Genomic DNA, 57,671 nt, shown 5'->3' on the forward strand with positions numbered 1-57,671 from the left:
TTTTAGTAAAATTAAAACTGTCTTTAATTTGTGGATGTCTAATGGAGAACCATGAAATCACTCTTCAAGACGAACATCATAAACAATTTAAGATTGTCAAAGTTCAAGATGTTCGTTTTGATAGTAATACACTGACTCATAGTTACCAATGGTTATGGGTATTTGATCATAGTTCAGAGTTTTTCCCATTTGAACTATGGGATCAACTTGACAATGCGACCGTTCATCAAAAAATAAGAATGAATAATCAGGTCTTTAAGATTATCAAGATTTTGACAAAGAAAACCAAACTACGGTATTCCTGAGTAAACATTTTTCTATTATGTTTTAGATAAAATTACTAATTTATTCATTTGCGGTACGTAGCCATGGCGTAACTGTTAACCCAGTGAGTACTCCTTCAGGACTTAAAAAGCGAGTAACTGACTGCCCCCATGGTTCTAAACGATTATTTACCAGTAGTTGATATCCTTTAGAAATCATATGAGCTGAAGCTTGATTAATATCCTCAACTTCAAACTCAATCCAACTTTGAGGAACAGTAAACTCGTCGGGCCATTCTTTTCGACCAAAGCAGGACTCTGCTGCTTGATGTAATGGCCACAGTGCAAAGTGTTTTACACCGCCAAGCTCCCCATCTTCCGTACTCATATAAGATTCATTGCCTTCCATCGCTTTTATTGGAAGGTTTAATGTGTCTTGATAGAGTGTTTTACTCTCTTCATTAACTCTTGTAATTGGTCCAAATCCAGCAACAAAAAGTACTTTGATAGGAGACATTTTTAATAACTCATTTTTATAAAGTAATAGGTTCTTTTATACTTGAAATAATTCATTTTTTAAACATTAATTATTTTCTTGCTAATGTATACCTAAATATTTTAAGGATCCTCTTATCACTATCATCACGTCAATCATGCATAATTTATTTTCTGAGTTTTTAAAAATGATCATTACTATTTATTTTAGAAGAAATTTTAGAAAAAATTGCCGAGAGAATGTTTAAATATGCCGACAAAAAAACCTCGCCAATGCGAGGCTTAAATGTTCTAAAATTTATTTACTCAGAAGCTTCTCAACATTCTTTTCAATTAATTTTTTACTTTGATTATTCATTAAATAAAAGTAAAAAATTAATCCAAAAAATACTGCAGCATAAAGAATAATAGCCCATATGTACTTCAATATATTTTCAAATAACATATGATTCATCATGTCTACATCAATATTAATTCCAAAATTATGTATATATCGACTTAAGAACAAGGTAATACAATAAATTAAGATAGGAACTGCAAGAACTCCTGTCCAGATGTTAATTTTGTTTTTCTTAACTTCGAGTTTCTCAAAGTTATCCTCACCAAAATATTTTTCAATCTCAATAACTTGTTTGTTTAAATCATCTTTTAAAGAGATAGGTAATCTCCTATCTTTAATATGATATTGAACGTCTTTTAATATTTCCGCATTTTCCAGAGATTCACCTAAAATTCTTAAATTTCCCATAAACAACCATAATACAATCAGTAAAAAACAGGGATTTTAGTAGAAATTCTGTATAAGGAACTGCTTTTTAACATAAAAGTAATAAATTAATTCGAATAAAAAATCCAGAAGATACTTTAACTTTTCTAAACATTTTCCTGTTTCCAATAGTTTTAATAAGATCAATTTTTATGAAGAACTTGGATTAAATTAGAGTAGTAAAAGAGAGTCATTTTGCTACTTGTTTTTGGATTAACTCTAATGTAACCGATAAAGAAAATTTTATTTATACAAGCTTTCGCTGAAAATATTCTGTAGATAACGGACTGGAGTAGTACCTGTATGTTGACGGAAAAAAACGATAAATGCACTATCACTGATAAACTCCAGTTGTTGTGCCACCTCACTTATTTGTATACCTTCAGATAGCATTTCTATTGCTCTTAATAATCTCCATTGTTGTCTCCAGTTCTGATAATTCATTCCTGTATCACGAATAAATATTCGGCTAATAGTACGTTCGCAAGCACCTACTATCTGAGCCAGCTGACCTAAACGTGGAGGTAGTTCTCCCATACGGACGTGCTTTAACCAAGATTCTAGACGGGCATCTGATGGATACATTAATTGCCAATTTTCACTTCGTGCAGCACATATCTCTTCATAAAAAACAGTAATTAAACTTACCTGTTGTTCAGCCTGCATTCCCCATGGCCAAAATGCCATTCTTTCAATTACTTCAAAAAATAATGGATTGACTTCAACAATCTGTACTGGCAACTGAGATAAATTTGATGTTGGTAAAAAATATAGTGAGCGGTAAGCCATTACACCACGCATGATCGCTCGATGAGTTGTGCCTGCAGGAATCCATGCAGCACGTCGTGGTGGAAGTAAAAAAGTCATTTTACCTATTTCTATTGTGATACTACCAGCAGCCGAAAACAGTAACTGATGACGAAGATGACAATGCTTACCAGAATCATGTTTTCCTATATCTGATGCAATACCAATCACTGGATCAGCGAAAATATCTGGATCAAAAATACTATCTGATGCAATTTTCAAAATCTGTCCAATAATTAATATATTCAGTCCTTATTATGATAATCAGACTTTTATCTTTCAAGAATAATAACCTTTAATATTCATTTATTAATGACATTTTATGAATGCCATACATCGTCCACCCTTGTGGCTTTTAACACTTCTGATAATGTTCCCTCAACTAGTTGAAACTATATACAGCCCTGCACTACCTTACATTTCCCACTCATTTGCAGTTAATAGTAAACAAGCAGCTCAGACGCTTTCAGTTTATTTCATCGCTTTTGCTATAGGTGTAGGGTTATGGGGATGGTTAAGTGATCAAATTGGTCGCCGCTCTGCCATGATGTTAGGACTTATCTGTTATGGGGCTGGGACACTATTAGCTATTACAACAGTAAATTTCAAATTTTTGTTATTCGCACGTATGATTTCAGCTTTTGGCGCTGCCGCTGGGTCTGTTGTAGTACAAACCATGCTTCGGGACAGTTATGAATCGACAAAACTAGCAAGTGTATTTTCCCTTATGGGAGCCGCACTAGCTATAAGCCCGTTTTTTGGTCTAATAAGTGGAGGCTGGTTAGTAAGTCATTGGGGTTATATAGGTGTATTTATTGCCTTGTTTTTACTTGCCATACTATTGTTAATACTAAGTGCTGCTTTTCTTCCTGAAACTCAGTCTCACCCAATAACTCACACTCGCATACGAACATTAGCTGCCCGTATGTTCCTTGATAATTCGCTTTGGCAAAATGCCATGCTAATTGCCTTGTTTAATACAATGATTTTCAGTTATTACAGCCTTGCCCCATTTCTTTTTAAACAACTTGGCTGGAGTTCAGAAAAATTTGGCTGGACAGGATTATTATTAGCAATCTCTTCTCTTATGGGTAGTTTACTAAATCGAAAGCTACTTGCCTCAAATATAGAACCAGAAATATTGGTAAGACATGCTTGTTACATCACAATGTTATCAAGCATGATTGCTTGGATATTACAAACAACCGTATGGATCTTGATTCCGATGGCTGGCGTCGTTCTTGCTTATGGTATTGTCATCCCAAACATACTTAGTCTGGCACTGCGTCATTATCGAGAACAAGCAGGAAAAGCTGGTGCGTTATTCGGCTTAACGTATTATTTACTGTTGGGTTGTATGCTTGGACTTGCTGGGCTAGTACAACAGTTAGGCCTTGTTCTTACAGTCTGTGCATCGGTAGCCTTAATTCTTAAAACAAGACTAAAGTATGACCAATATAACTAGCTAACTATAAGTTTTAACTGTTGTAAGATAAATCATATTTTCAATTTACTTCAGAGGTTTATTATTTCTACCATTGGTAAGTTTAGCTAAATGAAAAATATGGATCTAAAATTTCTTATATTAAGGGTAATGCTTCTAAGAACGGCTTCAATTGCATAAAGAATAATTTTAAAGCAATTAATAATTCTTAGTTCAATTAAGAAAAAACCCACTTAACAATGAGTGGGTTTAATCAAAACTTAATGAACATTAATTTTAATCAACTCATTGATGTAGAAATTTTTAATCTCTTACTTCATTCGAGTTAGTCTTAAGTTAAAGTCAGATGGAAGTAAGATTCGATATTCGATCTCCGCTCCAGGTTTGACTTCCGTTTCTTGAGAAGTTGCAATATTCGGGCACATTCCTGCACCTGTTTCTAATCTAAAAATATAATATTTAGGCTCAAGATAAATTGTAGCGATTTCATTTGAGCGAATTGAAAATACCTTTTCATTATTAACATAAATATCATGAGTACAACCAGAGCCTAAAAAACCTTTATCTCTTAAAAAAGTAACTTTTGCTTGTTCAGGGGTCTGTTTCTTTAAATACTTTTGATTGTAAATTCTTTCATTAGGTACTGATTTTGCAATATTTGAAACAACTGGAGCTGTTGAACACCCAGTTAAGCTTAAAACTAATCCTAAAAAAAATATCTTTTTCATGATATTACCCAATATTGTTAGAGGTGGAATTTAACATCTCATGCATTAAAAAACCACCCGAAGGTGGTTTAATCAATTTACAAACTATTATGAATCTCTACACTTCAGTTTTTAAAGCAGGCCTTGGTGGTAAAAACTCAGTTTTTATCAATTGGTCTGTATCATGTAGCTCTAAACTCACGGGACCTAAGACATATGGAGCTAACTCGTAAATCTGAAAATCAAATGTAATCCCACCTGATTGGTTAATATAGAAATTTTCACTTACTTTAAAGTCTTCTTTACTAATATAGGGTTCCATATCTTTTTCTTGACACCAATATTCGTATTGTTTCCATAATTCGTCTTTAAGTGCATTCATTTTTCCAGTGACTACAATATCTTTTAATCTAATCCGTTCTTTACTTTTTAAATCAAAAACATAATCTTCAAAAGTGGATATGCCATGTGCTCCACCAGAATATTCCGAGCTAACTTTTGAAATTTGCACATATTGACCAAACTGTCCATTAAAGCGATAAACTACACTATCTGACCAATTATTAAGACCTTCAGCTTGGGTTTGATTTAATTGCTTTTGCTTTTCTGATGGAGGGGTAAAAGCATCTGCATAATCCTTTCGGATTTCTTTATCAATTATTTCATCAATCCAATTAATATTACTTTTAAGTGCAATAGCTTCTTTAGAAGTACATACAATCCCCTCTACATCTGGATTAGACCCACAAATTTTGGGCTGTTTAAACTTCACAACAAAATTGCGCGCTATCATGGCAGGAATAGCATTCTCTTCTTTTGGAGGCAGTTCTTTCACCTTTGTGATTGCTGTATTTTCTACTTTATCTGTAGTTTTTTCTTCTGCTTTTTTGACGCAACCACTCAATATAAATGGTATCAATACTAAGCCAAGAACATTTTTATTCATCAATTTTACCTTTGCACAATTTCATTTATCTTTTAAATTAAGTTCTAAAGAATTTAAACTTCACAAATATTTTAATTGAAATAAGGGCGACTTTGCATGTAGATATACTTTTTGCACAATAGTATTTATTTTATTTTTATAATTCAATAGAATACCCAGATAAATATTTATAAGAAAATGAAAAACTATGTGGCTTAAATTTGTCTTGTATCCTCTTGGTATGTTTGTACTGTGGCAAACTATTTTCCTAATCGAACAGGTTTCCTTAGAAAGCTTAAATGCACCAAAATTACTTTTGACTATAATTACACTCATTATAAATTGGGGAATGCAAATTTTGATTGGATATAAAATTGCTCAATTAGCACCAAAACATAAATTGATAGTAAGTATGACCTATATTATCTTTTTCACGTTTATGATCACTATCTATTCTATAACTATATTATTAGAGGGTTTGAAAGTTGCCCCTCAAAAAATTTGGATGGGTTATTTATTTTTTCATCTAATTGGCATGTTCATATATTTTGCAAATAATAAGGATGAATTTTGCTGGGACAACTTACTAAAGTAGCTAGTATTTTTAATAGCTATTGCTTGTTGTATATTAAGTAAGAATTTGATCATTCTTTTTCTTAATTTTTTTCAAAAAACATCATATTAGGCAAATTTTCGTATAAATTACTCTTCAAGGTAAGTTGAGTAATCTAAAGGTAAGAAATGACGCTGAAACAATTAAAAGCTTTTTTAGCTCTTGCACGTACTCTCAACTATGCCAATGCTTCTTTAGAGCTACATCTAAGCCAATCTGCCTTAAGTCTTACCATCAAAAGTTTAGAAGAAGAGTTAGGCGGTAAACTCTTTAACCGTAATACACGCCGTGTTGAGCTTACACAGGAAGGTAAATCTCTTATTCCCTATGCCAAAAAGTTACTCGCCAATTGGGATGAGATGGAAAATGATGTTAAACAACGCTTTAAACTTAATCGGGGAACTTTAAGTATTGCATCTATGCCCTTTGTGACTCATGCCATTTTACCTGAAGTAATTCACCAGTTTTTAGCTGTTCATCCCAATCTTAATTTTTCAATTCACGATATTCCAAATGAGACCATTATAGAAAAAGTACAAGATGGTATTTTTGAGCTTGGTATTTGTTTTGAACCAGATCTCACCGAAGGCTTAGAATTTAAACCTCTATTTGAAGAGGATTTCTTGGCTCTATTGCCAAAGACTCATCCACTTGCTCAATCATCTTCTATTACATGGCATGAGCTTTGTTCAAATCCATTCGTGACCTTACAGAAACCTTCAATTGTTCGTTATTTAGTTGAGCAAAATTGTTTGCGAAATAACATAACGCTCGATTTAAAAGTGGAATGTCATCAAATTTCATCACTCTCAAGTTTTGTGGCTTACGGTATAGGGGTAAGTGCAATTCCAAGACATTTTGCCAAACACATTGATAAAGAACATAACGTGTTGATTGAGTTAAAGGATGAAGCTATTCATAAGACTGTGGGAATTGTTTATAAGAAGAACTTCGAGATTTCAAATATTTCTACTCAATTTATCGAGGCTTTGATTCAATATAAATTTTAAAAAATTAAATACTGTGTTTTAGGGTTAGTTTCGCTCACAGTTATTAAAAATTAATTAATGATGATATTTTTCAATAAATTAAGATTATTTTTTAAAGTTTTTTACCTAGTGCAAAACTGATCTTTTGTTATAAATTTGATACTATTCATTGATTATACTTATTAATCCTTTAAAAAAATTAACTTCTATAACGCAAAATGTGATGCTAAAACTAAATTACTAAGGGATATAGGAAAACAACAGAATGAATAAAGTTTATGCCAATGCTGAGGCAGCACTGAAAGATGTAATTGCAGACAATCAAACACTCGCTGTAGGCGGTTTTGGTTTATGCGGAATTCCTGAAAAACTAATTGTTGCAGTTAAGCAAAGTGGTGTAACTGGTCTAACTTGTATTTCAAATAATGCAGGTGTAGATGATTTTGGTTTAGGTATTTTGCTTAAAACCAAACAAATCAAAAAAATGATTTCTTCTTATGTTGGTGAAAACAAAGAGTTTGAACGCCAATATTTAAATGGTGAACTTGATGTGGAGCTTACACCACAAGGCACTTTAGCTGAAAAGTTACGTGCTGGCGGTGCTGGGATTCCTGCATTTTATACTCAAACTGGCGTAGGTACTCTTATTGCTGAAGGTAAAGAAGAACGTACTTTTCATGGCAAGAACTACATTCTAGAAGAATCTTTAACAGCTGATGTTGCTCTTGTGAAAGCATATAAGGCAGATAAAGCAGGTAATTTAGTATTCCGTAAAACTGCTCAAAATTTTAACCCTGAATGTGCGATGGCTGGAAAAATTACAATCGCAGAAGTGGAACAAGTGGTTGAAATTGGTGAATTAGATCCGGATGAAATCCATTTGCCGGGTATCTATGTAAACCGCATTGTACTGAATGCATCACCTGAAAAACGTATTGAGCATAAAACTTTAAGCACGGAGGCAGTATAAAATGGCTTGGTCACGTAACGAAATGGCACAACGTGCTGCAAAAGAACTTAAAGACGGTTTTTATGTCAATTTAGGTATTGGCTTACCTACCCTTGTTGCTAACTATATTCCAGAAAATATTAATGTTTGGCTTCAGTCTGAAAATGGTCTATTAGGTATTGGTGAGTTCCCAACAGAAGAAACTGTCGATGCTGATTTAATTAACGCTGGTAAACAAACGGTTACTGCTCGCGCTGGTGCTGCATTTTTCTCAAGCTCTGAATCTTTTGCCATGATCCGTGGTGGTCATGTCAACATTGCAATTTTAGGTGCAATGGAGGTTTCTGAAAATGGTGACTTAGCCAACTGGATGATTCCAGGTAAGAAAGTCAAAGGTATGGGCGGCGCAATGGACTTGGTTGTTGGCGTCCAAAAAGTTGTAGTGCTTATGGAACATTGTGCAAAAGATGGTACACCAAAAATCGTAAAAAACTGTAGTTTACCTTTAACAGGTAAAGGCGTAGTTCATCGAGTCATTACTGACTTGGGTGTAATGGATATTACCCCACAAGGCGTAGAGCTGATTGAACTTGCTAAAGATGTCACGCTTGAACAAATTCAAGCCGCTACAGGTGTCGAGTTTTATAAAACATTAGTCGCGTAAATTCTAAGATTTAGTTAGCTGTACAGGACTCAAGTTAGAAAGTGAGCTTGAGTCTTATCCCTTTTAAGCACCGGATGTGCTGTTTATAAATAAGAACGAGAAGGATTTTTCAGCTATGGAAAAACAGCAAGGAATTTTTGAAAGATTTGCGCTTCGGATTAGTGACTGGTCTGAAAAATGGTTTCCTGATTCATATATTTTTGCTCTGCTTGGCGTCATTATTGTCTCTGTCGCTGCTTTAGCTATTGGCGCCCCAATCCACGATGTGGCCACTTCATTTGGTAATGGCTTCTGGAGTCTTATTCCTTTTACCCTGCAAATGACTATGCTTATTATTGTAGGTTATGTCGTTTCTGTATCTAAGCCCGTTAAATACCTCATCCAAAAAATGGCACGTATTCCAAGTTCTGGTCGCGGTGCCATTGTTTTGGTAGCAACCGTCAGCTTATTAATTTCGCTGGTCAATTGGGCTGTTAGTACAATTCTTACGGCGCTTTTAGTGATTGCATTAGCTAAACGTAAAGAGCTGAATATGGATTACCGCGCAGCGGCTGCGGCAGCAATCATTGGTATGGGTGCAACTTGGGCACTAGGAATCAGCTCTTCAGCAGCACAGCTTCAGGCAAATAAAAGTAGCTTACCTGAGTCAATTTACAACCTAACTGGTGTTATTCCATTTACTGAAACGATTTTCCTTTGGCAATCAATTGCGATGACCATTATTTTGGTGATTGTTTCAATCGCCATTGCGTATTGGTCAGCCCCAAAAGGTAATAATGTTAAAACGATTGATAGTTTTGATGTGCAGTTTGAAGAAGACAAGCCACATGAGGAGAAATCTAATCGTCCGGGCGATTGGTTAGAAAACTCGCCTATCTTAACAATTATTGTGGTCGCATTAGGCTTAATCTGGATGTTTTTTGAGTTTTCAAAAAGTAATCCAATTATTGCGATTTCAAGCTTAAATACTTACAACTTTGTTTTTTTAATGCTTGGTCTAGCGTTGCATGGCACGCCTCGAAACTTCTTAAATGCTGTTGCAAAGGCAGTTCCAGCCGTATCAGGAATCTTAATTCAGTTCCCTCTGTATGGAAGTATTGCATTTATTATGACGCAAGCTTTAAACAGTCAGGATTTATCGCTGTCTCATTATGTTGCCGAGTTTTTTGTTTCAATCGCATCAAAAGAAACCTTTGCGATTGTGATGGGAGTTTACTCTGCTGTACTTGGATTCTTTGTACCGTCAGGTGGTGGAAAATGGATTATTGAAGCCCCATATGTTATGCAAGCAGCAAATGATTTAAAGGTTCATTTGGGCTGGTCTGTACAAATTTATAATGCAGCTGAAGCTTTACCAAACTTAATCAATCCATTTTTTATGCTTCCAATGTTAGGCATTTTAAAACTAAAAGCAAAAGATGTGATTGGGTTTACAGTCACTCAGCTCGTTGTGCATTTTCCATTAGTTTTATTCTTGCTGTGGTTCTTTGGTAGAACGCTCAGTTACACCCCTCCAACTTTTTAATTTAGTGGCGCCTTTGGTTTAGGCTAAAGGCAAATTTAGCAAAAACACCAATAAGAGATATTAAGATGAGTTCAATAGTTATAGTTTCAGGTAGCCGTACGGCAATGGGTGGTTTTCAGGGTAGTTTATCTTCTCTAACCGCTCCAGATCTTGGCGCTGCTGTCATCCGTGAATCGATCCAACGTGCAGGTGTTAAACCTGAACAAGTAGATGAAGTTATTTTCGGTTGCGTACTCAGTGCAGGTATTGGTCAAGGCCCTGCTCGCCAAGCTATGCGTAAAGCTGGTGTACCTGATCATGTCGGAGCTGTGACCATAAACAAGCTTTGCGGCTCTGCGATGAAAGCTGTATTAATGGCATCGGATACCTTAAAAGCAGGCAGTGCCAATATTATTGTGGCGGGTGGTATGGAATCTATGACCAATGCACCTTATATTTTACCGAAAGCTCGCGGTGGTTACCGTATGGGTCACGGCGAAATTAAGGACCATATGTTTTTAGATGGCCTTGAAGATGCTGAAACAGGCCGTTTAATGGGTTCTTTTGCTCAAGATATGGCAAACACCAAAGGCTTTACCCGTGAGCAAATGGATAACTTTGCGATTTCTTCACTTAAAAAAGCGCAAACTGCCATTACCGAAGGTTACTTCAAAGAAGAGATTGTTCCTGTTGAAGTAAAAACACGTAAAGGTGTGGAAATTGTTGATCAAGATGAGCAACCATTAAAAGCAAATCTTGAGAAAATTCCAACTCTACGTCCCGCTTTTAGTAAGGACGGTACAATTACAGCTGCAAACTCAAGCTCAATTTCTGATGGTGCTGCTGCATTAGTACTTGCTACTGAAGAATATGCACAGTCTCATGGTTTAAATACTTTAGCAAAAATTGTTGCAACTTCTACTCACTCACAACATCCAAGCGAATTTACAATTGCTCCAATTAGTGCAATTCAAAAAGTGCTTGAGCGTGCTGGTTGGTCAGTTGATGAAGTAGATGCTTGGGAAATTAATGAAGCTTTTGCAATGGTAGCAATGGCACCAATTCATGAGCTAGGAATAGATGAAGCAAAAGTTAACGTACATGGTGGCGCTTGCGCGTTAGGTCATCCAATTGGCGCTACAGGTTCAAGAATTATTCTTTCTCTCATTTATGCATTAAAACGCTTAGGTAAAAAGAAAGGTGTTGCAGCCCTATGTATTGGTGGCGGTGAAGCAACTGCTGTTGCAATTGAAATCTAATTAAAAAATTAAAAGAAGATGTAAGGACTTTCCTTGCATCTTCTTTTTTATAAATAAAATTCTTAAGCTGTTTTAAATAGCTCATAGCAAGTTTGACGGAACCATTTATGACTACTCTTATGGTGGCAAGACATATGCCAATGTTGCTTAACGTCATAAGTTGGAAAATCAAGCGGTGCAGGTAAAATTTGTAAGTTCTCTCTAACCAATAAAACTTGGCTTAAATAATATGGAACAGTGGCAATCGCATCTGTTTCCTGAACAACTAAACCTACACCTAAGTAACTTGGTAAGCGAATTAAAATATTTCGATCCAACCCTTTATTTTGTAGCTCATTTTTAATGTGATAATGCCCAATACCTGCATCAATATCGATATGATATTCGCGCATATAATCTTCTAAAGTAAAGTTATTCGGGTCTAAACGCGGGTGGCTTTTTGAGCTAATCACAACATAGTGTTGACGGAAAAACTTCTGCTGATAAAAACCTTCTTCTAATTGTGGCAAGAAACCTATCGCTAAATCAATTTCACCATTTGCCATTTGATAACTGGTTTCTGGCGTAATTGGTCTAATATTTAAACGAATGAGAGGTGCTTTTTCTTTTAAATAGTTAGTTAACTGAGGCAATAAAACCAAATGTGATACATCAGTCATCGCAATGGTAAACAGCTGATCTGACGTTAACGGATCAAAGTTCACATTAAAGTTATTAATACTTTCAACTTTATCAATAACTTCACTAATTAAAGGGAAAATCTGCTTTGCAAGTTCGGTCGGAATCATTTCATTTCCAACTCGAATAAACAAAGGATCATTAAAATGTTGGCGAATTTTGTTTAGACCGTTACTTACACTCGGCTGTGTTAAACCAATAGCATCTGCAGCCATTGAAACACTTTTGAACCGATAAATATGATAAAAAATATTTAATAATCTACTGTCTAGATCAAACAAAATTGTCTCCGCTTGGACTCAATAATCCAGTGAAATAAGTTCAAAAACAGGTATAAATCATAGAAAGATTCCTATACCCTACTTTTGACTTATTGAAATTTACTCTAAATTAGCAAAGAACTTAGATGAGGGGCAATGCTTTATCATGCCTTTCATCATGAAGACCTAAGCATAATCTACTTATTTGATTAATTTATATATAAATATCGTGTACTTCATCTTGCGAATGAGTATGCGTTATTGTTCTTGCTGGGCTTTAAAACCATTCCATATTTGTTGTACCGATTTATTATCGCTCAAATTATTTTTAAAGATATAAATATCTTGCGCAAGGCAATATTCTTGCTGATCTAAAATAACTAATTTTCCAGCTGCAAGGTCTTCTTCAACGTTAATTTTCGGAATCCATGCAACCCCTAAACCTTGTAAAACCAGTTCTTTTAAGTTAGTTGCATTGTCCGTTTCATATAACGTTTTATAAACAAGTTTACCTTCTATCAGTTGGTCTACCAGTTTTCTTAAGTAAGCATGTTTGCTATAGGCAAGCAGAGCAAAATTACTTTGTATTGTATGTTTAGGGCTATGGTCAGGTTCTGTAGCAGAAACAGGAACAATAACTGTTTCGGCAATTTTAATACCACTTAAAATATCATCTCCAACTTTTCTAATATTGCTTTTATCTGCATAGCAAATCATGAAATCACAGGCGCCTTCTTTTAACAAAGACAGCCCCTCTCCACTATTGGTTGCGACAATTTCAATTTTTAAATCACGAATAAGAGTAGGAAATTTCTTTAAAAATGTTGTTAAAAAACCTGAAGCTAATGAGTGAACAACACAAAAACGAATAGTAGATTCAGTTTCATTTTTAATATTTTTAATGAGTTTTGCGGTCTCCTCGACTTGCTTTTCAATGTTTTTAGACATTACCAACAAAATTCGTCCAATGTCTGTAAATTCGATATTGTTCTTATTGTTTCTAATAATGACTTCAGCACCAATCATTTCTTCAATTTGCTGAATTCTTCGAGTAAAGGCAGATTGGCTAATGAACCTTTTCTCTGCTGCTTTTGAAATTGAGCGTTCACGCTCTAGAGTGAGGAGATCCTCTACCCAGCGAACTTCTAAATTCATCTTATCTATTCCCTTTTATATTTATAATTTTATTAATTGATATTTTTGGGAAGTCGTATGAATAAATGTAGAGATGAATAAAAATGGTAAAACATAGGGAGTACCTGCAAAAATGCGAGAAAAGATTGGACAATGCCAAACTATGAAAATGAAGTATTTAATAATTCTGACATAGAAAACAAGATAAGAGAATAATAGGTTTTGTTTTAACACGTTAAGAGATGAACATAAGTACGATCTAATAAAAAAAATTTTTGAAATCAATGAATAAAAGAACATCAGAAAAATAAATAATTCAGTTCAACTAAATAAGTTTTAGAAATAACTATAGGCTTTTATTTAATCATTTTTTATAAAAAATATAGCTTCAGGAATGAAGTAAAATTTGGATAAAAAAAGTCCGCATCTTGGGGAAGAATGCGGACTATGAACTGTTTCAATAACCCATTGTTAAGTTATTGACTAAATTTTGATGCTATTAAATTAGTACACTATTCAACTTTAAGAGCAATCATAAAATCTGATTAAACAACTTTTCCCATTTTTATTTCACCAAGAAATAAGAATCTTTTATTTACTCTTACAATAGCTTATAAAGTAAAAATAAATTTAATGAATAATTACTACAACTTATTTTCAAGTTCTATGTAGTGATAATAATTAATTGTATTTCATACAATATTTATAAAGAGTATAAGGTGAAAATTCAATTCCGACTATTATACTAAAGTATCGATTTGCTTATTTTGAACTTATAAAGTCATCATTCACAATAATGACTTTATGGACAAAGGAGATATTCAAAGCAAACTAATACTCTCCAATCAAGTAGTATAATTTTCTTGAAATTTCAACCATCATATTTGCAGTATATTGACTAATTTCAAATATTTGTTTTTTTTGTGGATTAAATACCATGTTGTCTTTTTCATCGCTAAAAAAAACATAAGTTGTATATTTATCCATGTGATGAACATGCTCTTTTAAGCTTAATTTTTCACCAGAATTAGGGTCATATGCAATAAACTTCATTCTCATGCATTTGTCTCTTACAGCGCTTACATCTCAATAATTTTGAATCAAGAGATTATTTAATAGACAACAATCTCAAGCTATAACTCATCGATACGATGCAGTTGGAATATTTTGCTTTGCTTTTTGAATGGATAGCTCAGCATTTTTTATTGATTGCTCAGCCTCTTTAAGCATGTGTGAACTTTTGGTTTCAGCTTTTTCTTCAGTGCCCCAAAGAAGATAGCAAGCAAAACTTCCCAATATTAATAATCCAGCAGTTACTTTTAACATAAACTTAATAAATCAAAATTTTCTGTATTATATGTATTTTTATGTGAAATGCATCACAATTTTATTAAAATTTATTAAACAAAGCTCATTATTTGTTCTTTAAAATTAATATTCACATGAAATTTCAATTAAATTTACTGTTTTTAAAAAATAAAATTATGGCCTAACCATATTTAAAACACTCAATTGACGTAATCATTTTTACAATTCTGCACATCAACTATGAATATAATTATTTGAAATAATTAAATATTAATAGAAATTAAGTCTATTGATCTATTCAATTTTTAACTATTCATTTTAGCTTAACTCATTTTTTGATATGCAAAAAATGCATAATTGGTTTAATAAATGCATTAGAAGTGAAGCATTTCGAATTCTAAGATGAATCATCTTTAATGAATCGAAGTTTAATGATGAACGCTGATATTACTACCCGTATTGAGAAGGATCTTATTGGTCATCGAGAAATCAACAATGACCATTATTACGGAGTTCAAACATTACGTGCTTTAGAAAATTTCAACTTAACAAATAGCAAAGTTGGAAATTTTCCTAATTTAATTAAAGCATTAGCTATGGTTAAACTAGCTTGTGCTGAAGCAAACTATAATCTTAAAAACCTAGATCAAACTAAATTCGAAGCAATTGAATACAGCTGTAATCAGCTTATTCGTGGTAATTTCCATGACCAGTTCCCAATCGACATGATGCAAGGCGGTGCTGGTACTTCAACTAATATGAATGCAAATGAAGTATTAGCAAATGTTGCTTTGGAATATATGGGCCATTCTAAAGGGCAATATCAATACTTGCATCCAAATAACGACATTAATATGTCGCAGTCAACAAATGACGTATACCCTACTGCAATCCGTTTAGGTCTGTTATTAAGCTTAGATGAGTTAAATCTTCCTTTTAACAATTTAATTTTAAGTTTTCTTAACAAATCTCAAGAGTTTGCGCACATTTTAAAAATGGGCCGTACTCAATTACAAGACGCTGTACCTATGACTTTAGGTCAAGAGTTTGGTGCATTTGCAGTTACCTTGCAGAAAGATCTTGAGCAAATTAATACGCTTATTCCAAATGTTTTAGCTTATATGAACCTTGGTGGTACAGCAATTGGTACGGGAATTACGACTGAATATAATTACCGCGAACTGGCTATTCAGGCACTTGCAAAAATCTCTGATAAGAAAATTAAGTCAGCTCCAGATTTAATTGAAGCAACTTCAGATATGGGTGACTTTGTTCTTTTATCTGGTCTATTAAAACGTACTGCTACGAAACTTTCAAAAATTGCTAATGACTTGCGTTTACTTTCTAGTGGCCCACGTACTGGCATTAATGAAATTAACTTAGAAGCGCGTCAACCTGGTAGTTCAATTATGCCGGGTAAAGTAAACCCTGTTATTCCTGAAGCGATGAACCTAGCTTGCTTCCAAATTATTGCAAACGATTTGTCAGTAACTTTAGCTGCTGAAGCTGGCCAATTACAGTTAAATGCAATGGAACCGCTTATTGCATTTAAACTATTTGAGTCTATGGATTTACTTGGTAGAGCAATGGCAATGTTCCAAAGCAAGTGTATTGATACAATTACGGCGAATCCTGAACACTGTAAAGCTTTAGTTGAAAACTCAATTGGTATTGTGACTGCACTCAACCCATATTTGGGTTATGAAACTACAACTCGTATTGCTAAAACTGCAAACGAAACTGGACAAAGCGTATTGGCTTTAGTTCAAAAAGAAGGTTTATTATCAACTCAAGTGCTTGATGATATCTTGTCGATTAATAATATGGTTAAACCAAAAATGTCGGCTTAATTCCTGAAAAATAAAAAGGAGCTTTTAAAGCTCCTTTTTATTTGTTTCATAATTTTTTAAAAACTAAACGTTGTAGAGAACTGGGCTGTACGTGGATTACCTAAGAATAAATAGTCATCACCCATAAATGCCCCTACATCACGCCAATATTTCTTATTAAATAAGTTATCAATATTGAGTCTAAAAGTTGTGTCATGCCCAGCAAAATTTGTTTTATAGGCAGCACCAATATTAAAGACACTGTACCCACCTACTTTTGCCGTTGCCTCTTTATTTGCATATTTACTGCTGCTGTATTGCATACCACTCAGTAATCGTAATCCTTCAACAGAAGGAACTTTATAAGATAGCTGCGCAGTTGCGCGGATTTTCGGTACATTTTGAGTCTGATGACCTTTGTAGTTGTCAGTATCAATATCAACAAGACGAGATTTGGTATAGGTAACACCTGAACTTACATCGAGTGTATCGGTTAAGGCACCCGTTAAACCTAACTCAATACCTTGATTGTGTTGCTCACCTTGTTCAACAAAATCGAAAGTTCCATCTGCATTTACTTTGCTATATTGATTATCTTGTTTTAAATCAAAAATAGCTGCTGTTACCAAGAAGTTGCGTATCTGTTGTTTAACTCCAAGTTCATATTGTTCAGAGTTTTTAGGTGATAGAACTTCTAAAGCATTATTAGCAAACCATGGTGCTTCACCACCATCTGATAAACCTTTAGCATATGAAGCATAAAGATTAGTTGTAGTAGTTGGGCTATACATGAGCGCTAATTGTGGCAAGAATTTGTTTAAATCCGTATCACGGCTTTGCTGCCCATCTGAATTATAAGCTTGCTCATCAAGGTGAATAAGTTTCCCACCCAATAAAGTTGACCACTGATCATTAAATTGAACTCGGTCAGATACAGTAAATGCAGTCTGATCACTCTCTAGAGCTTTGTAACGATCGCCTGGACTTTCTGATGATGGACTGTAGTCGATCGTATCTTCATAGATATTGCCTGTTCCTACCGCTACATTCAAAGGTGTATGGTGCTTTAAGGTTTTATAAGTACGTTGTAATTCAAAAGCGATTTGATGCTGAATGTTACCAGTGTTGAATTCACCATTTAACCCAGCTGCAAACTGGTTAGTAATGCGTGTGTCATCTGGACTACGAAAATCGTAAATATCATAATTACCGTGTTTATCAAAAGTATTGCCCAAGCCAGTAACTTCACAAATGCTGCTATAACATCCCCATGGGAAAGCACTATTATCATCAATCACAACACGGCTTTGTGATGCACTTAAGCTACCATTCCATTGATCATTAAAAGCGTATTGATACTTTAAACTCGCATTTAAACTGTTATTTACAACAGGTTTACTCCAAGACTGGTAACCCAATAAACGGTCTTGGTCTACATTTGTTGGTACTTCTTGTCCATCAAGCAGTTGATAGCCTGGTACTGAGCGTTGGCTTTGACGCTGAGCTTCAATATCAAACAGTAATTTAGAGCGATCATTAATTTTCCAGTCTAAAGCAACTGAACCAAACTCACGTTTACCATTTGCGTGATCAACGTTTGGGTGGATACTTTCATGCGCTAAATTAACGCGATAACCAAAATTGTCATTAACAAAGCCGCCTACATCCGTTGCCAGTGTATAGCCGCCTTCTGAATTTGCATCAACGGTAATAGTTTTAACATCAGCAGGTCTTTTGGTCACGTAGTTAACCACACCACCGGGTGTCGACATTCCACTTTGAATCGCAGAAATACCTTTTAAGATTTCAACTTGCTCTTTATTTTCTAAAGCAACATTTTGCTCACCACGTATACTATGACCATTAATGAGATAACTTGAACCTAAATCGAGTGCGAAACCACGAGCGACAAAGTTTGGATAATAGCCAATAGCAGCGTAGCCATCGCCTAGCGATGAATCATTTTTAATAACATCGGTGAGTGTTTTTGCGTGCTGATCTGCTAGACGCTCAGAAGTAATGGTTGTAATGGAGGCAGGAACTTTCTTTACATCGCCAGTTTGAAAACCAGATAGATTAACTTTCTTTGAGGTGTATAGCGCATCACTATTTTGTGTGGCATTCACAGTAATGGTTGGGAGCTGCGAAACCTCCGCTTCATTTGCATAAACTACAGAGCTTATAAGTGCAATAGATGAAGCCAATGCTGTTTTAGAGCATGTCATGAAGTAAAGATTTAACGCGCGTCTTTCCATTGAATAGTTACCTGCCATAGCGAGCATAATTTATAAAGCTAAAAAACGGTTATGTGCCCTATTTTTCAGCCACGCAAGAATACAGGCACCCATATTGAGAAACAACACATTCTGTATTTTTTCGATTAAGTGAATTTGATGCAACTTTTATGCACTTACTTATCAATATATAAATTTCTTTTATTTTCTTTGAAATTGAGGTTATAACTTTTTAAGTATTACAAAATAGCAAAAATGAAACTAAGCTCAAAACTAGAGGAGTCAGGAGAAATTTAACAATAGATATATTTTTAAAATTAGCTCAATGATTTTAAATGCAATTCATTATCAAATTGAATGAAAGGAAATGTTCGATCATTGGTTAATTTATCTTTAAATCGAACAAAAGGACGTAATTTTACTAGAATCGAATTTTAAAATTAGAAAAAATGAATGGTTAGGAATTTTAAGGAAGTGCTCAAGGTCGAGTGATTTTTAATGTTTCATTCTATTTTCTGTATAGCATCCCTAAAAAATTCCTAGTTTTTGTCTACAAAACGATGGAATAAATATGACATATACTCAGGAAGAAAAACGTAGCCGGATACGTGGGATTGTAGGCGCAGCCTCTGGTAATTTAGTTGAATGGTTCGACTTTTATATCTATGCAGTATTTGCTGCCTACTTTACTCAAGCCCTAACCGCACCAGATATGGATAGTACGACTAAGTCTATTTATGTTTGGGGTGTGTTTGCTGCAAGTTTCTTTATGCGTCCGATTGGTAGTTGGGTATTTGGACGCATCGCAGACCGACATGGTCGAAAAAAGTCGATGATTATCTCAATCTGTCTGATGGCCCTAAGCTCATTTTTGTTTGCAGCTTTGCCAACTTATGACCAAGTTGGTTTATTTGCACCCTTTCTTTTACTTGTAGTGCGATTACTTCAAGGCTTATCTGTGGGTGGCGAGTATGGTGCAGTTGCAACTTATATGAGTGAACTAGGCTTAAAAGGTCAGCGTGGTTTTTACTCGTCTTTCCAGTATGTCACCCTCTCTGGTGGTCAGTTACTCGCAAGCTTACTTGGCGTTATTTTGTTGGCATTTTTAAGTGAGCAACAATTACATGACGGCGGTTGGCGTATTCCGTTCGTAATTGGTGGTATCGCGGCAATTTTATCTTTACTTGCCCGTAGTCGTTTAGAAGAAACGCTTTCACATCAAGACAGCGAACGTAAAGAGTCTGGTAGCTTAAGAGAACTCTTTAAAAAGCATTGGAAAACCTTTTTATTGGTGGTCGGATACACTTCTGCTGGTTCATTAACGTTTTATGTAGAAACTGTTTATTCAAAAACCTATTTGACCAATTTAGGGATGGATGGAAAAACCGTTGGTTATATCATGACCTTCGCGCTATTTGTCTATATGTGTGCTCAACCTGTATTTGGTGCAATATCCGATCGTATTGGGCGCCGCTCTTCAATGTTGGCATTTAGCTTATTGTCCGCCATTTTTATCTATCCAGTCATGGTGGTCGGGATGCGTGCCAATATTGACTCTCCGATTATTATTGCCCTGCTACTCATCTTTATGATGATGTTACTCAGTTTCTATACCTCTATTAGTGGTTTGGTAAAAGCTGAAATGTTCCCACCTCATGTACGAGCTTTAGGCGTAGGTTTTTCGTATGCAGTAGGTAATGCGCTGTTTGGTGGTTCTGCACCTTCAGTTGCCTTACAGTTCAAAGCTGCTGGAATTGAAAATACTTTCTTTATTTACGTCATTGTCATGCTGATTATCTGTTTCTTATGTAGCCTTGCGCTTCCGAAAAATCCAGATTATTTAGAACATGATCACTAAAAACTAAAAGTTAGATATTCTTCTAGAGCTTTTTTTAGAAGAATATCTTTTTAAAATAATAAGAAATTCATTTTTGTTCTGTATCTTATAACTACATAGTACAACGCACCTGCTTAATTCATTAGCAATTTTGAGTTTGATGCTGCTGATCTATATAAATCAATTTTTTGATGGGATAAAAAATGGAAAACGAAAAATCCCCTTTACCTGAAAGTATTATTCAAGTCACCTTCTGGCAAGCCTTTTTATTTTGGCTCAAGTTAGGCTTTATTAGCTTTGGCGGGCCAGCTGGACAAATCGCTGTGATGCATCAGGAACTCGTTGAACAAAAGCGCTGGATATCTGAAAAAAGATTTCTCCATGCACTTAACTACTGCATGCTGTTACCCGGCCCTGAAGCGCAGCAATTAGCGACCTACATTGGTTGGCTTATGCATAGAACTGCGGGAGGATTAGTCGCAGGCATTCTATTTGTACTACCGTCTTTATTTATTTTAATTGGGCTGTCTTGGGTTTATATAAAATTTGGAGATGTTCCGGTTATTGCAGGTATTTTTTACGGGATAAAGCCTGCCGTCACCGCAATTGTCTTTCATGCAACTTACCGTATAGGTAGTCGTTCACTTAAAAACAAGTTTTTATGGTTCGTGGCATTTGCAGCGTTTCTTGCCATTTTTGTCTTAAAGCTTCCTTTCCCACTTATTGTTTTATCTGCTGGCATAGCAGGTTATTTAGTAAGTAAAAAGTACCCTGAGCTACTTTCCTCAGCAGCTGGACATAAAACTAGTCAGAAAGATTATGGCCCGGCATTTATTGATGATGATACCCCGACACCAGAGCATGCTAAATTCCATTGGTCACGATTAGCTAAACTTATTTTTGTGGCAATCGCTTTATGGTTATTGCCAATTTTAGCTTTAGGCGCATATTTTGGATGGCATCATTCTTATACGCAAATGGCGTGGTTTTTCACTAAAGCTGCTTTGCTCACGTTTGGGGGTGCTTACGCGGTTTTACCTTACGTCTATCAAGGGGCTGTGAATCATTTTGGTTGGCTTTCACCTACGCAAATGATTGATGGTTTAGCTTTAGGTGAAACTACCCCCGGTCCACTGATTATGGTCGTTGCCTTTGTTGGTTTTTTAGGAGGCGTTAATCATTCATTACTTGGGCCTGAACATCTATTTTTTGCTGGAGCGCTCGGTGCTGTCATTGTGACTTGGTTTACCTTTCTCTTTTCATTTGTATTTATTTTTGCAGGTGGCCCTTTTATTGAATCTACTCATAATGAAATAAAGTTTACGGCACCACTCACTGCGATTACCGCGGCTGTGGTCGGTGTCATTTTAAATCTAGCATTATTTTTTAGTTATCACGTGCTATGGCCACACGGTTTTTCCGGTCACTTTGATGTTATCTCGGCGATCATTACTGTGGCTGCATTTATTGCCTTATTCCGCTTTAACATTAATGTACTCTATGTCATTTTTGTATCAGCACTAATTGGTTTAGGTATTTATCTTTTATAAAAATGAGTCATGGGTCTTTTAACGTAATTGTGAAGGACTCATGCCATAAAACTGTTTAAAGCGATGGCTTAAATGACTCGCTGAACTAAACCCACAAACTAGGGCAATATCTTGTAAAGAAAGCTGAGATGACTGAATTAGCCCTTTTGCCTTAGTTAAACGTCTTTGCATGACATATTGGTGAGGCGCCATATTCATGGACTGTTTAAACATATGAGCAAAATGGTATTCGCTTAAATTCACAACATTTGCCAAGTCTGACAAAGCGAGCGCCTGACCTAGATGATCTTCAATCCATTCTTGAATATATTTGAGTTTATGAGGTGCCAGTCCGCCTTTAATGGCAGGCTGTTGCCATTGAACACTACTGTATCTTCGAATTAAATGATTCAACAACAAACTTGCTGTTGTACTCATTTGTAAATGGTTTGAAGAATCTTGCCAATCACAATCTAGTAAGAAGAACTGATAAAGTGCTCGAATCCGTTCATCATCACTAAATGCAACTTCGTTTAGTTGAATTTGATTCGGTTCTTTGTCCCATATTTTTTCGGCAACATCACGCAAATGTTGGTCGGTATAATACAAGTGAACGAATTTAAGCCCACCACGTATGTCCCAAGTTGATTCCTGATGTTCAGGCAACAAACAAAAACGCCCCGGCCCACCGCCATTTTTCCAGCCCGCAGGTGTTTTTTGATAGCTTTCATAGCCATCTTGAATATACAGACTTAGAGTGTGATGATCGCTACAGACACTTACACGATCTTGCTGATTAGACCAAAATGCAAGTTGCATATTTTCATCAAGCACCACAGTTTCGTGAAGCTTGGCTTTAGATTGCTGTAGCTGTTCTAAAGTTTGATAGGCCATGCAAAATTAAAACGAATATCATTGAGCTTAAGTTAACCATATTCAGCAAAGTTCAGCTAGTTTAGATCTATAAAAAACGCAAGATCTTGCATGTATAACACAAGAATATATACGTGAAAAATGAAGCATTCCTAGATACTTAAGCTTGGTAATCGAGGATGAAGTTATGAATATTTTACTCTATGTTGCGGTGGTGTTGATTTGGGGAACAACATGGATTGGAATTGCCGTTCAAAGCCACTATGCAACACCCGTTGTCGCAATTTTATGGCGTTTTGCCATTTCAGCCTTATTACTGTGGGTTGTTTTACTATTTTCAGGAAAATTACAGCGAATTGCTTTAAAAGATCACTTGTTTTGTATGCTACAAGGACTCTGTGTTTTCGGCCTAAACTTTATTTGTTTTTATACTGCGGTTAAATATGTAAATAGCGGTTTAGAGTCTGTCATTTTTTCGATGGCTGTTTTCTTTAATGCCATTAATGCGCTTATCTTTTTTAAACAGAAACCTTCTCCAAACTTTGCGCCAGCTGCACTTTTGGGTCTAAGTGGTATTGTTCTACTGTTTTGGCATGACCTCATTAATAGTCAGTTTAATGCGCAGTTATTAATGGGTATTGGGCTATGTGCAATAGGCACTTACGGTTTTTCTTTAGGAAATATGATTAGTGTTAGACACCAAAAACGTGGTCTAAATATCTTTTCAACAAACTGTTATGCCATGACTTATGGTGCATTGGTGATGTTAAGTCTAGCTTTATTTACAGGACAAGATTTAATGCCACCGATGAATTTCCCATTTTTAAGTTCGGTACTTTACTTGGCTGTATTTGGTACAGTTATTGGGTTCTCTGCTTATTTTTCTCTGGTTGGACGAATTGGCGCAGCCAAAGCAGCTTATAGCACGTTGCTCTTCCCTTTAGTTGCTTTAACAGTTTCTACTTTCTTTGAAGGATATGAGTGGACTTTAAATGCTGTACTTGGAATTTTATTAATTTTACTTGGCAATTACTTAATGTTTAGTAAGTTAGAAATTGGAAAAAAGTTATTTAATAGTCAAAAAAGTTGTGAGAAGCAGGCCTAAGCCTGCTTTTTTATAAATCATAATTAATTTTAACAGCCCGTTTTTAGCAATAACTCGAAATCTTTTAAAGCTGCAGCTGCTGTAGCTAAAGGCGCAGATGCCCCTCCACTGACCACAAACTCACCCATCTCTTGCGTTAACACTCGTATGCATTTATTAGAACCTTGCAAATGAGCAAAAGGATGATTTGCTGCAACTAGTCTTAATTCAACACCCGTTTGAATTTGCTGATTTTTAATATGAATAAAACCAACCAAACGAGGAGTTAGATTTTCATTTTTCCAATCACGTATATGATCGGCAGTTACATGACTGATTCCTTGTCTTGGAATATCTTTAATTTTTATATCAGCTCCCAAAACAGTATTGGCTAGTATTGTAATTTTAGCAGCGGTATCCCATCCATCTACATCGAAAGAACTGTCAGGTTCCGCAATACCTTTTACTTGAGCTTTTTCAAGAGATTCTGTAAATGCACATTCGTGTTGCAACATATCATTCAAAATAAAATTTGTGGTGCCTGTAAACACACCTTCTATTTCTAAAATTTGGCAACCAGCCAAGTTATATTCAAACAAATCAACAGTCGGTAAAGCCGCAGCCGTCGCGCCGCTAAAAAATAGTTTTTTATTGTGCTGATGTGCCAAGTTAATTAGTTTTTTACCTTCTACGACTAAAGCACCTTTAGATACTGCAATCGCATTCATGTTATGTGTTAAAGCATAATTTAAATAAAATAGGCCTTTTCCACCTGTCACATAATCACTTGGGCCAGTCTCAATAATGACATCCGCCTGAACCTGTTGTAAAAACTTTTGTTCAGTGAGACCTTCTTGATATTGTGCTTTATCTAGCCACTTTGAAGCTTGTAAACCATCTTGGTCAATTAAACCTGAAGATGAATTACAGACACCCACTAAACGGGCATCAACTTGATATTTTTGTTTATAGTATGTCGATCGATTTAAAAGAAGCTCTGCAATTTGTTGCCCAATCCGTCCAAAACCACAAATTGCCACGTTAACTCGCTTCATATCGCTTTCTCAAAAATTTATATGATTTAAATCAAAAAGTTTCCATAGACAATTTCAATGCATCATCTCTGGAAACTTTATATTTATATAGATAAGTTAAAATACTATATCGCTCAGATATTTGTTAGATTAACAATCTTAATGACCATATAAATTGCGACAGCAAAAACCATTAAAGCAAAGACTTTTTGTACAATCGTAGGTGGAATAAAGCGAATAGCTCGACGACCTAATAGCATGCCTGCTACACATGCAAGAGCAAACGCACTGGTAATGCCTACTGGATAGTGAAAACCTTCTGCAATATGCATCACAATACTTATGCCACTAATGAGAAAAATAATCATAAGTGAGGTTGCAACAATGCTATGCATATCCAAATTTGTGACTTTTCTAAGCGCTGGTACAATTACAAAGCCACCACCAACACCTAGCATACCAGTTAAAAGCCCCGCAATAATTCCAATGCCAGCAAGTACACCACCAGTTTTAAAATTCCAGATAAATCGCCCTGTACTTGGGTTGACCTGACACGGCGGGTTATGGAAATCTGAAACTCGGTTACTGATGAGTCGATAACCCACTGTAAACATAACCAAGCTAAACATTAACATGAGCCAGACAGGTGAAATCGTATTGGATATTAAGATTCCAATATGGGCCATTGGAGTACCAATAATTGCTATCCAGATTGCAGCGCGATAGCGCACAATCTTTTTAAATAAGCCTTCAATAGTCCCAATCAGGGTAGATAGCGCGACAGCCAGCAAACCAATAGGCGCTGCTTGAGCCACTGTCCAGCCTTGACTTGTCATGAGTGCGGGTACAGCGAGAATACCGCCACCCGCACCAGTAAGACCAAGTAAAAAGCCAATCACAATGCCTTCAACGACAAGTAATAACATATCAAAAGCCTAAAATTGCATATATTTCATTTGCTGTGGACTGCCATTTGATGAATAAGCAAATTCTCATCTTCTTGCGAAGCTTCAGTCGCTTCACAGGGTAAGGCGCTGCTTTGTTTATCCTCTTCCACTCGAGCACAGCTTTCGCCTTCTTGCGAAGCTTCAAGCGCTTCTCAGGACAAAGCGTTGCTTTACTTATCCTCTTCCACTCGAGCACAGCTTTCGCCTTCTTGCGAAGCTTTAGCCGCTTCTCAGGGTAAAGCGTTGCTTTACTTATCCTCTTCCACTCGAGCACAGCTCTCGTCTTGCGCTCGGGTAAAGCGTTGCTTTACTTATCCTCGCTCAGGTTTGACCATCCACTCGCGGCCTTTGAGCATGCCTTGCCAGTAAATCGGTGGCAAAATCTGTTCTTTAAGCAACCAAGCCAAACGAGATGGTTTTTGTCCATCAATCACCCATTTTGGAAAACTAGGAAGCAATTTACCGCCGTAACCAAACTCGGCTAGAACGATTTTTCCACGCTCTACTGTGAGTGGACATGAGCCATACCCATTGTATTCACAGAAGTTTTGTTCACCCTTGAGCTGCGTTATCACATTCACAGCGACGATCGGAGCTTGTGCGCGTGCAGCAGCAGCCGTTTTGGCATTAGGCGCATTCATCACATCACCTAAAGCGAAAATATTGGCATGCTGTATGTGTTGTAAAGTTTGAGGATTTACACTCACCCAGCCTGCATCATCAGTGAGAGTACTTGCACGAATAAAATCTGGGGCTTGTTGTGGTGGAACAACATGCAACATATCGAAATCGGTCTCGACTAATGCTGCATTTTCATCATTCACTACCTTAAACCATGCTTTTTTTGCAGGCCCATCTACTTTGACTAGTTGATGGTTAAAATGCAGTTCAGCGCCATATTTTTCGACGTATTGCATGAGTGCAGGTACATATTCCTTCACGCCAAATAAAACAGCGCCAGTGTTATAAAAATGTATAGAGATATCTTTTAGTTTGCCTTGCTTTAACCAGTAGTCAGCTGAAAGGTACATCGCTTTTTGAGGAGCACCGGCACATTTAATCGGCATAGGGGGCTGGGTAAAGATTGCCTTTCCACTGTTTAGCTGTTGCACCAATTCCCATGTATACGGCGCTAGATCATAACGATAGTTAGACGTTACCCCATTTTTACCTAAGGTTTCGACTAAACCTTCAATTCCATGCCAGTTGAGTTTTAAACCAGGACAAACGACTAAGGCTTTATATTGAATGGGCTGACATCCTTCCAAAATAACCTGATTATGCTCAGGGTCGAATCCAGCGACCGCGGCTTTCATCCATTTTACTTTTGCAGGAATCACACTTGTCATAGGACGTGCAGTGACGTGCGGTTTAAAAATACCACCACCCACCATAGTCCAGCCCGGTTGATAATAATGAGTGTCTGCCGGATCAATAATGACAATATCCAAATGAGGTTCACGAGACAGTAAACTTGATGCTACAGAAATTCCAGCTGCGCCTGCTCCCACAATCACAACGCTATAGCAAGGAACTGAGCTTGGTTCATGATCTCTTTTTAAAATACGTGGAACTAGGCCTTTTAAGTTAAAACCAAGTTTATTACCAGATTCAACTAACAGTGCTGCATCTTTTGGAGCAACTTCGGCCAAAGCCCATAAACTGATTGCACGCATACCAGAACGGCAATACGCTAAAACAGGTTTTTGGGCATTCTGATAAAGCTGTTTAAACTCGGCAACTTGTTGATCGGTAATTTTGCCACTGCTAACAGGTTGATAAATTACCTTTAGACCATGTCGCTGAGCTGCTTCTTCAATTTCAATCACATTGGGTTGGTCTGCACCTTCTCCATCTGGGCGGTTGCATATCAGAGTCTTTACTCCCTGATCTGCAATTTTTACGACATCATCAGCGGTGATTTGAGCAGCAACATAAAATTCTTGATTAACTCGTTTAATTTCCATATTGCCACCTTATGATTGTGAAATTGAGCCGCAGGCCTGATTAGCAGGAAGTGCTTTATCGATCTGCATTGGATATGGGAGATTTAAATTATTCATTAATTTAATAAAATCTTCCCGCGAACGATTCTGGCCTAAACGTGAGTTATTTAAACGTTCATTGCCAATCGTTGAAGATAACCGGCCTTTATAATCGTGTCCCGGGTAAACAATTGTTTCGTCAGGCAAGCTAAATAGTTGCTTATGAATACTGTCATATAGTGTGCCTGCATTTCCCTGCTGGAAGTCAGTTCGACCGCAACCATCAATTAATAATGCATCACCAGTGAAAACCATATTTCCAACTAGATAACTCGTACAAGCATTGGTATGACCTGGTGTATAACGTGCTTCAATACTAAGGTTGCCCAATTTAAGGGTACAACCATCTGTAATTAGAATATCTCCGCAACTTACATCTGAGTTTCTATGTAAAACCGATTTACAATGAACACGTTCACGCAGTAAATTTGCAGCAGTAATATGATCTGCATGAACATGTGTATCTAAGGTATAGATGAGCGTAAATTGATGCTTTTCTAATTCTTTTACATAGATTTCTATATCTGATGCAACTGGGTCAATTAAAACAGCCTCTCGTGTTTCTTCACATCCAAGCATATATGTATAAGTCGAACTTTCTTGTTCAAAAAATTGCTTAAAGAACATGATTTATACCCCGATAATTTATTTCTATCCTATATTTTGCAAATACAATGCCAATTATTTTTATTTAAATAATAAGCTTAAAAAATCATATAGTTAATTGAAAATTCAAAATTTAAATGCAAATATAAACTTTGCTTGATGTTTCATTAAAACTCAAGTATGTTTCAATGAAACGATTGTGAAACATATAAAATGGCAAAGCTAAATTTTGAGTCAGAACAAGATTTTTATATTTTATTTGAGCAACTTAAGGCTTTATTCCCAAATGCGAGTCTGTTTTTAGCAGATACAACGACTCAAGCAATTCACTATAAATTTAACACAGATGACATTTCTGTTGAGAGCATGGCAGCGCTTACTCAAGATCATCACAATCAATATCTCGAAATCAATACTCCTAAAATGAGAAAGCGATTTATCTATCAAGAACATGATATTTATATTGCCGAGCATCGGATTATTGGGAAGCTACATATTTTACAGCCGATAAGCAATGAAAATGACATTACAGAACCGTTAGAAATAACAGAGCAATTGAAAGACTTAGCCAAAGTTTTTAATAGCTGCTCACCAGAAATGGCTCGTATGTTTTCGATTATTCAAAGAGTAGCTATAACTGAGTTTCCAGTGCTTGTCCGCGGTGAATCTGGCAGTGGTAAAGAATTGGTAGCAAAAGCCATTCACGATTATAGCCAGCGCAAAAACAAAATTTTTGTGGCGATTAACTGTGCTGCTCTTAATGCCAACATTTTAGAAAGTGAGCTGTTTGGACATGTTAAAGGTGCTTTCACAGGAGCAATTCGTGACCATAAAGGCGTGTTTGAACGTGCCGCTGGCGGAACACTGTTTCTGGATGAAATTGCCGAGATTCCTTTAGAGCTTCAAGCTAAATTATTACGAGTGTTAGAAACAGGTGAATTTACGCCTGTAGGTGGTGAAAAACCGATTCAAGCAAATGTCCGAATTATTACTGCAACACATAAAGCTTTACGCGAAGAAGCTAAAGCCGGACGGTTCCGTCATGATTTACTCTACCGTTTACGCGTAATTCCAATTTTTATACCACCACTCAGAGAACGAAAAGTCGATATTCCACTCATTGTCGATCAGATTTTAAAAGAAAGCTCAACTCAACTCGACACCATGCCTCATCATGTCAATCAAAAAGCTATGCAAGTTCTTTTAAATTATGACTGGCCAGGAAATGTTCGTGAGCTTAAAAACACCCTACTTTATGCGTTAACGATGGCAAATGGTAAGGATGAGATTGAAGTTGAAGATTTACCAAATGAACTTTTAAATGCTGACGATTACGTTAAATTGCCTGAGACAAATACCGAGCTTAGTCCAGAAAATGTGCAAGTTGCTTTAGAAAAATATGACCATAACCTAAATATGGTTGCTAATATTTTTGGCATTAGCCGTACAACGCTTTGGCGATATAGACAAAAACATAAGCTTTAGCTAGGTATTTGTTAGATCTAAGGCGTATCATATTGCAGTTGGTTAGTTCCATTAAATTCAAAGGCTTTCTATGATTGTTCGCGATAAAAGCAACGTTTTTAAACTCTTATTTGCATGGAAAGGAACAGTTCTGCCCAAGGTCTTGCCAGCATTGAGTTTTGTTGTATTTATTTCAGCATGTGTAGTTTGGCTTTCTTATTATCATTGGATTCAAATTCCTACTGTACCCGCAATTGGATTTACAATCTTTGGTGTGATTCTTTCCATTTGTACGGGTTTTAGAAATAACGCCTGTTATGACCGTTGGTGGGAAGGCCGCAAACTTTGGGGTGCATTAATTGCTAATGCCAGACATATTGTTAGAGACAGCCATGTTCTCACCAATGAACAACGTGAACATTTAATTCATCAGGTCTTAATTTTTAGTAATTTACTACGTGATCGACTGCGCCAGCAAACCGCTGAACCGACCAAATTTCTTGAACATGCGTATTTAAATAACTCTTCACTTGATTATTTAAATGAACATATTAATGCGCCTCAGTTTGTACTCGAAAACATTCAAAAAGATTTAGTTAAAATACTAAAGGACGGCGAAATTAGTGACATTATCTATAGTACGCTAAATCGACATATTATTGAGTTAGGCAATATTCAAGCGGGTTGTGACCGTATTGCAGGTACACCTTTACCCTACTCTTATTCTGTACTTTTACATCGCGCTGTTTATTGTTTCTGTTTCATATTACCATTTAGCCTTGAAGCAGCTTTAGGTATTTGGACACCGCTTATTGTTGGCTTAATCGCTTATATGTTTTTAGGGCTAGATGCTTTAAGTGCTCAAATTGAAGAACCTTTTGGGTTACAAGAAAATGATTTACCGCTCGATTCTATTGTGCGTTTGATTGAACGTGAGTCTCTAAGCTCTTTAGGACAGCCATTACCTCCTATTATTGAAGCCAAAAATAACAATTTACTTTAATAAAAAAGAGCGATGATTCGCTCTTTTTTACAGCCTTAAGTTTCTATTTAGGGTTGTACAATAATCTTAACTGCCGACTCATTGTTATGAATTAAGGTTTCAAAACCTTGTGAAATCAAATCATCCAGTCGAATACGCTGCGTAATAAAAGGTTCAAGATTTATTTTACCTTCTTCAACCAGTTTAATCGTCTCCTGATGGTCATTTACATAGGCAATTGTGCCTCGTACATCAAGCTCTTTCATTACCACACTATGCACATTAATTGATGCTGGATGGCTCCAAATCGAAACTATGACAATCACACCAGTTGGTTTCACTGCTGCAACTAAAGTATCTAATACCTTGTTAACGCTACTACATTCAAATGCGACATCGACACCATCGCCATTGGTAATTTTCATAACCTCAGAAACAACATCAACTTCAGATGGGTCTAAAATATAATCTGCGACTCCCGACTCTTTGGCTTTTTCTTTACGTTTTGCACTGAGCTCAGTAATGATGACTTTAAGACCTTTCGCTTTTAAAATTGCCGAAAGCAATAAACCAATTGGCCCAGCACCGCCCACCAGTGCAATATCACCAGCCTTTGCACCACTACGCACGAAAGCATGGTGCCCCACCGATAACGGTTCAATTAAGGCTGCCTGATCCAGTGGAATTTTATTGGAAATTGGGTGTACCCAACGGCGTTTAACTGCAATTTTTTCCGATAAACCACCACCACGACCACCTAAACCAATAAAGTTCATATTTTTGGAAAGATGATAATTATCGCCCGGTCCAGTCGGTACATCATCGGCCACAATATAAGGCTCTACCACCACATGCTGACCAATTTCAATGTCATCAACACCTTCACCTACAGCATAGACAACACCTGAAAACTCATGGCCCATGGTAATCGGTGCAGATTCACCTGAAATAGGATGTGGATGTCCACATGGTGGAATAAAAATTGGCCCTTCCATAAATTCGTGCAAATCTGTACCACATATTCCACACCAAGCTACCTTAATGCCTACAGTGCCGGGACTGACTTCTGGTTCAGGGATATCTTCAATACGAATATCGCCTCTGTCATAAAAACGCGCTGCTTTCATTATTATCTCCCTCAAATCAGGATGTTGTTTTAGCGATAGACTATTCCACCGTCCGTTAAAATGGATTGACCCGTAATATAGTCTGAATCTTCACTTGCCAGAAAAGCAACTAATGCAGCCACATCATCTGGTGTTTGGGCTCTACCTAAAGCAATGCCTTCTACATACTTTTTATAAGTTTCACCTATAGTAGCACCAGTAATTTCAGCAAAACGTTTATCAATTTCAACCCACATGTCTGTTCCGACAATTCCGGGGCAATATCCATTTACCGTAATACCATGACTGGCATATTCTTTTGCCGCAGCTTGCGTAAGTGCTCGTACCGCAAATTTGGTTGCCGAGTAAATACCGAGTAAAGCAAAACCATCATGGCCTGCAATTGAGCAAGCATTAATGATTTTACCTTTATGTTGGCGTTGCTTAAATTTTGCCGCAGCCGCTTGAATACCCCAAAGTACGCCACCAATATTGATATCGACTATTTTTTGAAATTCATCAGGTGTGATATCCGCAATCGCCTGAACCTGTGCAATTCCAGCATTATTAATCATGACATCAAACCCGCCAAGTGCCAGCTCAGCATGATTTATAGCGGCGTATACTTGCTCGCGGTCACTTACGTCAGCAATAAATGTGCTCGCATTTACACCTAAAGCCTGAATTTCCTGCTGCACATCGTTCAGTCGATCTTGTTTCATATCCACTAATGCAATATGTGCCCCTTCTTGCGCCAAGCGCAGGGCAATCCCACGGCCAATGCCTTGAGCTGCCCCCGTCACTAAAACGACTTTATTTTTTAATCCCTTAACCATGTTCAACTCCTGTAAATGCAGAATTTCTACATATGAATCGCTCGTTGCATTGAAGCTAGAATGGATTCATGCATGGCTTCTGATAAGGTTGGATGCGGAAAAATCACCTGAGCTAAACTTTCATCAGTTGCTTCTAGGTATTTGGCAATAGCAAATCCTTGGATATGTTCGGTTACTTCATGGCCTACCATATGTGCACCAAGCAGTTCGCCCGTTTCTGCATGAATAATAGTTTTCACAAAACCTGACGCATCTCCAATTGCCAAAGCTTTGCCATTTGCAGTTAAAGAGAACTTTCCGATTCGTATAGGTAGATTCTGAGCTTTTGCTACGTTTTCAGTTAAACCAATACTCGCCACTTGTGGATGTGTAAAAATACAACCCGGTATCTGACTACGATCGAGTGAATGTACGTTTGCCACATCAGCAATTTTCTCGACACATATCATGGCTTCATGGCTTGCTTTATGGGCAAGACACGGTGCTCCAGCAACATCCCCAATGGCATAAAGCCCTGCTACATTGGTTTTACAATATTCATCAATTGCCACAAAACCTTGTGGATTTAGTTCTACACCTAAACGTTCTATTCCTAGCCCCGTGGTATTAGGCTGTACACCAATTGCCGAAAGCACACGGTCAAAAATAAGCGTTTGAATGTCATTTGCCGTTTCAACCACACAGTGAACTTGACCATTTTCAATTTGAATACTTTGAACAACAGCATCGGTTAAGACCTTCATTCCTTTTTGTTCAAATTGCTTTCTGACAAATTGAGCTACTTCCGCATCTTCAGTCGGTAAAATTTGCTTGGCTAAATCAATAAGCGTGACCTGACATCCCAAGTCTTGATAAAGGCTAGCAAACTCACTACCAATTGCACCTGAGCCAACAACCAATAAGCTTTTTGGTAACTGCTCTGGAACCAGTGCTTCTTTATAGCTCCAGACATATGTTCCATCGACAGGAAGTTGAGGAACATGTCGAGCTTTAGCTCCAGTTGCCAAAATAATATGCGGTGCACTTAAGGCTTGACTGTTCCCTTGAGCATCGGTCACTTCAATTTTTTCTTTCACTGTAAGTTGAGCGCGACCACTAAAAACAGTGACCTGATTCTTTTTCAACAAGTAATCGATGCCTTGTACTAATTGAGCTGATACTTGTCGGCTATGTTGCACAAGCTTTTGGATATCAAAATCGAGTTGGGATACCTGAAAACCAAACTGTCCGGCATGTTTAAACTGGGTTGCGAGCTCTGCCCCTGCAAGCAAAGCTTTGGTTGGAATACAGCCCCAATTTAGACAAATTCCGCCTAAATGTCGCTCTTCTACAATTGCGGTTTTTAACCCGAGCTGGGCTGCACGAATTGCAGCCACATACCCACCCGGTCCCGCGCCAATCACAATTAAATCAAATTGAGCTTCTGACATGCGGGTTCTCCTATACCAAAATTAAAGCAGGGTTTTCAACAAACTGTTTAAAGCTGGCCAAGAATTTCGCCCCAACTGCGCCATCAATGACTCGGTGATCGCATGACAACGTCGCTGTGACAATCTCACGAACCACTACATTACCATTTTCAACAACAGCACGTGATTCAGAAGCACCTAATGCCATAATTGCACCTTGCGGTGGGTTAATAATCGCATCGAACTGTTTAATGCCTAACATTCCTAAATTTGAAATGCTAAAGCTGCCGCCCTGAAACTCATCAGGTTGTAACTTGCCAGTCTTAGCACGGGTTGCTAAATCACGCATGTCCTCGGAAATCTGTGCTAACGACTTCTGATTTGCTGCTTTTACAATCGGTGTAATTAAACCGTTTGGAATCGCTACGGCCACCGAAATATCCGCTTGAGAGAACTGTAAAATTGATTGAGTCGCCTCATCAAATTGAACGTTCACCTCAGGTACTTTAATCAGCGCCGCTGCCGCCGCCTTAATGAGCATGTCATTAATAGAAAGTTTCACTTGTGGAACAGTCTCATTAATCTGCTTACGTAAATTTTGCAAAGCTTCTACGTTTAGATCGACCACTAAGCGAAAATGTGGTGCATTACGTTTTGCAGCCTGTAGCCGTGAAGCAATAGCTTTACGCATCCCATTCATCGCTACAGTAGTAACGGTCAATTGTTGTTGAACAGCACATTGAGTAGATTGTTCATTTACCGATGCAGGGTTATTACGATAGTAAACCGCTTCAACATCTTCTTTACAGACCCGACCACGAGTACCTGAAACACGGCAATCATTTAGGTTAATGCCCCACTGTTTTGCTAAACGGCGTGCTACAGGCGTTGCTAAAACTTGGCTATCATCGGCCTTAGATTTAACTACTTTAGCTTGAGTTTGCTGCTTAACATCAGGCCACTGACCACCAGCAGCTTGTACAGCTTTCTGGATGTCTTGAACACTAATACGTCCTTCACGACCAGAACCTGTGACTTTTGCCAAGTTTACATTGTGCTTTTCTGCAAGCTTTAACGCATGTGGTGTTGCAAACAAATCATCAGATGTTTGATAGCCTTGTAATGGCTCTGGTACAGCGTAGTCACCTTTAGCAGCCTTTACTGGAGCTGAAGCACTTGCAGCTACAGACTGTGGTTGTTCTGTTTTTTCAACAACAGGTGCAGATGTTTCCGCCTTACTTTGCTCCGAAGGTGCTTCCGGGGCTTTAGGTGCTGAACCACCTAGTGATGCAATAAACTTTTCAACTTCTGCATCAGAAATTTCACTTTCAGCACATACCGCAATAAGCCCACCAACAGGTAAAGTATCACCATCTTTCGCTAAAATTTTACGGAGCGTTCCAGCAAAAGGCGCTTCTAATACATTGACGATTTTTGTGGTTTCAATTTCACAAATTTCATCGCCTTTATTAAAGCTATCGCCTTCTTTAATCAACCATTGGGCGATCGTGCCTTCTTCCATGGATAATCCCCATTTTGGGATCTCCAGCGTTTTAATTTCGCTCATCCTAAGCCTCCAATGTTTTTCGCACAGCTTGCTCAATACGCTCTACACTTGGAATCCATTCTTTTTCTAAAACTGGAGAGAATGGAACAGGCGTATGTGGTGGCGTTACGAGTTCAACAGGTGCTTTCAAATAGTGGAAACCTTTTTGAGCAATCAGTGCAGCCACATCATGACCAAAACCACAGCGTGCTGCTGATTCATCCACAATGACCACGCGTCCAGTTGATGCAACAGACTCTAAAATTCCTTCTTCATCCAGAGGTGAAATTGTGCGAGGGTCTACCACTTCAACCGAAATACCATCTTTTGCCAGTTTGTCCGCTACTTCATTGGCACGGTGTACCATCAGACCTAAAGCAATAATGGTCACGTCTGTCCCTTCGCGGGTGTAATTTGCTACACCAAAAGGAATGGTATAGACATCATCTGGAACTTCACCTTTAATGTCGTAAAGCATTTTATGTTCACAGAACACCACAGGGTCATCATCACGAATAGCCTGAATTAATAGCCCTTTCACATCATATGGGCTAGATGGAACCACAACTTTTAAGCCCGGAACCGCTGCAAATACGTTATATGGTGACTGCGAATGCTGGGCTGCCGCAGAAAAACCTGCGCCAATCATGCCACGTACAACCATTGGCGCTTTTGCTTTTCCACCGAACATATAACGGAATTTAGCGGCTTGGTTATAGAGCATGTCATGGCACACGCCATAGAAATCCATAAACATTAAGTCAGCAACGGGACGTAAACCTGTTGCAGCAGCACCAGCGGCCATACCAATAATTGCAGACTCGGTAATTGGCGTATCAATAACACGTTCAGAACCAAATTCTGTCCATAAACCTTTGGTTACGCCGAGTACACCACCGAAACCTTCTAACTGGTTTTCTTCAGTGTTTTTACCGCCGTGCCCACCGCGAACATCTTCACCAACAACAAATACGGTTGGATCACGGCGCATTTCTGATTCAATGGCTTCTTTAATTGCATTACGAAAACTTTTATTTGGCATCTTTACTATTCCTTTAGTAAGAGACATAGACGTCAGTAAGGAGTTGTTCTGGTTTTGGGTATGCCGCAGCACGGGCTTTTGCAACGGCATCATCAACATTTGCCTTAGAAGATGCATCAATCTCGTCTAGTTTGGCTTCATCAATTTTGCCTTTGACTTTTTCGCGGAAAATTTTCAAAGGATCTTTGTTTTCTTTAATAAACTCGACTTCTTCCTTAGAACGAATCAAGCCAGGGTCACCTTCGAAATGGCCATAAAAACGGTTTGTAATGGTTTCAATCACACTCGGACCTTCACCACGGCGTGCACGTTCAATGGCAGTTTGAGCGGCTTCGTAGACGGCAAAGAAATCGCTACCATCAACTTTAACCGCAGGTAAACCAAAACCTGCTGCACGACCAGCTATGTCCTTACTTCCTACAGCGTAATCATGACCAGTCCCCTCGCCAAAACCGTTATTTTCAAAAACGAAAATCACTGGAAGTTTAAGAACAACAGCCATGTTCATCGCTTCAAAAGTAAGGCCTTGGTTTGAGCCACCATCACCTGTAAAAGACAGTCCGACGCCACCAGTCTTTAAGGTTTTTGCTGTCAAAGCTGCACCAATTGCTAAAGGAGGTCCACCACCCACAATCCCGTTGGCACCGAGCATACCTTTATCTAAATCGGCAATATGCATAGAACCGCCTTTTCCACGGCAGAGTCCGTCATCTTTACCAAAAATTTCCAGCATCATGGCGTGAATGTCACAGCCTTTTGCAATACAGTGTCCATGTCCACGGTGTGTTGAAGTGATATAGTCTTTGTCGGTTAAGTTTTCGCAAATCCCAACTGCAACAGCTTCTTCTCCGCTATATAAATGAATAAAACCGGGAATATCACCATTGGTATTTTCTTCGTGAAGTCTATCCTCAAATTCACGAATATCACGCATGCGTTTGTATGCTGCGAGTAATTGCTCTTCCGTTAATTGCATATCCTTTTCCTTTATTATCTTGATTATTGAAAATCAACCAAGTTTCAGCGAGAGTTATATATTTCGCTATAAATAATAAAGCTCAATTTAATTTAATATGCTATTAGACTAAAAATTTTAAAATAAGATTTTTAACTATTAATTTTTATTTTTCACAAACTTACAATTCAAAAATAAAATCAAAAAATTTTAATTCATTTCATCAACTTATAAAACAAACCTTTAACCAACCTTTGTTAATTTATAATATTTGCTGTGCACTGTGTGTATTAATAAATTCATTTTTTATTATTTTTATAAATTAAGATTCTATTATACACAACCTAATTTCAAATGAATTTAATATAAAATGGAATTTTATATATGAACTTAAAAAGGCAAATAGAGACAGGTATTAAATTAAGAGGAATAGATAAAGTTTCTCGTATTCCGATTAAGATTTTACCTACCGAAGAATTACCTAAAAAACCAGAATGGATTCGAGCAAAAATAACGGATTTCGAAGAAATTCAACGTATCAAAAATTTATTACGTCAACAAAAACTACATAGTGTTTGCGAAGAAGCCGCATGCCCAAATTTACCTGAGTGTTTTGGTGGCGGTACGGCAACATTTATGATTATGGGAGATATTTGTACAAGACGATGCCCTTTCTGCGATGTAGCTCATGGTCGTCCAATGCCTTTAGATGAAAATGAACCTAAGCATCTGGCAGAAACAGTCGCCAACCTAAACTTAAAATATGTCGTGATTACCTCTGTAGACCGCGATGATCTACACGATGGTGGCGCAGCACATTTTGTAAAATGCATTGAAGAAATCAGAAACCGTTGTCCAGAAACGCTGATTGAGATTTTAGTCCCTGACTTTCGTGGTCGTTTAGAAACTGCACTTTCGACATTAAGTTTATCGCCACCCGATGTTTTTAATCATAATATCGAGACAGTGCCACGTTTGTATAAAGCGATGCGCCCTGGTTCGGACTATCAGCATTCGTTAAATTTATTAAAACGTTTTAAGAAATACTGTCCAGATATTAAAACCAAATGTGGTCTGATGGTTGGATTAGGAGAAATTGAGGCTGAGGTGCTTGCTCTACTCAATGATTTAAAAGATCACGATGTAGATTTAATCACTATTGGGCAATATCTACAGCCATCAAAGTCACATGCCCCTATTCATCGTTTTGTCCATTTAAAAGAATTTGAAAGATACACTCAGCATGGAAAGCGTTTAGGCTTTAAAAATATTTGGAGTGCACCAATGGTACGCTCTAGCTATTTTGCCGATCGGCAATACTTTGGTGAACCTGCACCGAAGCCATTTTCAAGAGAAGATGTTTTGTCTTAAGAAAAGATGAAATAACAAAACTTATCCAATTGGCTAATGGTCAAACCCATTAAAACTATTTAAGGTAAATGAAATAAGAGGAAATTGTCACAATAATAAAGTTAAACCTGTTGAGCGGCTAAGGATACGCCATTTCAACGATAAAGGAATTTCGATATGGATATGTCAAAACAACTATTATTTCCTTCTACAGATAACCTTCCGTCTTTCTTTAGAACGGAAATGACCTCTGAAACAGCCTATTCAGTGAAAAAGCCGTCACTCGATTTAGATGCAGCCCCTTTATTTGATCTTGATCAGGAATGGCAACATTCCTTATTTGGTCGTTCAATCCAAGAGTGCCATAGAAATTTGATGCATATTGCTGAAGATGCGGATATGGCAATTGGCGTGACAGATCCTCACGGTACTTTACTCTGGACATGGAGTAGTACACCTATGCGTTCATCTGCTGAACAAGTCCACTTTGTTGAAGGTGGGCAATGGTCTACTCAAGCGGTTGGTCAAAATGCAATTGGTCTTGCACTCAATACACATTCAGCAAGCTGTGTTTACTCACATGAAAACCAGATGAACAGCGTTAGAGACTGGGTCTGTTATGCAGCCCCAATCACCGATGCAAACACAGGCCAGTTTTATGGCATTATGAACTTATCAACTAAGTATCAAAAGCATAATTCACTTGGAATTTTAGCAGTTGAACGATGTGCAGATATTGTAAAACAAGCCATTCAACTTCATCAAAAAAACATTTTATATATTAAGGCTCTAGGCACACCTAAAGTTCAATACAATCAACATGGCTTAACACTCACGCAGCGCCAAATCGAAATATTATGTATTCTTGCCTTGTGTCCAGAAGGTATAAACTTAGAAGAACTGCACTACGCTTTATATGGCGACCGCCCAGTGAGTACAACCACTCTAAAATCTGAACTCTCTCAACTTCGGAACTTAATTCCAGATGTTATCGAGTCACGGCCATATAGGCTCAACTGTGAAATTCAATGTGACTTTCTTATGGCTGAGCAGGCGTTAAACCTAGGGTTTACTGCAACCACCTTAACACTCTACAGAGGTAGCTTTTTAGCCAAATCAGAAAGCCCATTCTTATGTGCTTGGAGAGATTGTTTTGATGCTCGATTGAGCCATGTGATTTATCAAATTGATGATATAGATCAACTATTACGTGTAGTCAGTCGTGTGCCTGATCGAGTTGATGCTGTTGAACGCTTACTTGAATTATTACCTGAAGATACACCTTATAGAGTAAAGCTTTTAAAATTGCTTGAATAAAATAAAAGGGAGAATATTGTATAAATATTCTCCCTTTTCAAGATCAGCTTAAGCAGAAGCTTTAAGCTGTATCCTATAGCAATCATCTAAAGCCAGCTCGTAATAACGCAATCCTTCTTCAGCAGCATGAAATGCTTTTTGCTGCCAATCGGGTCGGTCATTCGACAAACGTTTAATCAACTCCATGGCTTCATAAGGATGTAAATCATCATAATGCGCATGGGCACGCAACCAAGCTAAAGAGCGCTTATCAATCGTGACTTCAGGGTGATCTGTATAAGCATGAATACCTTTATAGACTTGAATAGACCAGTCACCTGTCGCCCATTCAATTGCTAAGTTGGTGGCAGCTAAACATTCAGCTAAATTACCACGATGACTCATATTCCATAGAAAATGGTTCACCGCATTCATTGCAGCTGGTGGTCGTACGCTATCAAGCTGTTCTATAGTTAATCCAAAACCTTTAGCCCAATCACGATACCACCGCAAATGGCGTTCTTCGACTTTAATATTTTGAATTAACCAGTCTCGTGCTTCCGTTACACCTGGTTCAGCAAAAGCAGTCGCTTTAGCTAATGCACCAGCCATATATGATGGAAAGTGCGCTACTAATGGATAGAAATTAAGTAATGCATAACGGAAACTCTCTAGGCTCAATCCCCCATTGGCCATTTCAGTAAAAAACGGATGTTTACTGACTCGCTCCTTAACTGGTAAAAGATCATCCCAAAATCGCTGAGACCATTCATTATGCGCTGTAATTTCTAAATTCATTCCATATTGATTTAAAGCAGTCATTGCTAATTTTCCTATTTATATGACAGCAATCATCTGTACTTCACGGCTATAAGTCTATCCGAAAATGATAAAGATACAATCTTTAATCGACCATTTGTCATTTTTTCTCAAAGGTTTGGGGTCTTTAGATAATTGTGACGCTAATCATTGAAATGTCGTGATTTTTATCACAATTAGAGAGTATAAAAATCATTACTTTTTTAAAAAATCTGTATTATTATTTTTAAATAATCCACACATTATATAACCAATACTTTTAGATGGAACTTTAATAAACCAAGTCTCATTTTATGCCAACTTCCAATATAGAGAGCATTAATTATGAAGTTGCAAGGTTCCAATATATTGGGACAGGAACAAATAGATTTATTAACCACACGCGGATTAAATTTCCTCAGGTTTCCAAAGCAACTTGAAACGATTTATCGTTTTCAATATCAAGAAGGTGCGGCCTATGAGTTTCGCTATAGAGCACCTATTATTTTAATATTATATTTATTTTTAAGCTTTGGTATATACCAAGTTTTACCGACTGAACAAGTTTTATCCTGGTTAAACTATTATTCTTGGGTGGGTATAATAGTTTTAATTGCATGGATTTTATCATTTATTAAAAAATTAAATCAGTGGTTTGATTATTATGTCGGAATTGGCTCTGCTTCCGCCGTTGCTATCACCTTTATTTTAATTAACGTTTTAGAAAATGGCCAAGATAATGTTCTTTTTCATGCAGCGATGATGTATGCAATTGTGATTATCTACGGTGCTGTAGGTATGCGCTTTTATACTGCCATTATTGCCGGATGGGTTGGTGGTTTTGTTGGTATTTTAGTCAGTACTTATGTAAAAGGTGACATTGATTGGACCTTTTTAAACCGTACATATACGTTTAGTAGTTTCTTAGGGATGACCCTTGCTTACGCAACAGACCGTCAACACCGAGAAAACTATTTACAAAACTGTATGATTGAGCTCAACCGTATTGAACTTATGCAACAAGCGCAACAGCTATCTTTACTTTCACAACAAGATGCTTTAACTGGGCTTGCTAACCGACGTTATCTTGATGAAACACTAGATAATGAATGGCGACGTGCACTACGCCATGAAACACCACTGACTATTATGATGGTTGATATCGACTTCTTTAAGTCATATAACGACACCTTGGGCCATCTTAAGGGTGATCAGTGCTTAAGAGATATTGCTACTTCAATTTCATCTATTGCCGCTCGTAGTGGAGATTTGGTTGCTCGTTATGGTGGTGAAGAGTTTTTACTTCTTTTCCCTATGACAAACCCACAACAGGCTCAAATTCAAGTTGAAAGATTAATGAACGCAATTAAAAAAATTGCAATTGTTCATCCATGTAGCAGTGTTTCACCGTATGTAACCATTAGTGTGGGTGTCGCAACGACTGTTCCGCGTTTAAATGATTCAATTTCTGCTTTTGTTAGCCGTGCTGATCATGCACTCTATCAAGCAAAAACAAATGGTCGTAATCAATATCAAATTGCTGTAAATGAAGAACAAATTGTAGACTTAACTTAGTTATTTATAAGTCTATATAATTAAAAAAATTGCTATCAATAAATAAAAAGCCACATACTTTAAATTATGTGGCTTTTCTTAATTCAATCAGAGCTATGGCTAAGGTTCAATCGGAGCAAATGGAGGAACAACATCTGCATTTTGAGCACGATGGCGTAGGAAATGATCCATTAAAACAATAGCCAGCATTGCTTCCGCAATTGGAGTTGCTCGAACGCCGACGCACGGATCATGACGGCCTTTAGTTAATACATCAGTATCTTCACGATTTAAATTAATCGTTTTGCCTGGAGTAGTAATACTTGCTGTTGGTTTTAGGGCAATCGCTACACGAATGGTTTGACCACTTGAAATACCACCCAAAATTCCACCAGCATGATTTGCTAAGAAGCCATGACTCGTCAATTCGTCACGTGTTTCATGACCAAACTGTCCAGCAACTGCAAAACCATCACCAATTTCTACACCTTTCACCGCATTAATACTCATCATTGCATGTGCAATGTCAGCATCTAAACGGTCAAAAACAGGCTCACCCCAACCTACAGGAACTTTCTCAGCTAAAATTTCTAACTTAGCGCCACAGCTTGTACCTTGTTCACGTAAAGAAGTAACCAATGCTTCAAAGCGAGAAACAGCATCTACATCGCCACAGAAAAATGGATTATTTGGAACTTCATTCCAATCTAGTTTCTCAGTAACTTCATTACCAATTTGAGTGACGTGACCACGAATCAAGACACCAAATTTTTCTGCTAAATATTTCTTGGCAATAGCACCTGCTGCAACACGCATAGCAGTTTCACGAGCACTTGAACGACCACCACCACGATAATCACGGAAACCATACTTTTGTGTATAGGTATAATCCGCATGGCCCGGTCTAAAGGTTTGCGCAATATTTCCATAATCTTTCGATTTTTGGTCAGTATTACGAATGAGTAAACCAATTGGAGTACCTGTGGTTTTCCCTTCAAATACACCTGAAATAATTTCAACCTGATCAGGTTCTTTGCGTTGAGTTGCAAATTTCGATGTACCAGGCTTACGGCGATCCAAGTCTATTTGCAGATCTTCTTCGGTCAATGCAAGGCCCGGTGGCACGCCATCAACAATTGCCATTAAGCCAACACCATGTGATTCACCACATGTAGTTACACGAAAGAGTTGTCCAATAGTGTTCCCTGCCATACGTACAACTCCTTAAGATTGTTCTACAAATAATTTTCTATAACGACGACATTGTTCTGCGGTCAAAGCAAAAATACCTGAACCGCCTTTTTGGAAAGTAAGCCAGTTGAAATCAATTGTATTAAAGTTCTGACGCATTGCCCATTCAGAGTTACCCACTTCAATGACAATTAAACCATCTTCTGTCAAATAATCTGCTGCTTGAGCAAGCATTTTACGAACTAAGTCTAAACCATCTTGACCTGCTGCCAATGCAAGTTCAGGCTCATGTAAAAACTCTTCTGGTAGGTCAGCCATATCTTCGGCATCAACATATGGCGGGTTACTTACAATTAAATCGTACTGATTTTCAGCTGGAATCTTGGCGAATAAATCAGATTCAAGTAACGCAACTTGATATTGCTTATTGTGGTGTTCAACATTAATTGAGGCTACTTCTAAAGCTTCTTTAGAAATATCTGTTGCATCCACTTCAGCATCTGGATAAGCATAAGCTAAAGCCACAGCAATACAACCAGAACCTGTACACATGTCTAAAATACGTTGCGGAGTTTTAGGTTTGGTATTTTCTGGTAAGTTGTTGAGCGCTTCACGCATTTGACCATTTTCATCTAAGCAATATGGTGCAAAACGTTGCTCAATTAACTCTGCAATTGGTGAACGAGGAATAAGTACGCGTTCATCAACATAAAATGGCTTATTGAAGAAGTAAGCTAAATTTAATAAATAAGAAGTTGGAATACGGTCATTAATACGACGCTCCAGCAAGCTTAAGAATTCTGCTTTTTCACTTGGTAAAAGTTTAGCATCTAGAATTTCTGCATCTGCTGACCATTCAAGAGATAAGGTTTGTAAAACTAATGCAGAGCTTTCTGCAAAATAATCTTCAGTACCTTGTCCTAAATGTGCATCATGTTGACGTAATGCTGATACCCCAAAACGAATAAAGTCTCGAATTGTTGATAAATTTTCAGCAGCTTCCTGTAAATGTTCAGGGCTAATCGTCGGTCGCTCCACTTAGGCGTCTCCAAAGGCAAATTTTGCAAAGTGACTATTCTACTGAGTGAGACAAAGCAACGCAACGCTTTGCCTTGTGAACCAGTGTTTTACATCTCAATCTATAGAAATCACGGCTTTAAATTAGAATACTTTGTTTTAATTAAGAAATAATGAACTTTATAAGTAGCGCAATATGTAGTCTCTGAAACAAAAAAGCGGCCTTTAAATACTGACCGCTTATGAACTCTAGTTGGCTTAAAGCTTAAGCTTTTCTGCAACATAATCGGAGTCTTTATCTCCTCGTCCAGAAAGATTCACCACAATCATGGTTTCTTTCGGCAGCTTTGGCGCTTCACGAATTGCCCATGCAACAGCGTGTGAGCTTTCAAGCGCTGGAACAATTCCTTCTACACGAGAAAGTGTCATAAAAGCATCTAAACATTCTTGGTCGGTTGCAGTGCTATATTCAACACGACCTAAATCTTTTAAGAAACTATGTTGTGGCCCAACACCCGGATAGTCTAGTCCTGAAGCAATAGAATGCACTGGTAAAGGTTCACCAGCCTCATTTTCAAGCACATAACACGCCATACCATGAATTTGGCTTGGTTTACCTAAAGTTAAGGTTGCCGAGTGCATATTGGTGTCTACCCCATGTCCAGCTGGTTCAACCCCAACAAGTTTTACGTCTGAGTCATTTAAAAACGCAGTAAACGCACCGATAGCATTTGAACCGCCACCAACACATGCCACCACATAATCTGGATTTTTACCAAAGCGATGGTGCGTTTGATCTTTAATTTCATTACCAATAATAGATTGAAAATCTCGAACCATTTTAGGAAATGGATGTGGTCCAACCACAGAACCAATGGCATAAATAAAGTTTTTAGGGTCTTTTAAATATTCTTCAAATGCGCTATCTACCGCATCTTTTAAGGTTGCTGTACCACGTGTAACTGCTACCAAATGTGCACCCAAAATTTTCATTTTGACAACATTTGGATGTTCCTTTTCAATATCAACTTGGCCCATGTGAATTTCACACGGAATACCCACTAAAGCACACGCTGTTGCCAAAGCAACTCCATGTTGACCTGCTCCAGTTTCAGCAATGACTTTCTTTTTGCCCATATATTTAGCAAGTAAAGCTTCACCTAAGCAGTGATTAATTTTGTGGGCACCCGTATGATTTAAGTCTTCACGCTTTAAATAAATTTGTGCGCCGCCTAACTGTTCAGATAGACGCTTTGCATGAAATAAGGGACTTGGACGGCCTACATAATTCGTAAAGAGGTCTGATAGTTCATTTTGAAATTCAGCTGTATGGCGAATTTCTTCATAAGCAACATTAATTTCATCCATTGCTTCTTTTAAATGTGGAGGAATAAATTGCCCTCCATATTCACCAAAAAATCCTTGTTCATTCGGCAAAGCAATACCGTTAATTTGATGTTGCATATCATCCCTCTTTTTAAATTATTAAAGTTATCAAGTTTATCGAGAAAGGTAACGCGTTAAATCCTCAATGCCTTTTAGGGTCATTGGATACATATGGTTTTCAAAAATCTCTTTAATCCAACCAATTGTTTGAGTGTAATGCCAATACCCTTCTGTTTCAGGGTTTAACCACGCTGTTTTATCAAAATGCTGACGTAGGCGACGTAACCAAACTTCACCTGTTTCATCATTCATATATTCAACCGAGCCACCTACTGATTTCAGCTCATACGGTGCCATACTGGCATCACCGACTACAATTACCCGATAGTCGCGTCCGTAAGTATGAAACAAATCCCATGTATTCATGCGGGTTGCTGTTCTGCGGTAGTTATCTTTCCAGACATAGTCATAGAGACAATTATGGAAATAAAAGTATTCAAGTGTTTTAAATTCTGTTTTAGCTGCGCTGAATAACTTTTCACATTGGGCAATATGAGCATCCATTGAGCCGCCCACATCAAACAACATCAATACTTTGATTCGATTACGGCGCTCTGGAACCATTTGAACATCCAAGATACCTTGCTTGGCTGTTTCCCGAATTGTTCCGTCAACATCTAGCTCTTCAGCAGCCCCTTGACGGGCAAATTTGCGTAAACGTCGTAACGCAATTTGCATCTGACGAGTTCCAAGGACTTGGTCGTCATCTAGGTTTTGGTATTTACGCTGTTCCCAGACTTTAACCGCCGAACGTTTACGCCCCGGCCCACCAATTCTGACGCCTTCTGGATGGTCACCAAAAGCGCCAAAAGGTGATGTTCCACCTGTGCCAACCATACGGTTACCACCTTGGTGTTTTTTATGCTGTTCGCGTAAGCGTTCCTCTAGCATTTTCATCAGTTCTTCTAAAGAGCCTGCTTTTTGAAGTTCAGCTCTTTGCTCTGGTGTTAAATGCTTTTCGAGAAGTTCTAAATCGAACCAGTCTTTTGGTAATTTATGGACTTGCTTGAGTAATTCATCGATATCAAAGGTTTCTATGCCATCAAAGTAATCTTTTATGGCACGGTCAAACTTATCAAAAAAGCGTTCATCTTTAACTAAAATGGTTTTAGCAAGCTGATAGAACTCTTCCTGATCGGCAAAAACTAAACCTTCACTTACTGCACGGTTTAAGTCAATGAGCTCACGTGTAGTAACTGGAACACCGTATTTACGTAAGGTGTAAAATAACCGCACAAACATGGGTTATTCCCTCCTTTAACGTCGTGACATGAAAGCCAAACGTTCAAGCAGTTGCACATCTTGCTCGTTTTTAATGAGTGCGCCATACAAAGGTGGAATCGCTTTTGATGTATCTCGATTACGTAATACATCTTCAGGCATATCATCTGCCATAAGCAGACTTAACCAATCGATTAATTCTGAAGTAGATGGTGGTTTCTTCAAATTAGGAATTTCACGGAGTTTGAAGAAAACTTGAAGTGCTTCATTTACTAAGGTTGCAGAGATACTTGGGAAATGTACCGAGATAATTTCACGCATAGTTGCTTCATCTGGAAACTCAATGTAGTGGAAGAAGCAACGACGCAGGAACGCATCTGGTAATTCTTTTTCATTATTTGAAGTAATAATTACGATTGGACGTTGAGTAGCCGTAATCGTTTCGCCTGTTTCATAAACATAAAAAGACATCTTATCAAGTTCATGTAACAAGTCATTTGGAAACTCGATGTCTGCTTTATCAATTTCATCAATTAAAAGCACACAACGCTCTTCACTGGTGAAAGCTTCCCACAGTTTACCGGGCTTAATATAGTTCTTAATATCGTAAACACGATCATCACCGAGTTGGCTATCACGCAAGCGGGACACAGCATCGTATTCATATAAGCCTTGCTGTGCTTTAGTCGTTGACTTGATGTGCCAAGTGATGAGTTTTAAACCTAGACTTTCTGCAACTTGCTCAGCAAGTAAAGTTTTACCTGTACCTGGCTCACCTTTAACCAATAAAGGCTTTTGCAAAGCACGAGCTGCTTTTACAGCAAGTTTAAGACTATCAGTCGCGATATATTGATCTGTACCGGTAAAATGTTGGGTATCAGCAGACATGTAGAGACCTTATTTTTCTATTTCAATGGTTAGATGGAACGCATGCTCTTGTTTGTTGAATATTTTGACCAACAATAGCCAATAACCAAACCTAGACCAACCACAAACAGAATTAAGGATAAATTTGACCAGATTAAAGGACTGTCTTTAGTTAACACACCAAACAGTAAACCAAAAATAGCTGGTGCTACAGATGCATTAGGCCCTTCCGAAACGGTTGGCGTCAATAAAATAGCAAACACAACTAACCAGCTTATTGCGCCAAAAGTAGTCGGTAAGCGACGCATTAAACGCCACCAACACCACAAAGCAATAAGAGCGCCAACGCCATAAGCTGTTAAAGCAATGATTTCCTCAGGAATTGCATCGAGAGAAGAAAGTAATTGATTTAAAACTCCAGCTTGATCTTCACGCACCACGTAAGCCCTCTGGTTCAACTGCATTTGGGTTAATTAACCCTTCTGGCGGCATCTGAATAAAGAAACCTTTTGTTTGTAATGAGTCTAGAACATGTAAAACATTTACACGCGCTAATTTACGTGTTGGAGCCAATTCTAAATGCATGACAAACGTTGCACGACCAAATGCTTGTAAAACAGCTTCTGGAACTTTTTCAAACGGATCAGTTTGCTCCGTATCATCAGGATAGTTTGGACGAGCAATATAAATGTACATTTCATCTTTTTTGCTCGATCTATAAATATCACAGTGCATTTCAAATCAACTCTTGAACTAAGGACAGCATACATGAAAAAAAACAACAGACACACGCAGGTTTGTTTACGCATCAGTCGTTTTTTCTTTTCTTGCGAAATATTAACCCACAACAATCATTAAGGTCGACAAATAACTTTTAATTTTCTAAAGTTTTAAATTTTCTACCTTTAATAACCTATTAATTTTACATAAAAAATCCTTTGAACTACTTTTATAAAATGAAAAAATTACATTTTGAAAACAATCAAACTTTAATTTAACTGAAGTTAATCCAGTTTAATTTATTGAAAATTATAAATTTAATTTAAATTCTGCTTTAAATTAAACCTTGGTAAGCTTTAACTTATGCATACAGGATAAGACATTATTTAACCGATTATAAATTCGGATGTGTTTCAATAACTATAGATCTATAAATAGGAGGTCTATGCTATGTCTCGTGGCGATAAATCATCTTATACAGCAAAGCAAAAGCGTCAGGCTAAACATATTGTTGAGAGTGAAGTAGATAGAGGTCATTCTCAAGAAGAAGCTGAACGTATTGCATGGTCTACCGTCAATAAACAAGATGGCGGTGGTAAGAAAAAATCACATTAAAATTACCACTAGATACTTCTTTGGTTAACTTGATGACTAAAGAAGTATCCTACTAATAAGCTAAACAAAGATTTTAAAAGACTCTTGAGCCTTGCATATAATCATTACTCACCTGATTTAACGCACTCAAAATTAAGCTGTCATCTTGAGTAAGTAAGGCCTCATTTAAATGACTCATGTAATCCATTAATGTTTCTTTTGAAGCTTGCGCAAACTCGGTAGTCACTGCTTCATCTTCATATAAGATTACATAACTACGAGCAAACCCATAAATAAGATAAGTCGCTGATTTTTGGTTTAGATCTGAAGATTGTTTTAGATACTGCTCACACGCATTTTTTAAGTTTTTAAATGCATCTGTACCAGTAGATTGATTTTTGAAAGATGAAAGTATTGTTTGGAAGTTCATATCCATATTCCACTCAAAAAGTAAAGCTATAGAAGAAGTACAAGCCTGTCAAACAATATATTGTTTTTTATAAATTTAGATTGTAAAAAATTATAAGAAACGCCCTAAAGTATGGGCGTCTGATAAAAAATTTAGAAACTAACTTCAATATTGACTGTTGTACCAGACTGTTCAATATTGGTTGAAACATTAAAACCTCGAGCTTTTAGCTCTTCTTCTACTTGGGTAATATGTTCAGGATGTAAGGCATCTATTGGAAATTGAAACACTGCTCGGCGTTTACCTTCTTTGGAAATTTCCTCAGTTCCAGATAAGATTTTTTCTAACAATATTGTTTGATCAATTTTTACATCTTTAGCATTTTTTCTTGCCTGTTCAGCATTAAAATTATTAGTCATGTTTATCTCTCTAGTTATTAGTAAGCTTTATTTATAGCATAAAAAATTAATTTCAATATTAACTTATTATTGATTTTAAAAACTTTTTAAGATTGCACAAATAAAATTAGAGGCCTTCTCTCCCCGAGAAGGCCTCTATATTTCTGCACCGAAACAAACTTATAGTTATATATTATTTATTTTGAAATTGTTTTTCTTGCTGCCAAGAATATACAGACCTGTATATATACGCAATTGAATTTTTCTCATGAATAAAGTTAATTTAATTCAGCATAGGTATATATAATTAAGATTAACTTATATTTATAGTAATTAAACTTTAAAAAAGCCCACTAATATAAAGCAAAGCTAAATAAAAAATTAAGTTCATAAAACTGTGCTTATAAAAGAGTCTTATTTTAAAGTAATATTAACAAGCATTATTTGAATAAATATTAACCAAACAAACTATGTCTTAGATACAAGGAGTTTATTTGAACTAAAAACACCTTTATAAATTTAAAATAAGAGACTTGCCTTCTCTTCTGTAAATAGCTCAATAAGCGGTTTGGTGAGTAATTCGTAACGCCATCCCAACAAGTAATCAGGTAAATCTTGTTCGTCACCTTTAGAAAGCACATGCTGATGAATCGCATTTAACCATTTCTTACGAAGCAAAACTTCTTTTGGAATGGAGGTTTGCTCTATAGCATTAGCAATTAACGCATCCATTTTATCTAAAGTTTCTTTTGAAGTAATTTTAAAAGGTTTAGCAATTTTAGCTGGCCATTGCCCTTCTACTGGTAAGTCTTTTAAAAGATCCAGAATAATCTTGCCATATTCACGAACAACATTTGGACGAATATCTCTGACTTGAGATAATTGAAAATTATTACGCGGATTCTTTTCGACTAAATCAATCATTGTCGAGTTTCTAAGAACAAAACTACGTGGCTGGTTAGTTGCTTTAACTATATGTTCGCGCCATTCACTCAAATTTTGCAACTGCATTAATTGACGACGCGAATGTCTATAATTCCCTACATCTGTATAAAGCAATGAAGTTGGTGTTTCACTAATAATTTCTTTGGTGAGACTACTGCAATCTTCAACAACATAGTCGTAAAGCCCTTTTTGCTTAAGCTGCTCCTGAATATGGGTAGCCAATTGCATAAGATATAAAACATCATTTGCAGCGTAACATAGCTGTTGAGGAGATAAAGGTCTCGCCAACCAGTCTGAACGTGTTTGATCTTTTTCAATGTCAATGTCTAAACAAAGCTTTAAAGCACCTTGATAGCTGACTTGTAAACCATGTCCGAGAAAAGAAAGTCCAACTTGAGTATCAAAAACATTTAACAGGTTTTGTTCATCGGCATAGTGGTAAATTAAATCGATATCTTCACTACATGCGTGAAAAATATTTTGTTGAGCAACAAAGATTTTTTTCCAAAACTCAGTTAAATCTAACGATACCCCATCCAACAAATATACGTTTTCGTTGACATTGACCTGACATACTCCAAGTTTAGGCCAAAGGGTGTCAACCTTAATAAATTCTGTATCAAGTCCATATGTTGAACATTGATCCATTTGTTGAAGAACATCAACCAATTCGGTTTGCTGTTGGATAAACTGAAACATGCTTTCTCAAGTAAATGCAAAGAGTGCTTTAAACTCTGGTATATATAACATAGCAATAGAAAAATGCTACTGAATCTCGGATGAATAATCTATTTTTGAACAATTTCCCTAAAAAGAGATAATTTTTTGATCATTATTTTAAAGTTTTTCAATTTAACACCCTTATAAAATTTATTTTTCCACAACCGCTTCTTTTTAATTTATATATTCACTAAGTAATTTTTAAAAATATACTTTTGTCTTTTAAAACTATTTTTAATAATAGGATTGATTTTAAAAACTTTGAAATAAGCACCGAAGTACTTATTTCATACGCATGCGGTTATGAACAGCCTGACTTAATGTATGACTATCAACATATTCAAGTTCACCACCTTGTGGTACACCCTGAGCAATACGTGTCATATGAATAGGTAAATGTTTCGTGGCTTCGACCAAATAGTGTGCTGTCGCCTGACCTTCTACTGTAGCATTAGTTGCCAAAATAACTTCTTCAATAGTACCTTGGCTTAAGCGTTGAATTAGGTAAGGAATACCTATTTCCTCTGGCCCGATCCCATCTAAAGGAGAAAGATGACCACCTAATACATGGTATTTGCCACGGAAACTACCACTTTGCTCAATTGCCATCACATCTGCCGGAGACTCAACTACACAAAGCAGTTGATCTTCTCTTTCTGTTGAGGCGCAAATGTCACAAATCTCGTGCTCTGTTAAAGAGTGGCAAACACTACATTCATGAATATAACTTGATGCTTCATGGAGAGCATGCGCTAAAGCAAAGGCACCTTCACGATTTTTCATCAACAGATGTAAAGCCATACGTTGGGCCGACTTCGGTCCAACGCTAGGCAAAATACGTAAAGCTTGAACGAGTTGTTCAAATCTATCACTAAACACTGAATTTCCTTAGAACATGCCTGCTAAACCAGGAGGTAAACCCATACCTGAGTTAGCTTTTTGCATTTTCTCTTCAGAAATTACTTCTGCTTGACGTACAGCGTCATTAACCGCCGCAGCAATCAAATCTTCAATCATGTCTGGTTCATCTTGAAGTAATTCTGGATTAATTTCGATACGTTTTACGATATAACGACCAGTCATTGTTACTTTAACTAAACCGCCGCCAGCTTCAGCATGTACTTCAGTTTGAGCAAGCTCTTCTTTGGCCTTTTTTATATTTGATTCCATATCTTTTTGCATGCGCTGCGCTTGCTGCATGAGCATATTGATATTCATAAACCTAACTCCGTATCTCTATCAAATATGATTGATAGTCACATAACACTTCGGAACTTAAACTCTTTTATTACCCCCACCGATCATCAAGATCATTGAGGTCATTACGTTTAAATCAAAATTAATCCGCAATTCTGACACAATAAATTAATGTTTTCTATTGGTATCTATGAAACTATTTTCGTTAACTCATCCATTTAAAGTTTTCTATACAAAAGTTTTGAGACTTAGGAACTGGTTCTCTAATTTAACTGACACTACTGTGAAGCTTGAAGATTTTTATTGTCAGGTTTGTATTCATTTAAAGGCATTTTCTGAAAAGAGGCATTGGCTTTTTCAATTGAATGATCGGCATCTTCAACTGATTTGTTTGCATCATTAATCAACAACACAGTTTCGCTGATTTGAGTTGGTTCATCTTTTTGGGCAAATACTCTATATCCAATTAAACCAATTGCCCCTATAGCGACTAAAAAAATTATAGGTTTAAGCATGGTTAAAACTCGCTTTGTTATTTTTATTAACTTTAGAACTTTTTTACGTTTCGATTTTAAAGTCATTTATAACAAAATGTAGTTTTTTTATTTCAATCGTTGGTTAAAAGTAAAAGTGAATTTAAAGAAAAGCCATACTAAAATAAGTATGGCTCAGTCTTAAATATATAAATTATTTAGATTAAATCTAATCCGTGTGAGATATCACCAATAATATCGTTAATATCTTCTAAACCAACTGAAACACGGATTAAACCTTCTTGAATTCCTGCTGCTTGTTTGGCTTCAGCAGAAAGTTTGCCGTGTGTTGTTGTCGCAGGATGAGTAATTGTTGACTTCACATCACCTAAATTACCAGTAATTGAAATAAATTTGGTGTTATCAATCACCTTCCAAGCGCCTTCACGTTCACCTTTAACAACGAAAGAAACAATCCCACCAAAACCATTTTGCTGTTTTGCTGCAAGTTCATGTCCTTCGTGAGTTGGAAGGCCTGCGTAATAGACTTTCTCTACTTTTTCATGAGTAGACAACCATTCAGCAAGCTTTTGAGCACTTTCACAATGGGCTTTCATACGTAAACGTAAGGTTTCTAGACCTTTTAGGAATACCCATGCATTAAATGGACTCATAGATGGGCCCAAAGTACGGACAACACCAAAAACTTCTTCTAACAACTGATGATTACCAACAACAGCACCGCCTAATGCTCGCCCTTGTCCATCTAAATATTTAGTTGCCGAATAAATTACAAGGTCTGCCCCAAATTTTAAGGGTTGCTGCAAAACAGGTGTACAGAAACTGTTATCAACCGCAAGTAATGCACCATTCGCATGTGCAATATCTGCAAGTGCTTGAATATCTGCAATCTCAGCTAAAGGATTCGATGGTGACTCAACAAATAAAAGTTTAGTTTCTGGACGTACCGCGTTTTTCCAATCGTTCAAATCACATAAATCGACAAATGTAATATCTACACCAAATTTGGCAATATATTTCTCAAACAAAGCGACAACTGAACCAAAAACTGCTCTTGAGCAAATAACATGATCACCCGCTTTTAAATATGCCATAGTAACTGACAAAATCGCGCCCATTCCAGAACTTGTCGCAACAGCACGTTCAGCACCGTCTAAAGCTGCTAAGCGTTTTTCGAACATCGATACAGTCGGATTGGTAAAACGAGAATAGATATTTCCTTGAACTTGACCAGAAAATTTTGCAGCCGCTTCAGCAGCATTTTCATATACAAAAGATGAAGTCAAAAAAATCGGTTCGCCATGCTCACCTTCAAAACTACGAGTATGTCCGGTACGAATGGCTAAAGTATCAAGTTGGTATTCTAAATCATCAGACTGGTTCATTAAATGTTCGCCTTTACTGGTCATGTACTAAAAACTATCATCATTTTGAGTGCCTAGGGTATTTAAGGTCAAGGTAAACCTGAAAATTATCGCTTAGACTTCAATCAATCTTTAGTATAGTTGGTAAAACAAGATGAAACGCTTAAAGTCCCTTGTCTCTGAACAAAGTCAAATCAAGCACCTCTCTACCCGACTATTCCACCCCAAAACACTGGTGTTGTCTCAAAGCACGCATTACGAAGTTATTGGTCAATTTAATGAAACTCGCATTCGTTACTATGCTGCTGCTCAAAAGCGCTTTAAAGAACCATTAGTATTTGTTGCACCTTTAGCGATTAATATGGCGATCTATGATTTATATCCTTATCGTTCTCTTATTAAACATTTCCAGAATGCAGGTTTCGACGTATACCTTGTCGATTGGGGACGTTTAGGATTTAAAGATAGACATCTAAACTTTTTATCATTTATTGAAGATTTTATTCCTAAAGCCATCGAGGTAATACGAACTCATTCAGGTAGCAGTCAAATTTCACTACATGGATGGAGTATGGCAGGCATATTCGTTACTTTATATACGGCGCATAACCAACCTAATTATGTCAAAAATCTTATAGTGTTAGGCAGCCCTATCAATAGTTATGCATCTGGTTATATTGGAAAACTCTATAGAACCATAAATAATGCTATTAGTCGTAATAAAAAACTTCAGCAACGTATTTATTCTGGTTTACCAAAACGTTTGATTCATACTCCTGGAATCTTAAATTCTTTGGGATTTAAAATTCTTGACCCTAAAGGCTGGTTCGACGGTCATATTCAATTACTCAAAAACCTTCATGACCTTCAATTTGTACAAGAGCATGCCACATTAAGTAGTTTTTTAAACAATATGATTGATTATCCTGGTGGTATTAATCAGGACATGTTATTCAACGTATGGCTACAAAATCCGTTGAATCAAGGCTCTATTCAATTAAAAGATAAAAAAATTGAATTAAAAAATATTGCTTGTTCTCTTTTAGTCGGTGCAGGTCGTAGCGATCAATTAGTCACAGCAGATGCTGCTCAGCCATTAAGTCAATTAACCAGTAGCCAAGATGTGACATTTACCCTTATTCCCGGAGGTCATTTAGGACTGATGTCTAGCCAAGCAAGTGCACAAGAATTTTGGCCTAAACTGGCAGATTGGTTGACGGAACGTTCGACTATAATTTAAAAAACAACTACGAAAAAGCCCTGATATAAAGGGCTTTTTCATTTTTTATAAACCATAACTATATATTTGATCAGTTTTGAAGATTGCTAATATTAGAAATCTTCAACATACAACCGAGTTAAAAAGATATCTTTTTAAATACAAAATACCCTACCTTACTTTCGAAACTTCCGTCTTTTTGAAGGTTGAAATATTTTCTGACGATATCTGATGCATTTTCTTGTAGATACTTAAGCGTTTTTATCTGATCTTCAGGTGTTTTCATACGCTGTACCCAACTATCAAAATCTAGCATGAGCGATTGTTTGTCTAAAGCAGTTAACTCAAAGCCAGCGTCCTCAATGAAGTAAACCCATTCTTTAATACTGTAATTTCTTACATGACTCGGGTCTCGAATCACTTCTATAGTTTGCAAAAAGGTATCTAATATGGGAAAACTTGAACTAACAATATCAACAAAAATAGCGGTACCATTAGGTTTTAAAACCCGGTTTATTTCTTTCATGGCCGTTGGTACATGTTGCCAGTGATGAGCAGAATATCGACTAATGACTACATCAAACTGTTCATCTGTAAAAGGCATATCTTCAGCTATACCTTGTTGTACAAAGATATTCTTTATTTTTCGGTCATTGGCAGCTTTTGAAACAGTATCGAGCATTTCATGAGATAAATCATAAGCAAAAACCAGATCAGCATGATGAGCAACGTTATAAGCCACATGACC

The 57,671-nt window shown here is 37.0% G+C and carries 56 protein-coding genes (1 of these 56 only partly in view); 19 read left to right on the forward strand and 37 right to left on the reverse strand.

What is annotated here, in order from left to right; genetic code table 11:
• The first annotated feature begins 41 nt into the window (after nt 1-41).
• Complete coding sequence (locus ACLCEG_RS01605; RefSeq protein ID WP_019459105.1) at nt 42-305, forward strand: hypothetical protein; 264 nt, start codon at nt 42-44, stop codon at nt 303-305.
• Nucleotides 306-345: 40 nt separating this feature from the next.
• Here the strand turns inward: ACLCEG_RS01605 and ACLCEG_RS01610 are convergent, their stop codons facing one another.
• The 3 genes from ACLCEG_RS01610 to ACLCEG_RS01620 form a co-directional block, all read right to left on the reverse strand.
• Nucleotides 346-780, reverse strand: a complete 435-nt coding sequence (locus ACLCEG_RS01610; protein WP_192836962.1) for a glyoxalase — start codon at nt 778-780, stop codon at nt 346-348.
• 276 nt (nt 781-1,056) lie between these two features.
• The gene (locus ACLCEG_RS01615) at nt 1,057-1,506 is read right to left on the reverse strand and encodes a DUF6097 family protein (RefSeq protein ID WP_410565283.1); all 450 of its coding nucleotides are present in this window, start codon (nt 1,504-1,506) and stop codon (nt 1,057-1,059) included.
• A 261-nt stretch (nt 1,507-1,767) separates the two neighbouring features.
• The gene (locus tag ACLCEG_RS01620) at nt 1,768-2,553 is read right to left on the reverse strand and encodes an AraC family transcriptional regulator (RefSeq protein ID WP_410565285.1); all 786 of its coding nucleotides are present in this window, start codon (nt 2,551-2,553) and stop codon (nt 1,768-1,770) included.
• A gap of 100 nt (nt 2,554-2,653) precedes the next feature.
• On the opposite strand from ACLCEG_RS01620, the gene ACLCEG_RS01625 reads away from it, so the two are divergent.
• On the forward strand, nt 2,654-3,796 hold the full coding sequence (locus tag ACLCEG_RS01625; RefSeq protein ID WP_410565287.1) for a multidrug effflux MFS transporter: 1,143 nt from the start codon (nt 2,654-2,656) through the stop codon (nt 3,794-3,796).
• Between the two features lie 290 nt (nt 3,797-4,086).
• Here the strand turns inward: ACLCEG_RS01625 and ACLCEG_RS01630 are convergent, their stop codons facing one another.
• Both ACLCEG_RS01630 and ACLCEG_RS01635 read right to left on the reverse strand, forming a co-directional pair.
• Nucleotides 4,087-4,503 carry a hypothetical protein gene (locus tag ACLCEG_RS01630; protein WP_086496229.1) on the reverse strand — a complete coding sequence of 139 codons (417 nt, stop codon included), beginning with the start codon at nt 4,501-4,503 and terminating at the stop codon, nt 4,087-4,089.
• A 97-nt stretch (nt 4,504-4,600) separates the two neighbouring features.
• Entirely contained in the window at nt 4,601-5,428 is an 828-nt protein-coding gene (locus ACLCEG_RS01635) for an RsiV family protein (RefSeq protein ID WP_410565290.1), read from the reverse strand.
• Between the two features lie 187 nt (nt 5,429-5,615).
• On the opposite strand from ACLCEG_RS01635, the gene ACLCEG_RS01640 reads away from it, so the two are divergent.
• The 6 genes from ACLCEG_RS01640 (at nt 5,616) to ACLCEG_RS01665 (ending at nt 11,385) form a co-directional block, all read left to right on the forward strand.
• Complete coding sequence (locus tag ACLCEG_RS01640) at nt 5,616-6,002, forward strand: hypothetical protein (protein ID WP_410565292.1); 387 nt, start codon at nt 5,616-5,618, stop codon at nt 6,000-6,002.
• Nucleotides 6,003-6,148: 146 nt separating this feature from the next.
• Nucleotides 6,149-7,030 carry a LysR family transcriptional regulator gene (locus ACLCEG_RS01645; RefSeq protein WP_049065395.1) on the forward strand — a complete coding sequence of 294 codons (882 nt, stop codon included), beginning with the start codon at nt 6,149-6,151 and terminating at the stop codon, nt 7,028-7,030.
• A 244-nt stretch (nt 7,031-7,274) separates the two neighbouring features.
• The gene (locus ACLCEG_RS01650; RefSeq protein WP_019459101.1) at nt 7,275-7,979 is read left to right on the forward strand and encodes a CoA transferase subunit A; all 705 of its coding nucleotides are present in this window, start codon (nt 7,275-7,277) and stop codon (nt 7,977-7,979) included.
• Nucleotide 7,980: 1 nt separating this feature from the next.
• Nucleotides 7,981-8,622 carry a 3-oxoacid CoA-transferase subunit B gene (locus ACLCEG_RS01655; protein ID WP_019459100.1) on the forward strand — a complete coding sequence of 214 codons (642 nt, stop codon included), beginning with the start codon at nt 7,981-7,983 and terminating at the stop codon, nt 8,620-8,622.
• A gap of 115 nt (nt 8,623-8,737) precedes the next feature.
• Nucleotides 8,738-10,147 carry a short-chain fatty acid transporter gene (locus ACLCEG_RS01660; RefSeq protein ID WP_410565295.1) on the forward strand — a complete coding sequence of 470 codons (1,410 nt, stop codon included), beginning with the start codon at nt 8,738-8,740 and terminating at the stop codon, nt 10,145-10,147.
• A 65-nt stretch (nt 10,148-10,212) separates the two neighbouring features.
• Entirely contained in the window at nt 10,213-11,385 is a 1,173-nt protein-coding gene (locus ACLCEG_RS01665; protein WP_019459098.1) for a thiolase family protein, read from the forward strand.
• A gap of 62 nt (nt 11,386-11,447) precedes the next feature.
• Here the strand turns inward: ACLCEG_RS01665 and ACLCEG_RS01670 are convergent, their stop codons facing one another.
• From ACLCEG_RS01670 to ACLCEG_RS01685, 4 genes are all read right to left on the reverse strand, one after another.
• Entirely contained in the window at nt 11,448-12,344 is an 897-nt protein-coding gene (locus ACLCEG_RS01670; protein WP_004887299.1) for a LysR family transcriptional regulator, read from the reverse strand.
• 237 nt (nt 12,345-12,581) lie between these two features.
• On the reverse strand, nt 12,582-13,478 hold the full coding sequence (locus ACLCEG_RS01675) for a LysR substrate-binding domain-containing protein (protein WP_019459097.1): 897 nt from the start codon (nt 13,476-13,478) through the stop codon (nt 12,582-12,584).
• A gap of 810 nt (nt 13,479-14,288) precedes the next feature.
• Nucleotides 14,289-14,510 carry a hypothetical protein gene (locus ACLCEG_RS01680; protein WP_077164232.1) on the reverse strand — a complete coding sequence of 74 codons (222 nt, stop codon included), beginning with the start codon at nt 14,508-14,510 and terminating at the stop codon, nt 14,289-14,291.
• A gap of 87 nt (nt 14,511-14,597) precedes the next feature.
• Complete coding sequence (locus tag ACLCEG_RS01685) at nt 14,598-14,783, reverse strand: hypothetical protein (protein WP_004701766.1); 186 nt, start codon at nt 14,781-14,783, stop codon at nt 14,598-14,600.
• Between the two features lie 413 nt (nt 14,784-15,196).
• Here ACLCEG_RS01685 and ACLCEG_RS01690 point away from each other — a divergent pair, with 413 nt between their 5' ends.
• Nucleotides 15,197-16,615, forward strand: a complete 1,419-nt coding sequence (locus tag ACLCEG_RS01690) for an aspartate ammonia-lyase (RefSeq protein ID WP_410566530.1) — start codon at nt 15,197-15,199, stop codon at nt 16,613-16,615.
• 56 nt (nt 16,616-16,671) lie between these two features.
• Here the strand turns inward: ACLCEG_RS01690 and ACLCEG_RS01695 are convergent, their stop codons facing one another.
• Nucleotides 16,672-18,876, reverse strand: a complete 2,205-nt coding sequence (locus ACLCEG_RS01695) for a TonB-dependent siderophore receptor (protein ID WP_410565298.1) — start codon at nt 18,874-18,876, stop codon at nt 16,672-16,674.
• Nucleotides 18,877-19,399: 523 nt separating this feature from the next.
• Here ACLCEG_RS01695 and ACLCEG_RS01700 point away from each other — a divergent pair.
• Both ACLCEG_RS01700 and chrA read left to right on the forward strand, forming a co-directional pair.
• Nucleotides 19,400-20,686, forward strand: coding sequence for an MFS transporter (locus tag ACLCEG_RS01700; protein ID WP_004701769.1), 1,287 nt, complete (start codon nt 19,400-19,402; stop codon nt 20,684-20,686).
• 182 nt (nt 20,687-20,868) lie between these two features.
• Entirely contained in the window at nt 20,869-22,215 is a 1,347-nt protein-coding gene (gene chrA, locus ACLCEG_RS01705) for a chromate efflux transporter (RefSeq protein ID WP_410565301.1), read from the forward strand.
• Between the two features lie 18 nt (nt 22,216-22,233).
• On the opposite strand, the gene ACLCEG_RS01710 is transcribed toward chrA, so the two are convergent.
• A complete protein-coding gene (locus ACLCEG_RS01710; RefSeq protein WP_004701771.1) occupies nt 22,234-23,088 on the reverse strand; it encodes a helix-turn-helix domain-containing protein in 855 nt (284 codons plus the stop codon).
• A 166-nt stretch (nt 23,089-23,254) separates the two neighbouring features.
• Between ACLCEG_RS01710 and ACLCEG_RS01715 the strand changes: the two genes are divergently transcribed.
• Nucleotides 23,255-24,172 (forward strand): DMT family transporter, encoded by a 918-nt coding sequence (locus ACLCEG_RS01715; RefSeq protein WP_019459090.1) that lies wholly within the window; start codon nt 23,255-23,257, stop codon nt 24,170-24,172.
• 29 nt (nt 24,173-24,201) lie between these two features.
• On the opposite strand, the gene ACLCEG_RS01720 is transcribed toward ACLCEG_RS01715, so the two are convergent.
• From ACLCEG_RS01720 to ACLCEG_RS01735, 4 genes are all read right to left on the reverse strand, one after another.
• Nucleotides 24,202-25,206, reverse strand: coding sequence for a homoserine dehydrogenase (locus ACLCEG_RS01720; RefSeq protein WP_410565304.1), 1,005 nt, complete (start codon nt 25,204-25,206; stop codon nt 24,202-24,204).
• Between the two features lie 113 nt (nt 25,207-25,319).
• Nucleotides 25,320-26,111 (reverse strand): sulfite exporter TauE/SafE family protein, encoded by a 792-nt coding sequence (locus ACLCEG_RS01725; protein WP_134261677.1) that lies wholly within the window; start codon nt 26,109-26,111, stop codon nt 25,320-25,322.
• A gap of 332 nt (nt 26,112-26,443) precedes the next feature.
• Nucleotides 26,444-28,099, reverse strand: a complete 1,656-nt coding sequence (locus ACLCEG_RS01730) for a TIGR01244 family sulfur transferase (RefSeq protein WP_410565306.1) — start codon at nt 28,097-28,099, stop codon at nt 26,444-26,446.
• A 9-nt stretch (nt 28,100-28,108) separates the two neighbouring features.
• Entirely contained in the window at nt 28,109-28,804 is a 696-nt protein-coding gene (locus ACLCEG_RS01735) for an MBL fold metallo-hydrolase (RefSeq protein WP_410565308.1), read from the reverse strand.
• Between the two features lie 192 nt (nt 28,805-28,996).
• On the opposite strand from ACLCEG_RS01735, the gene ACLCEG_RS01740 reads away from it, so the two are divergent.
• Together ACLCEG_RS01740 and ACLCEG_RS01745 are read left to right on the forward strand one after the other, a co-directional pair.
• Nucleotides 28,997-30,268 carry a sigma-54 interaction domain-containing protein gene (locus tag ACLCEG_RS01740; RefSeq protein ID WP_410565311.1) on the forward strand — a complete coding sequence of 424 codons (1,272 nt, stop codon included), beginning with the start codon at nt 28,997-28,999 and terminating at the stop codon, nt 30,266-30,268.
• Nucleotides 30,269-30,338: 70 nt separating this feature from the next.
• The gene (locus tag ACLCEG_RS01745; protein ID WP_151683059.1) at nt 30,339-31,250 is read left to right on the forward strand and encodes a bestrophin family protein; all 912 of its coding nucleotides are present in this window, start codon (nt 30,339-30,341) and stop codon (nt 31,248-31,250) included.
• A 47-nt stretch (nt 31,251-31,297) separates the two neighbouring features.
• On the opposite strand, the gene ACLCEG_RS01750 is transcribed toward ACLCEG_RS01745, so the two are convergent.
• From ACLCEG_RS01750 to ACLCEG_RS01775, 6 genes are read right to left on the reverse strand one after another with little or no spacing between them, the layout of a single operon-like run.
• Nucleotides 31,298-32,356, reverse strand: a complete 1,059-nt coding sequence (locus tag ACLCEG_RS01750) for a 2,3-butanediol dehydrogenase (protein WP_410565314.1) — start codon at nt 32,354-32,356, stop codon at nt 31,298-31,300.
• A 29-nt stretch (nt 32,357-32,385) separates the two neighbouring features.
• Nucleotides 32,386-33,171: an acetoin reductase gene (locus tag ACLCEG_RS01755; RefSeq protein WP_410565317.1), complete on the reverse strand. Its 786-nt coding sequence runs from the start codon at nt 33,169-33,171 to the stop codon at nt 32,386-32,388.
• Nucleotides 33,172-33,197: 26 nt separating this feature from the next.
• The gene (gene lpdA, locus ACLCEG_RS01760) at nt 33,198-34,601 is read right to left on the reverse strand and encodes a dihydrolipoyl dehydrogenase (RefSeq protein ID WP_410565319.1); all 1,404 of its coding nucleotides are present in this window, start codon (nt 34,599-34,601) and stop codon (nt 33,198-33,200) included.
• Between the two features lie 10 nt (nt 34,602-34,611).
• Nucleotides 34,612-36,147, reverse strand: coding sequence for a 2-oxo acid dehydrogenase subunit E2 (locus ACLCEG_RS01765; protein WP_410565321.1), 1,536 nt, complete (start codon nt 36,145-36,147; stop codon nt 34,612-34,614).
• A gap of 1 nt (nt 36,148) precedes the next feature.
• Complete coding sequence (locus ACLCEG_RS01770) at nt 36,149-37,168, reverse strand: alpha-ketoacid dehydrogenase subunit beta (protein WP_104918891.1); 1,020 nt, start codon at nt 37,166-37,168, stop codon at nt 36,149-36,151.
• A gap of 13 nt (nt 37,169-37,181) precedes the next feature.
• Nucleotides 37,182-38,144: a thiamine pyrophosphate-dependent dehydrogenase E1 component subunit alpha gene (locus tag ACLCEG_RS01775; RefSeq protein ID WP_410565324.1), complete on the reverse strand. Its 963-nt coding sequence runs from the start codon at nt 38,142-38,144 to the stop codon at nt 37,182-37,184.
• 363 nt (nt 38,145-38,507) lie between these two features.
• Between ACLCEG_RS01775 and lipA the strand changes: the two genes are divergently transcribed.
• Nucleotides 38,508-39,494, forward strand: a complete 987-nt coding sequence (gene lipA, locus ACLCEG_RS01780) for a lipoyl synthase (protein ID WP_410565326.1) — start codon at nt 38,508-38,510, stop codon at nt 39,492-39,494.
• Nucleotides 39,495-39,650: 156 nt separating this feature from the next.
• Nucleotides 39,651-40,790, forward strand: a complete 1,140-nt coding sequence (locus ACLCEG_RS01785; protein ID WP_410565329.1) for a transcriptional regulator — start codon at nt 39,651-39,653, stop codon at nt 40,788-40,790.
• 48 nt (nt 40,791-40,838) lie between these two features.
• On the opposite strand, the gene ACLCEG_RS01790 is transcribed toward ACLCEG_RS01785, so the two are convergent.
• Nucleotides 40,839-41,591: a TenA family transcriptional regulator gene (locus ACLCEG_RS01790; RefSeq protein ID WP_019459076.1), complete on the reverse strand. Its 753-nt coding sequence runs from the start codon at nt 41,589-41,591 to the stop codon at nt 40,839-40,841.
• A 321-nt stretch (nt 41,592-41,912) separates the two neighbouring features.
• Here ACLCEG_RS01790 and ACLCEG_RS01795 point away from each other — a divergent pair, with 321 nt between their 5' ends.
• A complete protein-coding gene (locus ACLCEG_RS01795; RefSeq protein ID WP_410565331.1) occupies nt 41,913-43,142 on the forward strand; it encodes a GGDEF domain-containing protein in 1,230 nt (409 codons plus the stop codon).
• A gap of 99 nt (nt 43,143-43,241) precedes the next feature.
• On the opposite strand, the gene aroC is transcribed toward ACLCEG_RS01795, so the two are convergent.
• The 7 genes from aroC to ACLCEG_RS01830 all read right to left on the reverse strand — a co-directional run bounded on the left by aroC (nt 43,242) and on the right by ACLCEG_RS01830 (nt 49,598).
• Nucleotides 43,242-44,333 carry a chorismate synthase gene (gene aroC / locus ACLCEG_RS01800; protein ID WP_004701801.1) on the reverse strand — a complete coding sequence of 364 codons (1,092 nt, stop codon included), beginning with the start codon at nt 44,331-44,333 and terminating at the stop codon, nt 43,242-43,244.
• Nucleotides 44,334-44,345: 12 nt separating this feature from the next.
• Nucleotides 44,346-45,350 carry a 50S ribosomal protein L3 N(5)-glutamine methyltransferase gene (gene prmB, locus ACLCEG_RS01805; protein ID WP_216133648.1) on the reverse strand — a complete coding sequence of 335 codons (1,005 nt, stop codon included), beginning with the start codon at nt 45,348-45,350 and terminating at the stop codon, nt 44,346-44,348.
• A 237-nt stretch (nt 45,351-45,587) separates the two neighbouring features.
• The gene (trpB, locus tag ACLCEG_RS01810; RefSeq protein ID WP_410565334.1) at nt 45,588-46,793 is read right to left on the reverse strand and encodes a tryptophan synthase subunit beta; all 1,206 of its coding nucleotides are present in this window, start codon (nt 46,791-46,793) and stop codon (nt 45,588-45,590) included.
• A 36-nt stretch (nt 46,794-46,829) separates the two neighbouring features.
• Entirely contained in the window at nt 46,830-48,017 is a 1,188-nt protein-coding gene (locus ACLCEG_RS01815; protein ID WP_327741530.1) for a vWA domain-containing protein, read from the reverse strand.
• Between the two features lie 15 nt (nt 48,018-48,032).
• Entirely contained in the window at nt 48,033-48,884 is an 852-nt protein-coding gene (locus ACLCEG_RS01820) for an AAA family ATPase (RefSeq protein ID WP_004701808.1), read from the reverse strand.
• 29 nt (nt 48,885-48,913) lie between these two features.
• Complete coding sequence (locus ACLCEG_RS01825; RefSeq protein WP_019459071.1) at nt 48,914-49,300, reverse strand: hypothetical protein; 387 nt, start codon at nt 49,298-49,300, stop codon at nt 48,914-48,916.
• Nucleotides 49,293-49,598, reverse strand: a complete 306-nt coding sequence (locus tag ACLCEG_RS01830; RefSeq protein WP_004701812.1) for a YcgL domain-containing protein — start codon at nt 49,596-49,598, stop codon at nt 49,293-49,295. The genes ACLCEG_RS01825 and ACLCEG_RS01830 overlap by 8 nt, the downstream gene beginning before the upstream one ends.
• A gap of 435 nt (nt 49,599-50,033) precedes the next feature.
• On the opposite strand from ACLCEG_RS01830, the gene ACLCEG_RS01835 reads away from it, so the two are divergent.
• Nucleotides 50,034-50,198 (forward strand): hypothetical protein, encoded by a 165-nt coding sequence (locus ACLCEG_RS01835; RefSeq protein WP_000086293.1) that lies wholly within the window; start codon nt 50,034-50,036, stop codon nt 50,196-50,198.
• Nucleotides 50,199-50,271: 73 nt separating this feature from the next.
• On the opposite strand, the gene ACLCEG_RS01840 is transcribed toward ACLCEG_RS01835, so the two are convergent.
• The 7 genes from ACLCEG_RS01840 to ACLCEG_RS01870 form a co-directional block, all read right to left on the reverse strand.
• Nucleotides 50,272-50,607 (reverse strand): hypothetical protein, encoded by a 336-nt coding sequence (locus ACLCEG_RS01840; RefSeq protein ID WP_410565338.1) that lies wholly within the window; start codon nt 50,605-50,607, stop codon nt 50,272-50,274.
• 131 nt (nt 50,608-50,738) lie between these two features.
• The gene (locus ACLCEG_RS01845) at nt 50,739-51,005 is read right to left on the reverse strand and encodes a hypothetical protein (RefSeq protein ID WP_004701816.1); all 267 of its coding nucleotides are present in this window, start codon (nt 51,003-51,005) and stop codon (nt 50,739-50,741) included.
• Nucleotides 51,006-51,503: 498 nt separating this feature from the next.
• Complete coding sequence (locus ACLCEG_RS01850) at nt 51,504-52,628, reverse strand: ribonuclease D (protein ID WP_068934503.1); 1,125 nt, start codon at nt 52,626-52,628, stop codon at nt 51,504-51,506.
• Nucleotides 52,629-52,931: 303 nt separating this feature from the next.
• Nucleotides 52,932-53,528 carry a recombination mediator RecR gene (gene recR, locus ACLCEG_RS01855; protein ID WP_004701819.1) on the reverse strand — a complete coding sequence of 199 codons (597 nt, stop codon included), beginning with the start codon at nt 53,526-53,528 and terminating at the stop codon, nt 52,932-52,934.
• Between the two features lie 9 nt (nt 53,529-53,537).
• Entirely contained in the window at nt 53,538-53,867 is a 330-nt protein-coding gene (locus ACLCEG_RS01860) for a YbaB/EbfC family nucleoid-associated protein (RefSeq protein WP_002113538.1), read from the reverse strand.
• A 257-nt stretch (nt 53,868-54,124) separates the two neighbouring features.
• A complete protein-coding gene (locus ACLCEG_RS01865) occupies nt 54,125-54,361 on the reverse strand; it encodes a hypothetical protein (protein ID WP_004701821.1) in 237 nt (78 codons plus the stop codon).
• A gap of 176 nt (nt 54,362-54,537) precedes the next feature.
• Nucleotides 54,538-55,725 (reverse strand): O-succinylhomoserine sulfhydrylase, encoded by a 1,188-nt coding sequence (locus tag ACLCEG_RS01870; RefSeq protein ID WP_410566532.1) that lies wholly within the window; start codon nt 55,723-55,725, stop codon nt 54,538-54,540.
• A gap of 133 nt (nt 55,726-55,858) precedes the next feature.
• On the opposite strand from ACLCEG_RS01870, the gene ACLCEG_RS01875 reads away from it, so the two are divergent.
• Complete coding sequence (locus tag ACLCEG_RS01875) at nt 55,859-56,944, forward strand: alpha/beta fold hydrolase (protein WP_410565341.1); 1,086 nt, start codon at nt 55,859-55,861, stop codon at nt 56,942-56,944.
• Between the two features lie 118 nt (nt 56,945-57,062).
• On the opposite strand, the gene ACLCEG_RS01880 is transcribed toward ACLCEG_RS01875, so the two are convergent.
• Nucleotides 57,063-57,671 carry the 3' portion of a class I SAM-dependent methyltransferase gene (locus ACLCEG_RS01880; RefSeq protein WP_410565344.1) on the reverse strand. It continues 159 nt past the right edge of the window, so 609 of the gene's 768 nt are visible here — the last part of the coding sequence; the start codon falls outside the window, past its right edge — the gene reads right to left on this strand; the stop codon is at nt 57,063-57,065.

The sequence above is a fragment of the Acinetobacter sp. H1(2024) genome, from assembly GCF_046557555.1.
Taxonomy (GTDB): domain Bacteria; phylum Pseudomonadota; class Gammaproteobacteria; order Pseudomonadales; family Moraxellaceae; genus Acinetobacter; species Acinetobacter seifertii.

Coding starts and splice junctions, on each gene's coding strand:
- ACLCEG_RS01875 (WP_410565341.1), top strand. CDS start 55,859: ATGAAACGCTTAAAGTCCCTTGTCTCTGAACAAAGTCAAATCAAGCAC.
- ACLCEG_RS01625 (WP_410565287.1), top strand. CDS start 2,654: ATGAATGCCATACATCGTCCACCCTTGTGGCTTTTAACACTTCTGATA.
- ACLCEG_RS01650 (WP_019459101.1), top strand. CDS start 7,275: ATGAATAAAGTTTATGCCAATGCTGAGGCAGCACTGAAAGATGTAATT.
- ACLCEG_RS01640 (WP_410565292.1), top strand. CDS start 5,616: ATGTGGCTTAAATTTGTCTTGTATCCTCTTGGTATGTTTGTACTGTGG.
- ACLCEG_RS01770 (WP_104918891.1), bottom strand. CDS start 37,168: ATGCCAAATAAAAGTTTTCGTAATGCAATTAAAGAAGCCATTGAATCA.
- chrA (WP_410565301.1), top strand. CDS start 20,869: ATGGAAAACGAAAAATCCCCTTTACCTGAAAGTATTATTCAAGTCACC.
- ACLCEG_RS01850 (WP_068934503.1), bottom strand. CDS start 52,628: ATGTTTCAGTTTATCCAACAGCAAACCGAATTGGTTGATGTTCTTCAA.
- ACLCEG_RS01835 (WP_000086293.1), top strand. CDS start 50,034: ATGTCTCGTGGCGATAAATCATCTTATACAGCAAAGCAAAAGCGTCAG.
- ACLCEG_RS01775 (WP_410565324.1), bottom strand. CDS start 38,144: ATGCAATTAACGGAAGAGCAATTACTCGCAGCATACAAACGCATGCGT.
- ACLCEG_RS01865 (WP_004701821.1), bottom strand. CDS start 54,361: ATGCTTAAACCTATAATTTTTTTAGTCGCTATAGGGGCAATTGGTTTA.
- ACLCEG_RS01815 (WP_327741530.1), bottom strand. CDS start 48,017: ATGTTTGTGCGGTTATTTTACACCTTACGTAAATACGGTGTTCCAGTT.
- ACLCEG_RS01795 (WP_410565331.1), top strand. CDS start 41,913: ATGAAGTTGCAAGGTTCCAATATATTGGGACAGGAACAAATAGATTTA.
- lpdA (WP_410565319.1), bottom strand. CDS start 34,601: ATGTCAGAAGCTCAATTTGATTTAATTGTGATTGGCGCGGGACCGGGT.
- ACLCEG_RS01635 (WP_410565290.1), bottom strand. CDS start 5,428: ATGAATAAAAATGTTCTTGGCTTAGTATTGATACCATTTATATTGAGT.
- ACLCEG_RS01675 (WP_019459097.1), bottom strand. CDS start 13,478: ATGAATTTAGAAGTTCGCTGGGTAGAGGATCTCCTCACTCTAGAGCGT.
- ACLCEG_RS01690 (WP_410566530.1), top strand. CDS start 15,197: ATGATGAACGCTGATATTACTACCCGTATTGAGAAGGATCTTATTGGT.
- trpB (WP_410565334.1), bottom strand. CDS start 46,793: ATGCAACATCAAATTAACGGTATTGCTTTGCCGAATGAACAAGGATTT.
- ACLCEG_RS01655 (WP_019459100.1), top strand. CDS start 7,981: ATGGCTTGGTCACGTAACGAAATGGCACAACGTGCTGCAAAAGAACTT.
- ACLCEG_RS01680 (WP_077164232.1), bottom strand. CDS start 14,510: ATGAAGTTTATTGCATATGACCCTAATTCTGGTGAAAAATTAAGCTTA.
- ACLCEG_RS01610 (WP_192836962.1), bottom strand. CDS start 780: ATGTCTCCTATCAAAGTACTTTTTGTTGCTGGATTTGGACCAATTACA.
- ACLCEG_RS01685 (WP_004701766.1), bottom strand. CDS start 14,783: ATGTTAAAAGTAACTGCTGGATTATTAATATTGGGAAGTTTTGCTTGC.
- ACLCEG_RS01790 (WP_019459076.1), bottom strand. CDS start 41,591: ATGACTGCTTTAAATCAATATGGAATGAATTTAGAAATTACAGCGCAT.
- ACLCEG_RS01710 (WP_004701771.1), bottom strand. CDS start 23,088: ATGGCCTATCAAACTTTAGAACAGCTACAGCAATCTAAAGCCAAGCTT.
- ACLCEG_RS01820 (WP_004701808.1), bottom strand. CDS start 48,884: ATGTCTGCTGATACCCAACATTTTACCGGTACAGATCAATATATCGCG.
- lipA (WP_410565326.1), top strand. CDS start 38,508: ATGAACTTAAAAAGGCAAATAGAGACAGGTATTAAATTAAGAGGAATA.
- ACLCEG_RS01615 (WP_410565283.1), bottom strand. CDS start 1,506: ATGGGAAATTTAAGAATTTTAGGTGAATCTCTGGAAAATGCGGAAATA.
- ACLCEG_RS01765 (WP_410565321.1), bottom strand. CDS start 36,147: ATGAGCGAAATTAAAACGCTGGAGATCCCAAAATGGGGATTATCCATG.
- ACLCEG_RS01860 (WP_002113538.1), bottom strand. CDS start 53,867: ATGAATATCAATATGCTCATGCAGCAAGCGCAGCGCATGCAAAAAGAT.
- ACLCEG_RS01630 (WP_086496229.1), bottom strand. CDS start 4,503: ATGAAAAAGATATTTTTTTTAGGATTAGTTTTAAGCTTAACTGGGTGT.
- ACLCEG_RS01725 (WP_134261677.1), bottom strand. CDS start 26,111: ATGTTATTACTTGTCGTTGAAGGCATTGTGATTGGCTTTTTACTTGGT.
- ACLCEG_RS01715 (WP_019459090.1), top strand. CDS start 23,255: ATGAATATTTTACTCTATGTTGCGGTGGTGTTGATTTGGGGAACAACA.
- ACLCEG_RS01870 (WP_410566532.1), bottom strand. CDS start 55,725: ATGAACCAGTCTGATGATTTAGAATACCAACTTGATACTTTAGCCATT.
- ACLCEG_RS01785 (WP_410565329.1), top strand. CDS start 39,651: ATGGATATGTCAAAACAACTATTATTTCCTTCTACAGATAACCTTCCG.
- ACLCEG_RS01695 (WP_410565298.1), bottom strand. CDS start 18,876: ATGCTCGCTATGGCAGGTAACTATTCAATGGAAAGACGCGCGTTAAAT.
- ACLCEG_RS01730 (WP_410565306.1), bottom strand. CDS start 28,099: ATGGAAATTAAACGAGTTAATCAAGAATTTTATGTTGCTGCTCAAATC.
- ACLCEG_RS01755 (WP_410565317.1), bottom strand. CDS start 33,171: ATGGTTAAGGGATTAAAAAATAAAGTCGTTTTAGTGACGGGGGCAGCT.
- ACLCEG_RS01750 (WP_410565314.1), bottom strand. CDS start 32,356: ATGAAAGCAGCGCGTTTTTATGACAGAGGCGATATTCGTATTGAAGAT.
- ACLCEG_RS01645 (WP_049065395.1), top strand. CDS start 6,149: ATGACGCTGAAACAATTAAAAGCTTTTTTAGCTCTTGCACGTACTCTC.
- ACLCEG_RS01840 (WP_410565338.1), bottom strand. CDS start 50,607: ATGAACTTCCAAACAATACTTTCATCTTTCAAAAATCAATCTACTGGT.
- aroC (WP_004701801.1), bottom strand. CDS start 44,333: ATGGCAGGGAACACTATTGGACAACTCTTTCGTGTAACTACATGTGGT.
- ACLCEG_RS01735 (WP_410565308.1), bottom strand. CDS start 28,804: ATGTTCTTTAAGCAATTTTTTGAACAAGAAAGTTCGACTTATACATAT.
- ACLCEG_RS01830 (WP_004701812.1), bottom strand. CDS start 49,598: ATGCACTGTGATATTTATAGATCGAGCAAAAAAGATGAAATGTACATT.
- ACLCEG_RS01745 (WP_151683059.1), top strand. CDS start 30,339: ATGATTGTTCGCGATAAAAGCAACGTTTTTAAACTCTTATTTGCATGG.
- ACLCEG_RS01660 (WP_410565295.1), top strand. CDS start 8,738: ATGGAAAAACAGCAAGGAATTTTTGAAAGATTTGCGCTTCGGATTAGT.
- ACLCEG_RS01845 (WP_004701816.1), bottom strand. CDS start 51,005: ATGACTAATAATTTTAATGCTGAACAGGCAAGAAAAAATGCTAAAGAT.
- ACLCEG_RS01665 (WP_019459098.1), top strand. CDS start 10,213: ATGAGTTCAATAGTTATAGTTTCAGGTAGCCGTACGGCAATGGGTGGT.
- ACLCEG_RS01700 (WP_004701769.1), top strand. CDS start 19,400: ATGACATATACTCAGGAAGAAAAACGTAGCCGGATACGTGGGATTGTA.
- ACLCEG_RS01605 (WP_019459105.1), top strand. CDS start 42: ATGGAGAACCATGAAATCACTCTTCAAGACGAACATCATAAACAATTT.
- ACLCEG_RS01720 (WP_410565304.1), bottom strand. CDS start 25,206: ATGAAGCGAGTTAACGTGGCAATTTGTGGTTTTGGACGGATTGGGCAA.
- ACLCEG_RS01740 (WP_410565311.1), top strand. CDS start 28,997: ATGGCAAAGCTAAATTTTGAGTCAGAACAAGATTTTTATATTTTATTT.